Genomic DNA, 57,671 nt, shown 5'->3' on the forward strand with positions numbered 1-57,671 from the left:
GTGAAGGTAGAAGAATTGCTGATGAATTAGGAGTAAATCTTACAGCTTTATTATTAGGTAGCAACATAGAAGGATTATCAAAAACTTTAGCAGAGCACGGTGCAGATGAAGTTTTAGTTGCTGATGATAAAAACTTAGAACACTATACAACTGATGCTTACACAAAAGTTATTTGTGATTTAGCAAATGAAAGAAAACCAGGAATATTATTCGTAGGAGCTACTTTCATCGGAAGAGATTTAGGTCCAAGAATAGCTGCTAGATTATCAACAGGATTAACAGCAGACTGTACATCAATTGACGTTGATGTTACAAATGGCGATCTTTTAGCTACAAGACCAGCATTTGGTGGTAACCTAATGGCTACAATTGCTTGTCCAGAACATAGACCACAAATGGCAACAGTAAGACCAGGAGTATTTGCAAAGATTACAACTGATCCATCTAAATGTAAAATTGAAAAAGTTGATGTTAAATTAGCAGATAGCGATGTAAGAACTAAAGTTTTAGAAACTATAAAAGCTAAGAAAGATATCGTTGATATAGCTGAAGCAGATTTCATCGTATCAGGTGGTAGAGGAGTTGGAAACAAAGAAAACTTCCAATTACTTAAAGAATTAGCAGAAGCTTTAGGCGGAACTGTAGCTGGATCAAGAGCAGCTGTAGAAAAAGGATGGATTGATGGAGCATATCAAGTAGGTCAAACTGGTAAGACTGTTAGACCTCAAATATATATAGCTTGTGGTATTTCTGGAGCTATCCAACACGTTGCTGGTATGCAAGATTCAGATTTAATCATTGCTGTAAATAAAGATGATTCAGCTCCAATAATGAAAATTGCTGACTATGCAATAGTTGGTGATCTTACTAAAGTAGTACCAGAATTAATAGATCAAGTTAATGAAATAAAGAGCGCTGAATAATATAGAACTTTTTCAGGTGGAGTTATACTCCTGCTGAATTTAGTTTAATTTATTGAAGATGTTAGATATCAGATAAAAGGAGAGCTGAAATGTAAGGAGGCCGTTGACCTCTAAACATTTCGGTGTGTATAGATTAAAATAATAGGAGGTTAAAATAATGCAAGGATTAAGTATTGACAAGATAAAAGTAGGAGATAAAACTTCAGTCGTAAAGACTATTGGTGAATCAACTAAGTTAGAAATTGATATGCTCCCTTTATAAAAACAGTTTTTTATTTTTACTGTCTACTATAGGGGGAGCATATTAATTTAGTAGGGGATTTAACTGATAAAATACATGTGAAGTTTTAATTTAGATGTGTTAATCATACATCTAAGCTAATGCTTTTAAGTTCGAATAAGATTTATATGCTTGTAAAATACCTCCAATAAATAATCCGACGGAAAAGCCAGATAATAATGAATACAAAATATTAAAGAAAAGTGTACTGTATAACAACGGATTAACAGCCATAGCAACATTTAATAGATATTTAGCAAAAAAATTAGTCATCATAATAGTTATTGGTAAATATGAGCCAGTTTTATATAGAGAGCCATCCTTTACATATATTTTTCTATATCGAGAATATAAATAATATGATATTAAAGTACCAAAACACATACAAATGATATAAAAAATCATAGAAAGGCCTAAATAGCTAAATTTTGTTAGCAGCTTTTCTAAGCCCCAAATAATAAAAATGGATGGCATAATGAACATTTTAGCAAATGATAACTTACCATCTTTACTAGCATTAATTCCACGCTTTAAAAGGTAAATAAATATAACCAAAACATAAAAAGGAGTTTGGCTAAATACCTCTGAAATAATATTAATAATCATCATAATAATATAACCTTCTTTCTTAATTCATATCATGTTGTAAGAGTACAATACAAATTAAATAAGAACAATACGTATTTACGTAAGCGGTATATTTATATAACTAAGCGGTATTAAAACTAATATAAAAATAAACAAAGATCTACTGTTGTTTTTTGTTTTTTCTATTTCTATCTAAAATCTCGTTCATTTTTTTTACGTCTATTTTCTCATATTGATAATTAATGAGTCGTACACATATGTAAATTAATATAACTTCAATAAATGTTGAGAGCATTAATGATAAGGACATATTCCAGTTAAAAAGATAATTTGATGCAGCAATCATTAACCAAATTATAATTATATATAATAATGGGTTAAATATTGAGTCCTTAGAAATAATATATTTATTAATAACCATCTTTATTAATGACAATGATAATGATAAAGCTAATAATTCACAAAGCTTTTCATTATCTAAAGATTGTTTTGTAATAAGCTGAAATAATGTTATTACTGTAAAAACTACTGAGGTTAATTTTAATATTTCTTTTAAATATTTAAAGGTCATTTGCCATCCCTCATTCCAAATTTGTTTTTTAAATTTGCAACATATCTTCTTGAAATTATTACTTTTTCATTATTAGTTAAAAGGGCCTCTAGATTTCCGCTTAACTTTGGATAAAAAGAGTGTATTTTATCAATATTGAGTAGCAAAGATTTAGAAATTCTAATAAAATTCATGCTAGCTAATTGTTCCTCAAGAACATACAATTTCTCAGAAATTTCATATGTTTGAGTTTTCGTATAGATGAATACTTTTCTGTCTATTGATTCTATATAAAAAATTTCATCTACGTTTACTTTGTAATATTTTTCTTCTTTTCTTCCAAGTAAGTGTTTAATAACTTCATTTGATGATGTCAGTAATTCTATGGCTTCAGTAATTTTTTCTTGAACATTGTGTACGTTAAAAATAACTTCTTCCTCTAATTCAGAAGAGATAATGTTTATACTAACCTTCATTTTTACACTCCTACAAATTAAATACTGTTAATATATAAAATAATATAGTACAGTTTCATAAATAATCATTATTTTATTTAAACGTTCTTCTAAAACAAAATATGATAATCATTTTCCATAAAGTACATACTTATTTATATATAAAATATCATATAGACTAAAATAAGTAAAATAAGAGAAGAATAGGAGGCTGATTAATGAAAAATCTTTATATAATAATACTGATTATATAGATAATATACAAACAATTCATGTCTTAGTTTATAAATTAATTATGAATTAAGAGAGAGTATTTATTTTTATAACAATGAAAAAATATGTTAACCAAGTATTGATTAAGGTTGAAATAATTGTATGTAATATATAAATATAACAGTATTGACAAAGAATTAAATAAGTTTTATTATAAAAATAGTTCGTATATGAAGTATTTAAGAGGTAAAAATATGTCAAAAGATTTATTACGTAATATTTACATGAAAATTCGTCATGTTAATGATGTTTCTGTTAATAACTTTGTTGATTCAACTTCTGGATATGAAGCTACAGGAGTTCAATTTGGAGTATTAAGAAATATACCATTAGAAGGCACAATTACTATGTCTGAATTAACAGATAAAGTACAATGTGCTGCAAGTAATATGACAACAATAATAAGAAGAATGGAAAAACAAGAACTTGTAGCAACCTTTAAAAATTCTTCTGATAAGCGCCAAACATTGGTTTCTATAACTGAAAAAGGAATTCGGGTACGTTCTAAAATGGACATTGCGTATCAAAAGTTCTTATTTGATATGTATGGCGTTTTAAGTGAAGAAGAACAGCAAACATTATATAAATTACTTGCAAAGATAGAAGATAACCTTAATTAATAAGGTTTTTCTTTTAGAGAAATACTTCATATATGAAATATTTTTGTAAAAGGATTCAATAAAAAATACAAAGAGGTGTATTTCCATTAATAAAAGACAACTTTAATATTAATGTGGCTTTCATTCTAATAAAATACTTCATATATGAAATAAAAGGATTTTGAAGGGATGATATTTTATTATGGATAATAAAGAGAATATGAAAAATTTAAATTGGATTGTTTTTATTTTGTTTATGATTATTTTTTTAATCGGTGCTGATACATTTTTAGTTTCTCCGCTAATACCAACTTTAAGCAGAGATTTTAATGTTACAGTATCTCAATCTGGACTTTTAGTAATTGCATACTCTCTTCCTTATGCAATCTGTGGTTTCGCTTTTGGTCCTTTATCCGATAAAGTAGGAAGAAGAGCAATGCTTAAATGGGGAATATTGGCTTTTAGTATTTTTACATTGCTATGCGGATGTGCTTGGAATTTTGGATCTTTATTTGTCTTTAGGGCTTTATCAGGTATTGCAGCAGCAACCTCACCACAGGTTTGGGCAGCAATAGGAGACATTATTCCTTTTGAAAAAAGAGGCCGTGTTGTTGGAGTTGTGACAGCTGCACTTTCCATTAGCCAAATTCTAGGAGTTCCACTTGGTGCTTTTGTAGCTGGTGTTGCCGGATGGCGTTTTTCTTTCTATATTATTGGTATTTTAGGTGCAGTTGTTACTTTATTAATAATATTTTCATTTCCTATAATTGAAAATTCTACTGAACAAGTAACTAAGTCTACGCCGTCTTCAAATCTTATTCACTCTTTAAAGCTTGTTTTAACAAATAAAAGAGCTGTATTTGGATTACTTGTTACTTTCTTTATGATGTTTGCTAGTTTTGGAATGTATTCTTTCTTAGGAGCATGGCTTTCTAATTCGTTTAATATGAGTGTTAGTGCAATAGGTACTATCATTGTTGTGGTTGGATTTGGGAATTTGATAGGAAATTTATCAGGTGGATTATTAGGTGATTATTTTGGTAAAGGGCGAGTGGTTATTATAGGGTTAACAATTTTAGCAGTAGCTCTTTCTACTCTACCATATACATCTACTAATATTAGTTTAGCAATTCCTTGTATTCTTGTATGGTTGATGAGTGCAGGTGCCTCACTAGCTTCCCTTAATTCAATAATAAGCGAGCTTGTACCATCATTACGTGGAACTGTAATGAGTTTAAATAGTTCTTTTATGTATATTGGGACTACTATTGGAGTTATTGTTGGCGGAAATGCGATTAATAAATTTGGATATGCTGGACTTGGTTTTGTATATGGAATATCTGCATTTACAGCAATGATCATTATTTGTTATGTAATAAAACTTACATCAGAAGAATCTAAGGAGAAGGTTATAAGCAATAGAAGTTTATAGAATATAAGTTCTTAAAAATTTAATATAACTTTCTACTGATACGGTTTACTGTATCATAAGTAGCTGAAAAAGTATAAGTTTGATTTAGAGATATTATATGTTTGTTAACTAATAATATATAGTAAACGTAAAAGAATTAACGGATAGATAAATGTAAATCTGCATTGTTAAAATTAGTATAGATTTTAACAATGCAGATTTATTTATATGAAGAATAATGAAAATACAAATTGGAGAGAAATTGTTGCTACCTTTTCTTACTACGAAGGAACATTAGGAAATTTCTGTAATGCAAATCATATTACTAAAAGTCATTTTTGCAAAGCTCTTGTATATGCTCAAAAGGTGTTGCCGTATATGAGAATTTTCCTGACAAATGGATGTCTTGAAATTGATAATAATGCGGCCCAAGAATCCATAAATCCATTTGTAATTGGCATAAAAAATTGGATGTTTTCCACTACGGCAAAAAGGCGCAGCGTCAAGTGCACTTCTTTATAGTGTTATTGAAACGGCTAAAGCTAATGGCTTAGTATCAGAAAAGTATCTAGTATATTTATTTGAAATGCTAGCAAGTTCAGAAATTAAAGAAAGGGACATACTAGAAAAATGTATGCTTTGGTCTGGGAACATTCCAGATGAGATGCGAGTTAAGACTACCAAATAATTATTTCTATATAAAATTGTATCCAACAGATAGTATAAGTTTTTCTGTTAGGTATATTTTATCAATTAAATTATACTATCGCTACGCATTGATTCCTTGACGATAAATAGAGGGATTTTTATTCATTTTCTTCTTAAAGCAGGAACTAAAATAATATTGATTTACATAACCAACCTTTTCGCTAATTTCCTTTAAAGATAGATTTGTATTTTCTAGGAGTTTGCAAGCATTTTCTATTCGTACATTTGTTATAATAGCACTTATGTTTTCACCAATTTGTTTTTTGAATAATGCACTTAAATATGCTGGACTAACATTTACATATAAAGCAATTTCATTTAAGGATAAATCTTTTTTGCTATAATTATCTTGAATATATGTAATTACGTTGTTACAAAGATATTCATGCTGATTTTTTATTGATTCATCAAGTCTATTACAAATAATCTTGAAAATATCAAAAAGCCAATTAATTATTTCGGAACTGTTACAAATTGTACTTAAGTTACTGTATGTATTTACTATAATATTTTCAATATCATTAGTATTTATAGACATGTTATATAATAGTTTTAGCACATTACTTAGAATAGAATATATATTGTTAAATATTAAATACTTATTGTTACAATTTATTAGAATTTCTTCATAAAAATCTTGTATCCATCTTTTTATGGAGTTTAAATCTTTTTTGTAAATAAGCTGAATTAGCTTATCTTCTTTGGCATAAATGTAAACACTATTATTTGTATTATTTTTTCTAACAATATCATGAATATCAAATATGTTTTTTTGAGGAAAGAAAAAATTATATTCAAGTGCTTTACATGAATTATCATAAGAAATTTTCATGTTCCAAAAAGAATCAATAACGCTTCCTATGCCTATATTTAATTCAAATATATCACTATAGTGCTCCATGAATGAATTAAGTATATCGTGAACTTTATTCAGCAAGTAATTTCCATTAGGGTAATTTCCACCAATAATTGTAATTATATCGTCTCGTTCGATTAAAAGCTGATATAATTGAAACTTAGAAAAAGCAGATTTAATATGATCACCTAAGTCTATTAATGAAATATGATATTTTTCAATTCCTAAATCATTTTTCAATGTTTTAGAGTTTGTTATTCTAAAATTTAATGTCAGAAAATATTTTGAATTTAAATCTATATTTAAGTAATCCGGATATTTAGAAAGATTGTATTTTGCCTCATCACTGTTTAAATGGATTAATTCTGAAAAAAACTTGCTTATCATTAATGGGCGACTTTCATTTAAGATTTTACGATTCCTTTTTTCTTTCTCTAATTGGACGAATGCATTATTAATAATTGTGCTGAGATAATTATAATCAATAGGTTTTTCTATGTAATCATAGACCCCAACTCTGATAGCTTCTCTTGCGTATTCAAATTTATCAAATGCGCTTATAAGTATAATCTTTATATTAGGATTAAATTTTAATATTTGCTTTGACATCTCTAGTCCAGATATTATAGGCATTTCTATATCTGATATTATTAAATCAATATTAGTAGATTTAACAGCATCAATAACAGATTGTGAATCATAAAACATATAAGCTACTTCTGAATTCAAAGATTTCCAGTCTATATTTTTATAAATACCTTCAACAGATAAATGATTATCATCTACTATAATTACTTTTCTCAAAAATACATCTCCTTACATATATATTTTAAATAATTTGATTTAATATCATTTGAATTTTGGTGCCACTGTTTAGATCACTAGTAATTTTTATACATTCTTTAGATATCTTTGAAGAAGCTAACCTAGCATTTACATTACTTAATCCTAGATATTTATTATCGACACTATTATTTTTTAGGATAGATTGCATGTCAATAAGCTTATCAGGATTAATACCAATTCCATTATCTTTAATGGTAATTAAAATATAATTTTCATAATAAACAATAGATATATCTATACTGATTTTATTTTTACCTTGTCCAATTCCATGCTTAATGCAATTTTCAATAAGTGGCTGAAGTGTAAGTTTTGGAATTAGAAAGTTTTCGATACCTTCATCCAAATAAAAATTCCAAGCTATATTTCCATCTTTGCATATGCTCTCCATTGATAAGTATAATTTAGAAATTTCTAGTTCTTCCTTAATTGTTATTAAATTTTCAGAGGTACGAAGTACGTATCGATAGAACTTTGATAAGTCTATAATAATTTGATTTGCAATATCAAATTTGCCTATGGAGTTACATATGTGAATAGAATCCAGTATATTATATAAAAAATGAGGATTGATTTGTGTTTGTAGTAAATCATAATTCAATTTTTCTTTTTTTATTGATAAATCTAAGATGGTATTGAAATTATCGTTTATTGTATTTATCATATCTTGAAAAATTAATGCTATATAATCAATATCGTCACAATGTACGGAGTTAGGATCTATCAATTCATTAAGATTGTCAATTTGTATGCTATTATTATTAAGCTTAGCAGATTTTATTATTGTGGATAGTTTATTAAGCCTTTTTGTCAGTTCTTTTCCAAGAGAGATAGCAATAAATATGAATACAGGAGTTAGCAGTAAAATAGAAAAGAAAATTAACTTAATAAGCGGAAAAGTGTTATATAATATATATTTTTGAGGAATATCAGTAACAATATACCACTTATTCACTAGTTTTGAAGATAGAATTTCTGAATCCTTATATGAAGATAAACCATTGTGAAGATCATTTTGTTTAATAATTGAAAGTTTTTCATTATCTAAAGTACTGCCTACTTTACTTTTATCAGAGTGAGCTACAACAACTCCATCATCATCAATAATATAATTAGATATTGAATTATCTACAGTAGAGTTTTTTAGTATATCTGAAAATTCATCTGATTTAATACTTACAAAATATGCGTACAATAAAGAATCATTTTTATTGTATTTAACGCTCCTATAGCAAAATATAGAATCCACTCCTAAGTTAGTATTAGAAATCATATATGGGAAGACTTGTTTTGATCTAAAAACCCATTTTGGAGATATACCTAAATTTATCAATTCGTTTTCAGAAACCCCATATTTCTCAATTGCTTTTAGGTTGTTAAAATTTAGCTTATTATTGCTTATAATTAAACTTGGATCTACAAAAGCATTTATATAAAATATATTAAAATTATTTTTTAATACATCTATATTATTAGAAGTATTGTTAAAAGTATTTAAATAATTTGATAGAGGAAAGACTGGAGTATTATTTAAAGAATACAAATAAAATTGAATGGAATCAGCAACATGCTCAATTTGCATCATACGATTATTAATATCAACTTTTAACTGATTATTTATAAGTAGATTACTATTAATTATCTTATCTCGTGCTATTTTTACAGATGTATGATAAGAAATTAAGCCAATAGCTAGAAGAGGAATGGTAGTACAAAGTATAAAACACACTATTATTTTATTTTGAAAATTAGAAAGATATTTTTTTATAAATTTATTTACAGACTTTAATTTATAAATAATAATCATCAAGTATCCCTCTCCTTTGGTTGTGTAATATTTTACCATTAATGTTATTATAGATAATAACTATGTACATTACAATATTTATAAATTGTGAAAATCAAAAACAAAAAAAATTATAAATTATAAGAAAAATAATATATTTAAATTTACTATTGGATTTAATAAAATGAATATGAAATTTAACTGAAAACGTTATATATTTAAGGGGGAAAGTTTATGAAATTAACTAAAATCATGTGTTTATTGACTTCGACAGTTATGGCAGTAACATTTTTTACAGGGTGTGGAAGCACAAAACCATCAAGTACTGAAACTTCAGCAAATAAAACTGAAAAAATAACATTAATGACAGTTGATACAACTTTTAATGAAGATTTTCAAAAGTATATTGAAAAAGCAGAAAAGGCTACAGGAATAAAAATAGATACTATTGCTTGCCCAACTAATACAGACGATAGGCAAGCCAAAATTACGACTATACTTTCATCAAAAGATTCTAGTGTAGATGTTATAACAATCAATGATGAAATGATCAGTGCATTTAAAAATACGGGCTTCTTAGAGCCTCTACAAAATACTGTTATGAAAAATGATGTAGTATCACAATTTCCTAAAGATTATATAAAAGATTTAATACAAGTAGGAGACAATATATATTCTGTACCTATGTATATGGAGATATTAGGCTTTTGGGTTGATCAGTCAAAAGTAAAAGCACTTGGCTTAGATGCAATAAAAACCAAAGAAGATTTTGAAAAGTATGTTAAGGCCTACAGCAAAGATGGGAAGTATGGATATGGTGGTGCATGGGAAAAAACTTATGTATTTAATGAAATCGGAACTTTTGTAAATTTGTTCGGTGGAGACTATTATGATTGGACAAACCCTAAAACAAAAGAAGCAGTTAAATTCATGCATGATATGGCTAAGAATGGTGAAACTCCTATAGCTCAATTGGCTGATCAATATGATCCAATGATGCAAAAATTCTTTGATGACGACTATGCATCAATATTTATGTATACAGGTGCTATGAAAAATTTTGTTAATTCTGGTAGATATGGTGAAAACGGAATAACTTTAGCGCCAATGCCTACTTTTGAAAAAAATAGTGCCTATATAGCTTGCTGGAATTATGTATTAAATTCAGCATCAGAAAATAAGGAAGCTGCAATTAAATTCTTGAATTATGCAGCAAGCCCACAAGGAGAAAAAGACTATTATGAGATGACTTCAAGATTGCCTGCAAGGTCTGATGTAATAAATGATTCAAACTTTAAAATAGAAGGGCTTAGTGCAATTAAGGGGTATTTACAAAATACTGAACTACACGGACGCCCAATGGCACCTCAAGCAATGGAATTTATAAGTTCTATGGGATCATTATTCCAAAGATATGCCTCTGATGAAATATCTCTAGACGAGTTCTGCCAAAAGGCACAGGTAGAAGTAAATAAATATGCTAAAAAATAATTAGATATAAATATTGAAAGATTCATACCTAAATTAAATAGTAGTAGCATTAAGAGTTGTTAGTTTATTTAGGTATGAGTTAATTATAAAAATACGCTATAATCTTATTTTTTAACAAAGGAGTTTATGGTAATAGAAAATTCAAATTATTATAGCAATTATCAAAGATTGGAGGAGAATATGAGTAATAAACGTAATAAGATATGGATAGCTTGGATGCTAGTAGCACCTGTATTAATACTAAGAGGTTTTACAACAATATATCCAATATTCACTACCTTTAAGAATAGTTTTTTTGATATGAGCTTACTAAGAGGTGGAGAAGCGAAATTTATTGGTACTCAGAACTTCATACAAATGTTTACTGATGAAAAACTAGCTACATCAATAGAATTCACTGCTATATTTACAATAGCTTCTATGATATTACACGTTGTATTAGGTGTAGGACTAGCGTTAATGTTAAATATAAAATTTAGAGGTAGAAAGTTTTTAAGAACAATTGTCTTAATACCATGGGCAATGCCAATGGTTGTTGCAGGCCTTGCTGCAAGATGGGCTTTTAATGATACTTATGGCCTTATAAATGATTTAGTAAGGCGAATATTACCTAATTTTCACTACGATTGGTTAATTAATGAATTATCTGCAAGGATAGCGGTAATTTCAGTTGATTTATGGAAGGATGTCCCTTTCTTTGCGATACTAGTATTAGCAGCATTGCAGTTTATACCATCAGACCTTTATGAAGCAGCTAAAATAGACGGAGCAGGAATAATTAAATCATTTTTTTCAATTACATTGCCAGGAATAAAAAATACAGTATTAACACTATGTATCTTTTTTACAATGTGGAGGCTCACTAGTTTTGATGTTGTATATTCAATGACATCAGGAGGGCCAGGAGACTCAACAACATTACTATCTTATAGAATAATGACAGAAGCATTTACAAATTTAAATTTGGGATATGCATCATCACTAGCAGTAGTTTTATTTGCGACAATGGTAGTTTTAACATTAATTGATGTTAAATATATAAAGAAAATAAACAAATAGGGGTGATAATTATGAATTTTAAAATAAATAAGACTGTACCTTTTGTTGTAAAATGGGGGTTAACTGTTATTATATCTGCGGTTATATTAATACCTCTATATTGGATTTTTATATCCTCCATTAAACCGTCAAATGAATTATTCACAGCACCTATAAAATATATTCCCGATAATATTACCTTTGAAAATTATAAAAAATTATTTTTTGAGTTAAAGTTAGGAGAAAAAGCTTTAAATACATTATTTATAACTACAGCTGCATTAATAATATCTACTGTTATTTGCTTAGTAGGAGCTTATGCATTTTCGAAATATAAGAGTAGAGGTTTAAAAATAGCTTATGGAGCTATAGTGTCTTCAGCATTAATACCAGGAATAGTAACTGCAAGACCATTATACGATTTTATGAACAAATTCAATTTGGTGGATACTTTTTTAGGGTTAATAATATTATATACAAGCGCATTAATACCATTCACAATTCTAATATTGAATAATTTCTTAAATGAAATACCGACATCAATATATGAAGCAGCAGAAGTAGATGGATGCAGAGCTATACAAAAAATGTTTTATGTGACACTACCTTTAATGAAGCCAGCTATAGCAACCATAAGCATAATTAATTTTATTACATGTTTAAATGACTTATTTACACCATTGTTTTTTGCAAGAAAAATAGAAGTATTAAGTGTTGGAATAACTACAATACCTAAAGAAACAACCTATAGTATGCCTTGGGATCTAATTAGTACAATGGGATGGATAATACTTATACCAATAATATTATTTGTATTATTATTTGAAAAGCAAATCATGGACGGTATAATGGCTGGCGGTGTAAAAGAATAATTGATTAGAGAGGAGATTTTATTATATGAGTAATTATTTATTTGCAAATGGACTTACTAGTTTATCAGTGCTAAAAAATGCACGTTCTCGTGCTATCAATGCAGAAAATCCAAACGGAGAAAAAGGTAAAGGGGGAATGGCTGCAAGTTATTTAGGACCTTCAAGAAAAGGAAGCCCTTGTTTAAGAGATATAGAGCCAGGAAAAACGGTGACATTAGCTGAAGTAGATGGACCAGGGATTATAACTCATATATGGATTACGGTTGATAATAAAACAACTGATGCAGATTGTAATGTTTTAAGAGATTTAGTTTTAAGAATGTATTGGGATGAAGAAGAAGCACCTTCAGTGGAAAGTCCTCTTGGAGATTTCTTCTGTTGCGGCTTTTCAAGAGAGTGTATTGTAAATTCAATGCCAATAGTAGTAGTTCCATCTAGAGGGATGAATAGCTATTTTCAAATGCCTTTTCATAAAAAAGCTAAAATTACACTAGAGAATCAACATGATAATACAATACCAGCATTTTTCTATCAAATAGATTACTGCTTGTATGATGAATTACCAGAAGATATTGCTTATTTTCATGCTCAATGGAGACGTGAGCGTATAACAGAATTACAGAAAGACTATGTAATTATTGATAATATAAAAGGAAAAGGGCATTATGTAGGAACATATATAGCTTTGACAACATTAGAAAGATATTGGTGGGGAGAAGGAGAAGTTAAATTTTATATAGATGGCGATAAAGAATATCCTACAATTTGTGGAACAGGAATGGAGGATTATTTCGGAGGTTCTTGGAGCTTTGCATCACAGGTTGATGGCAAGACAGTAGAAAATACTTATTGTACGCCGTTTCTTGGATATCCATATTATTCAGCAAATGATGATTTAATACACAATCCATATCATAATAATGATTGTCCACCGATGCGCGGATTCTATCGTTGGCATATACCAGATCCAATTTATTTTCAAGATGATTTAAAAGTTACAGTGCAACAAATAGGAGTATGTTACAAAGGATTATTTGAACGCCAAGATGATCTTGCATCAGTTGCATACTGGTATCAATCAGAGCCACACAATAAATTTGAACAATTAATGGATAAAAAACAACGTTGGCCAAGATAAATAAAAAATTTAGAAAAGATCGGATTGATGTTAGAATTTTAAATATAGATAACCCAACTATAATCTATACTTATGCGTATCACTCATTTCTGGTTGGAAGATATTTCATAGTTTAAGTATAGTTGATGATTATGATATCTATATATAAAGGGGGGAATTATTATGAAATATGGTGCGATTGAAGCAGGTGGAACAAAATTTGTTTGTGCAGTAAGTAATGAAAATCTTGAAATTATAGAAAGAGTAAGCATACCAACGACAACACCAGCTAAAACAATGAAATCTGTATTCGAATTTTTTGACAAATATAATTTAGAAGCTATGGGTATAGGCTCATTTGGGCCTATTGATGTAAATAAGAAATCAAAAACTTACGGATATATAACAACCACACCCAAATTAGCTTGGGCAAACTATGATTTTGTTGGAATTATAAAAGAAAGATATAATATTCCAATTGGTTGGACGACAGATGTAAATGCAGCGGCACTCGGAGAATTAAAAAAAGGTGCAGCATTTGGATTACAGAGTTGTGTTTATTTAACTGTAGGAACTGGAATTGGCGGAGGTGCAGTGATAAATGGTCAGCTCCTAGAAGGATATGGCCACCCAGAAATGGGACATATTTTAGTTCGTATGCATTCTAATGATAAATATGAAGGTTCATGTCCTTATCATTCAAATTGTTTAGAAGGAATTGCATCAGGCCCTGCTATAGAAGAACGATGGGGGAAAAAGGCATATGAACTAGAAGATAATAAAGAAGTATGGAGAATAGAAGCTTTTTACCTTGCGCAAGCAGTAATGGCATATACATTAATTTTAAGTCCAGAACGTATTGTGCTGGGCGGTGGAGTAATGAAACAACGTCAATTATTTCCACTTATAAGAACAGAATTAGAACAATTAATGAAAAAGTATGTTGCAATGCCGAACTTAGATGAATATATTGTACCTCCAGGTCTTGGAGATAATTCTGCAATTATAGGGTGTTTGCTTTTAGCTCAAAAGACAAATGGGAATGGATAGACTAGATTTTTTTATGGACCTTTTGAAATAGAAGTATTAATCTTCTATATAAATTGTTCGTTAAAAATTAAGTAACCTAACTTTGAAAAGAATAATCTGCTGAATTAAAATCAGCAGACTATTTTTTTTAGAGGGTTAAGGTTCTATTGATTGTGGGAATCTAAAAACATTTTCTGGGTCATAAATCTTTTTTATTATTCTAAGGGTTCCATAATTCTCACCATAGTATTCATAGCCATAATATTTAAGCTGAGCATAGGGGAAGTTCACGTAAGAGCCATTTGTTATGGTTTCCACATATTTAAAAACTTTTGATACCCAGTTTTTAAATACATTGCCATCTTCATATTCTTCCCAATCTGCTGTTATTCCAATAATATAGCTGGCATCTCTATAGTAGTAAGCTGAATAATCACTGGAGAAATCTTTTATCTTACCGCCTAAAGTATAAAGTCTGATAAAACAATCATCTCCAGGGCTACAATCTATATACTTAATTAAATTTCTGATATTTGTTTTATTTAGATGACAGTAAACAAACCTTCCAGTAGCCTTAAATCTATCAGGAGGCCCGTAAAAAGCACCAATGGCTTTAACAGCATCTATAAAAGGTACATATTCTATTAAAGAGCTATCTAGTAAACCTGGGAGCAGCAAAAACTCTTTTAAAATCTTTTCAGCTTCAGACTTAGGTCCATAGAAGAATCCATTTAAATATATGCCTTTTTTACTTAAACCAGCAAAACAGCTAATCCTTTTATCAGCAGTTCTTAGCCAGCTTTGCCATAGGTTAACAAATTTTTCCCTGGAAATATTATTCCATCTAAGCTGTATAAGAGTAATATAATTTACCTTATGAAGTCTAAAAGTATAGCTAGTTACAACTCCAAAGTTTCCTCCACCGGCTCCTCGACAGGCCCAGAATAAATCACGGTTTATATGATTATTGGCAGTTATTAGATAACCTTTCGCATTAACCAATTGCAGCTCTATAAGGTTGTCCGATACTAAGCCAAAGTTTCTACAGGATAAACCTATTCCTCCACCTAGTACCAAACCAGAAATTCCAACCGTAGGGCATGTTCCGCCATTAAAGGCATACCCTTTTTCAGAAGTTATTGAGTATATATTTCCAAGTCTTGCCCCAGCTTGAATTTTTACAGTATCATTTTTAGTATTAACTTCAATCTTGTCCATAGGAGTCGTATCTATTACTATTACGCCATTATCTGTTGAATAGCCTTCGTAATTATGCTTCCCTGTACGAATGCGAAGTCCTACATGATGTTTTCTACACCATTTAATAGCGTTGGATACATCTATTGGTGTATAACAATAAACGATAGCTAATGGAAATTTATTAATAGATAGATTATATTCAAGTCTCAAAGTTGGATACTCTTTATCTGAGGGAGTTATTACCCTTCCTGTTAATCCATTTAATCTCATTTTCTTTCTCCTTTGTTAAAATGCATTTTTCTTTATTTTATGTTGCGAGTATCATAGAAGTGATATGTAGAAACTCAAAAAATACTAGTTATTATCATTATTTTGCATAAGAAGAATGTTAATGATAATTCTATGAATATAAGAATTTGTATATGATAATGAATAAGCTTAAGATTCTAAATAAAATATAAAATTGATAATAGGCAGAGTTGAAAAGAAATTATTTTTGGAAAAATTATTTGGAAATTGAATTTTCACATTTTTTTATTGAGTATTTGGTTTACCAAAATTTTAGATGTAAGTTTATTAATGCAATATATATGTGCATAAATGATACAGAAATATTTAAGAATTAACTATAGTGTTTTTGAACATGATATTATTTTCTATAATTGAAATCTTATTAGGAGGACTTAAAATGAGTAAAATAAACGTATTAGATGTATTTTTCGATTTTTCAGGACAAAGTGATGCTATACATCCAGTTATATTGGAAGATGAGAATGAAATGATATTAATCGACTGTGGATATCCAAATTTTTTGAGTTTAATAGAAGAAGCTGCATTAGCTAAAAATATTAATATAAAAAATTTATCTAAAATAATTATTACACATCATGATTATGATCATATAGGAGCTTTAGCAGAATTTAAAAGAAAATATCCTAAAGTAAAAGTATTAGCGTCAGAAGAAGATGCTCCATATATTGGTGGAAGTAAAAAATCATTAAGATTACAACAAGCTGAAAATATATATGATTCATTATCAGAAAATGAGAAGGTAGAAGCAGATTATTTTCATAAAATGCTCCAATCTATAGAAAGTTGTAACGTTGATATAAAGTTGAAATATAGAGATTATTTCGATTACTGCGGAGGAATTGAAATAATAGCCACACCTGGGCACATGCCTGGACATATATCCATTTACCATAAAGAGAGTAAATCATTAATAACTGGAGATGCCTTAGTAGTAGAAAACGGAGAACTTGTTATTGCATTGTCTCAATATACCTTAGATATGAAAGAAGCTAAGAATTCTGTTAAAAAGTTTTTGGATTATCATATTGAAAGAATTATATGCTATCATGGTGGAATATTTGAGAATGAAATCAGTGATGCTCTTAAAAGAGTTTTTTAAGTTAGGCAATTTTTATTATTTTTTCAATCCAAACATAAATCTTACTTTTAAAATGCGCACTTGTAAGTGAATTAAAGTAAAACTATAATTAATTATATTACGGATAGGTATTAATTCCCATGGATTAAAGAAATGGTTTTAGCCTATAAATTAAAGTATATCTGGAGGTAACATGGCAAGAAAATATAATTTATATCAAGTTGATTCATTTACAAAGGAGAAATTTACAGGAAATCCAGCAGGGGTAATATCAAATGCAGATGGATTAACTGATTATGAAATGCAGAAAATTGCTAGAGAGCTTAACAATTCTGAGACAGCATTTATTTTCTCTTCAAATAGTAATAAGTATGATGTTCAAGTACGCTTTTTTACACCTACAAGCGAGGTTCCTATTTGCGGACATGCAACTATTGCAAGTCATTATGTACGTGCTATAGAAAATGAACTGGAAACTTCAAGGATTTATCATAAGACAGGAGCTGGAATTTTACCTGTTGATATAATAAAAGAAAATAATGATTACAAAATTATTATGACACAGGGAAAAATTGAATTTGGCGAAATTATTGATGGTATAAATAAAGAAGAACTTTTAAAAGCACTTAAAATCAAAGAAAGTGATTTACTTGATGATTATAAAATTCAGATAGTGTCAACAGGTCATTCTAAAGTTATGATAGGTATTAAAAGTATTGAAACCTTAAATACATTGCAGCCAGATTATAGTGCACTTTCTAAGTTAAGCGAGGTTATTAAATGTAATGGATATTATATTTTTACTACCGATTCAAAAGAAAGTGATATTTTAATACATGGAAGAATGTTTGCACCATCAATAGGTATTAATGAAGATCCTGTTACTGGTAATGCAAATGGTCCACTAGGTGCATATCTTGTTCATCACAATCTTGTTAAGCATAATAATTCCTTATTTAGATTTAAAGCTAAGCAAGGGGAGGCTATAAATAGGCCTGGTATCATCGAAGTTGAGGTAAAGATAGAAGACAATGAACCAATAGAGGCCAAAGTTTCAGGAAACGCCGTTATAATATTTAAATCAGAATTATTATTAAATGATTAAAGAAGTTTATTCTATAATAATCAAATTTTTATGGTAGATCCATTTATGCGAAAATATTATTAGTAAATCATATAAGCAGTCTATCAAAGAATCTGTAAGTTGAGAACATAGCTAAATACTCAATTCAAAGTAGGGAATGATAATTTTAAAAAAATTTAATTAATTGAATAGTATGCGGAGCAATTAAAAGAGATGTTATCGAAGTTCATTATAGATGGAGGAATTATATGAAGATTGGTAAGTTCGTTAAAGCTAACAATTTAACTATTGATACTGTGCGTCATTATATAAATATGACTTTGATAATGCCTGAAAAAAATGGAGGGCAATATGACTTTGATGATAGATGCCAAAGTGATTTGGAAGATATACTATTACTTAAAGGAATGGGATTTTCATTAAGTGAAATTAAATCAATTTTCATGTTTAAAAGATTAGCAAAGCTTGCAAGATATGAGGAAAATGAATGTTTTAAAGCATTTTTCGTAAACAAAGATAAAGAGATAGAAAATAAAATAAGAGAACTTAAATTAATGAAGCAAAAGCTTAAAATAAAACTAGATTTGCTTTCAAATGTAGAAATTAAAGATAAATCTATTATAGGCATAGATTTTAAAGCTCTTGATCTTTTGAGATGTTTTAAATGTAAAAAGGATTTAAAGCTTCGTGAAGGAAATATAGCAAATAACCAAGTTATAAATGGGAAATTGATTTGCTCTTGTGGAGAGGAATACATAATTGAAGATGGAATATTGAGAGTTTCTAATATAAAAATAGATTCTGATTTTAAGTTTGACTTTAATTACATCACAGATTATATAAATTCTACTGATACAACCTATCTTGATAATGTCTATCGTGGAATGGATTGGATTTATAAAAAGATTGATTTTCAAAATTTGCAACATAAAGTTTTGCTTGAATTAGGTTCAGGAATTGGATTTTTTCTAAGAAATGTTTATAGAAATCTACCCGATGATTCAATATACATTGCTGTTGATAATGATATAAATAAACATTTATTTTTAAAAAGTATATTGGAGAGTATAAGTTGCAAGAAAAAAATTTTATTTATTTGTTCTGATTTTGAGCAAATTCCTATAAAAGATAAATCTGCTGATATGCTTTTAGACATTTCAGGTACAAGCAATTACAGTTTTGATCATGAAGAGTTTTTATTGAATGTAGCTGATAGATATGTAAAGGATAGTTCAAATATAATAGGGACCTATATTTTATTTAAAAATTTTGCAGCAAACTGTTTAATTGAAGATAAATATCGGAAAAATTTTATTTTAAATAATATTAAAGAACAGATTTCAAAACTTGACTATAATATTTTTGAGGAAAACGTATCAAACTATATGGAAAAAGGTGGAAAATATGAAAGCTATTTTAGAGATGGAGAAAAAGTATATTCATATTTAATCTTTGGTAAAAGGTAGGGTTAACCCTATCTTTTATTTATTTTATCATTAAACTTTGTTGATTAACCTATTGATATGGTGATAACACTACTATTTAAAATTAAATTGAATTTAAAAAATAGATTATCATTAAGAGAAAGTGAGATTAACAATGTTAATAAAAGTTCTATCACTAAAAAATTTTTCGAGGAACAAAGAGTTATTAAATATAGGTTTATTTTCAATTGCAAGCTTTATATCTGTATTTGGAACATCTATATATAATTTTGCTATTAGTTTATATGTGTTAAAAATTACTGGTTCAGGTCTAAATTTTGCTATGACTTTAGTAATAGGAGCATTATCTACTGTTCTTGTAAATCCATTTGCTGGAGTGCTTGCTGATAAAATTAATAAGAAACTACTTGCAGTAATTACAGATACTTTAAATGGTATGCTATTGCTTATTCTATACATTCTAACCATTGAACATCCTTTTAGTTTATCTATGATTTATTTAAGTACATTTATATTGAATGTATTTTCTAATATATATGGGATAAGTATTGAAACTGCAAAACCAAATCTAGTATCAGAAAAAAAGCTTCTTCAAATAAATTCTATTAGTAAAATAATTGAATCCTCATCCTCTATACTTGGACCAATGATTGGTGGAATAATTTACGCTTTATTAGACATAAGGTTTTTTATAATAATCAATAGTTTTTCTTTTGGCATGTCGGCATTTCTTCAGTTATTTATGGATTTCCTATTTAATCATAGCAATGAAGAAAAGTATGAAGAAGAATTTAATATTTTTACTGATATAACTTATGGAGTAACCTATTTAAGAAGTAAAAAAGACATAGTGAATATGCTTGAAATATTTATTGCTTTAAATTTCTTTATCGGTCTTTCAATAAATGTACCAATGCCCTATATAGTAAATAATATTTTAAAATTGAGTTCTAATTTGTTTGGGATAATACAAGCTTTTTTCTCAATAGGAATGATTGTTGGAGCGCTTACAATAAGAAAAGCTCTGAATAAATTCTCACATCAGAAAATCGTAAAAGTAATGATTAATATATTATCAATTTGCATGATAGCAATAGGCGTCTCCGTTATAATTCAGTATAAAATCTGTGATAATAATAACCTTTATGTAATATGTTTTTGCTTAATAATGTTATTAGCAGGCATATCCATATCAGTAATTGATATAGCTATATTTTATGAATTTCAACAAACTATTCCAGATGTCATTAGGGGAAGAGTACTGAGTATAGGAATCACCATAGCAAAAATAACTTTACCTATTGCACTAATTATAGCTGGCACCTTGATAAATCGTATACCAGCATATATTTTGCCTATAATAAGCGGTGTAGGACTTTGGATTTTTACTATGCTATATGTTAGAAATGACTAATTTTATGTGAGAAGAAAATGATTATTAAATTTATCCGAGATTATGATGAGGATAAATGGAGATTGGCAGCAATAACGATAATTATATTATTATATTAACGATTAAATTTAGATTATTCATACAGCTATATAAATATGTAAATTTCACCGAGAAAGCTATAAAGACATGCTTTAGAAATTGAATAATAGAGTTTTATAAAGTATGCTATAATTAAGTTACATAAAGTGGTTTATTAGTTAATTATAGTATTAACATATGCAAATAAATAATGTAATTATATAGGGAGGGAATCCTAAAATGTATATCGGGTGTAACTGGTCAAAAGCACTAAAATTTCTTATAGAGAAGAACTCGATAAGAATAGACTATATTAAATCATTTGGATATGGAAATTTTAAGTAATGGATACACATCAGGCTATGGAAGAAGAGGACTACGAATTGTTAGAGTGGGTTCTTAATCGTACAAATCCGAAAATAGTTACATTAGAGTTTAATGAAGTAGAAACAGAGGATTATGACAAAGTAATTGATTCATTAGAAAAGCAATTAACTCGAATATATGACATATGCAGTACTAGATAAGTAAAATTAATAAATAAGAATAAATTTGCAATATTTTTAGTGGATTGTGATTGGATAATACTAAAGAAGAATAAAAGTATAAGAGTTGTAAGAATAATTATTTCAAACCAAAGGAATGAGGGCTTTAAATGAGTAAAAATGTATATGATGATTTATGGATAAATATTTTGAAAAATAATGAGATTTTCCTTAGTGAAAAAAACATAACATTATTAAAGAATATTTTTAAGCCAAAGCTATTAAGAAAAGATACGTTCTTTTTACAGGAAGGTGAGAAGTCTACTGAAATAGGAGTTGTTGTTAAGGGAGTTTTTCGTTCTTACTATATTGACAAAGCAGGCAAAGATACAACAAAATATTTTTACAAAGAGGGTGGGGTACTATTCTCATATGTAGCACATCTATCTCAAAAAGAATCTATGTATTATATACAAGCATTAGAAGATAGCGAAATTATTGTAGCCCAAATTTCTGATTTTGAAAAAATAGTTGAGGGAAATTATGAACTACTTTTATTTTACAAAAAGATGATTGATAGTGTTCTTATTATGAAAGAAGAACATGCAATTAGTTTTAAAGCATTAGATAGCATTGAACGTTATAAGCAGTTCCTTAATGCATATCCTGGATTAGAAAAGCGTATTAAACAATATCATATTGCTTCTTATTTAGGAATGACCCCTGTGTCACTTAGTAGATTAAGAAAAAATTTTAATATTAACAAATGATAATGCAACTAACCTCCATGTGATTTATGATGTACATAGATTTTATTAATGGGGGTTAATTTATATGAAAAATGAGACAGTTGTTTTAATTACAGGATGCTCAACGGGGATAGGACGAGAACTTTGCAAGATATTATCTGAGAGAGGATATATAGTTGTGGCAACAGCTAGAAAGGTAGAAGCTTTAAAAGATTTAACTGTATCATTAAAGCTACAACTAGATGTTACCCAAAAAGAATCTATTTCAGTTGCGATGGAGGAAGTGATAGCACGATTTAAGAAAATTGATATTCTTGTAAATAATGCGGGATACTCAACTAGAGGTGCTTTAGAAGAAATCAATATAAATAGTGTAAAAAGCATGCTTGATGTGAATGTATTTGGAATAATTAATATGATTCAGGCAGTTGTTCCGGAAATGCGTAAGAAACAATTTGGCAAAATTATAAATATTGGCTCAATTTCGGGGAAATTTGTTCAACCTATTAATGGTGCATATTGTGCATCTAAATATGCAGTTGAAGCAATAAGTGATACGTTGCGTTTAGAACTGCACAACTATAATATTCAAGCAACTGTAATAGAACCTGGACCAATAAAAACAAATTTTTTTAAAACTATGGTTAATAATTCAAATAATCTTATGACTAGTCAAGATTCTTATTATTCAACTTTTTATGAAGCAGATGCTAAATATAGAAATAATCAAAATTTAACTGATCCTAAAGAAGCAGCAAAAGTTATTGCTAATATAATTTCGAAAAGTAGGATTAAACCTCGTTATAAGGTTGCTGTTCCGATGTCATATAATATAGCGATACACTTTCCTGACTTTGTAAGAGAATACTTTATGAAAAGGCGTTAGATTGATGAATAATTATATTATCGTAAGATTGATTAGTATTAATTGAGAGTGTTGAATAACTAATTTTCACAAATGTTTGTTAAAAAAATATAAAAATATATTACAGAATTAGGTGATAAGATATGGAATTAATAAATGGAAATTCTAATCAGATTGATAAAACAAGAGAAAGCATAAAAAAATTGATTGAAGATTATAAAATTGAACTTGAAACTTTGAGTAGAATGATAAATGTTGATTATAATTGGCTAAAAGATTATATGGATGGAAAAAGAAATTTGAATGAGTTTTATGCTAATGCAATGGATTCTATTAAAAACAATAGAGAGTTGGTGTGGAATCCAAAGTGTCCTGAGCCTTCATCATTATCAAATAAGATTTATATTCTGTCTGAAGGGATACGTAGTATAAATGAAGATGACAGAGTCAAAGGAATAATAGATGTATTGATAATTGACGTTGGAATTAGATACGATACTTTAGCTATGTATGCAGGTATCAGCTTAAAAGATGTTAAGAATTTTATGAAGGATACTAATTCTATTACATATGAAAATAAATATAAGTTAGCGGTAGCAAGCTTGTCTTTACACTTTTTGATTAATGGCAAGAAATCAGCTTTAGGCTAATTTATTAATAAAATTATTACCGTATTTATTAACAAATTTTAAAACAAAAAAGTATCCTAAGTTAGGGGAATACTTAATCTATATGATAACTCATAAGAAAGAAAAAGTCTATATTTTTATTATCTTATACTATATAATTTTCGTTGTTGCAACAAAATTATAATTAGATAGGAGAATGAATATGACAAAGAAAAAGATAGCTAATATTCCATTTGGACCATTTATCAGTGTTTTAGCAGGAGCTACTGTTAATGGAAAACCTAATTATGCTACAATTGGAGCATATGGAGTTGTAAGTCAAAAAAATGTACTTTATATATCGTTGAAAAACTCACATTATACAACATCTGGAGTTTTAGAAAATGGATTTTTTACTGTAAATATTCCTAAATCCGATGACGTTGAAAAAACTGATTATTGTGGAACTGTTTCTGGAAGCAAAGTAGATAAATCAAATGTTTTTGAATCCTTCTATGATGAAGCAGGAAATGCACCAATGATAAAGGAATGTTCAATAAATTATTTGTGTAAAGTGATACAAACCATTCCTATATTTGATTTTACAATGTTTCTTGGTGAGATTGTGGCAACATATGCAGAGGAAGATTGTTTGGAAAATGGGAGACCAAATGCCCTGAAAGTTAAACCAATAATATTAATGGATACAGGTTATTTTGATTTAAATAGTAGAGTAGGGTCGATATTTAAATCATGTCAGGGTAATAGGTAATCATATTTATGTGAAATTTTAAAGTAATATAAGACAAAAAATAGCTAATATGAAAGTAATTATAATAAATAGTTGAGTGGTGAATATTTGATTGTTAGTTAATTTTATATTTTTTAAGACATACTTATATGAGCAAACTTAAACCTAATTTAGACTTGGTTTAGGTTTGATTTTCAGTAATAAAAGTATGGCATTTTTTTCATATGATTATGTATTAATTTAATAGTTATTTGAAATACAGCAAAGAGTAACAAACATATTGAGAATATGAATGTTACTCTTTGCTTTATATATTTGGGGAAATATATATGAAAAAAAGTTTTTATTAAGTTTATGATTTTATTATAGTTATTTATTATGTCAGAATAATGGCAAATGTGAAGTACAATGCGTAGGTTTACCGTAGTAAATAAAAAATGTGTTATTTGAAAATCAAATAGTATGGTATTTACTTTTTATGTTTGTTATAAATGATTGAGAATAGCAAAAATATAGGATGCACTTTAAACTGATAAGTTATAATTTTAAATTTTATTATATTCTTACTTGTACTTTCTTAAAAAAAGTACTAATTAATAGGTGATAAAATGATTATAATTGTTTGATAACGTTTTGATTAGTTGTATAATGACGAAAAAATGGTAAAAAAGATGGAGGAAAATATAAATATATTATATAATAAGGAATGATAGATGAAAAAATGGAGGAGATTGGAATGAGAAAATGGTTTAATAATCTTAAAACAAGGCAGAAGCTTATTTCCTGTTTTGTATTGATTGCATTATTTATTGGTGTTGTTGGGGCTATTGGGATAGTGAATCTTAGCAAAATTAATTCTAATGCAATGAGTATGCATGATAATGATTTAAAAACTATAAAGAATTTAACAGACATTGAGAAGAACACTGCAGGCATACGTGCTGATTTGCTAAAGCTTGTATATCAGCGTAAGGAAGAACAGAAAGATTCAATTCTTAAAGAGATAGACACTTTAAATGGTTCTAATACGAAATTAATAGAAGAATACGAAAAATCATTTACATCAAAGGAAGAGAAAGAAATTTTCTCAAAATTTGAAAAGGATTTTGAAGCATATAAGGTAGCTCGTGATGTTGTGATTAAATTTGCAATGGAAAAAAATTATGAAGAAGCTGATGCAAAATTTAATGCTGTAACAGAAGCTAGAAAACAAGCATTTGCTAGTTTGGATAAGTTAATAGATATAAATCTAAGAGAAGCTGACGATGCTTATAATGAAAATAATGCTACTTTTAAAGTTTCATTATATACGATAAACATAATAACAGTCCTTGGGCTTCTTCTTGCTATCATATTTGGATGGCTAATCTCTGGAATAATTTCGAATCAATTAAAAAAAGTAGTAGTATTTGCAGAAGCAATTGGTGAGGGAGATTTAACAAATAAAATACATATAGATAGTAGAGATGAAATTGGAATGCTAGCAAAATCCCTGAATTTAGCTGGAGATAAAATTAGGATGTTAATTTCTGAAATAATAAATAGTTCTAGTGATTTGAGTGCTACAAGTGAAGAATTATCTGCTACAACTGAGGAAATTTCATCTAAGATGGAAATAGTCACAGAATCTATAAATCAAATAGCAAGAGGAAACCAGGATTTGAGTGCAACTACTGAAGAAGTATCTGCATCTGCAGAAGAAATTGGGTCTACAACAATGAAACTTGCAGAAAGCGCAGATGGTGCTAAAGAGTCCTCAAAAGAAATAACGAGCAGAGCTAAAAGTATTAAAAATAAAGCAGAAAATGAAATAAGCGTAAGCAACTCGATATACGAAAAACAACAGACAAATATAACTAAGGCTATTGAAGAAGGAAAAGTTGTTGAAGATGTAAAGGTTATGGCTGATTCAATTGCAAGCATAGCTGAACAGACAAACCTTCTTGCATTAAATGCAGCTATAGAAGCTGCAAGAGCTGGTGAGCAGGGCAAAGGATTTGCAGTAGTTGCAGATGAAGTAAGAAAACTTGCTGAACAGTCAACTCAAGCAGTTGGAAACATTCAGAATATGGTAGTTCAAGTGCAGAGCGCATTTGATAATCTTACACAAAGCGGGCATGATATGCTAGAATTTATGCTAAGTAATGTTAAACCAAGTTATATGCTGCTTTCTGAAACTGGATTACAGTATGAAAAAGATTCAGAGTATATTAATGAAATGGCTTCAGGAATAGCTTCTGCAGCAAAACAGATGTCAGAAACCATAGAGCAGGTGAATATAGTTATTCAGAATGTATCAGCTACTGCTGAGGAGTCCGCTGCAAGCTCTGAAGAAATATTAGCTAGTATAGATGAAACAAATACCGGTATTCAAGAGGTTAACAAAGCAGCACAAGGTCAAGCAGAATTAGCTGAAAAACTTAACCTTATAGTTCAAAAATTTAAAATTTAAGAAAATGCTTTTGTGATTTTTATATGCAAAATACTACGAAATTCTAAAATAGAACTAAATCCCTAAAAGCTATGTCTTAGTTTTACAATTAAACAAAAGTTTATATGAAAAAAATAAGAAGTGAGGTTCTTTCTCAAAGAGCTTCACTTCTAACATTTTACATACCTTTTAATGGAGTGATATCAATAGTAATCTGAAGTTTTTTTATATTAGAACTTTAAAAGGTTTTGGAATGATTTGAGAATTCTAAGACTTCGGTATGATAAACATTTACTCATAATAAAGAAAATCTATAATTACTCAAATAATAAGTACAGTATGGATTTAAAGGAGAAAGCTAAAAAAATCTCTTTTCAAAAGAATTATTAATTTCAAATTAAATAATACTAAAAAATAAAATGATATATTTTCAAAATCAACGCAAAAAAACAAGGAATATAGAAAGATTTATCGAATATATATCTATAATAGATTGGATTTATTGGAGGATGTATATATGGAAAATAGACTTGAGGCATTTTTAGAGGTTATTCCTGAATTAAAAGAAATATTACAAGATGATATAGCAGTTGCAGTAGCAGATACTAAGAAATTTATATATTATCGTGATGGTGATTCTATTAACTTGCCTATTAAAGTTGGACAAGAATTAACTCCTGAGGAACCTTTATATAAAAGTATAAAAGAAGGTAAGGTACACAGTGTGATAGTGCCCAAAGAAATATTTGGAGTATCATTTAAGGGAATTTCATATCCAATTAAGGATTCAAGTGGAAATGTTATTGGTGGAGTTGGAATTGGGAGAAGTTTAAATAAACAGTTTAAAGTAGAAGAAGTAGCAGAGAACATTTTTAGCTCACTGCAACAGACAAGTGCAAGTATTGAGGAAGTGGCTACTGATTCTCAAAGACTTTCATTTTCAATGAATAATATTGTAAATGCAACACAAAAAACGGAAGAAAAAATAAAGGAAACGGATACTATATTAAATCTTATTACCAGTGTTTCTTCTCAATCTAATCTTCTAGCTTTAAATGCAGCTATTGAGGCTGCAAGGGCAGGTGAGGCAGGAAGAGGTTTTTCGGTTGTTGCAGGTGAGATGAGAAAACTTTCGCAGATGAGCAGTGAATCGTCAAAAAAAGTATCACAATTGCTTCTTGAAATGAGAAATTCTATTGATGAAGTTATTAAGGAGATTAGCAATACAAACATGATAGCGGAATCACAAGCAGCAGCTACTGAAGAGATAACGGCTACTTTAGAAGAGATTACCTCAAACTCCAAAGAACTGGTAGATATGTCAAAGGTAGCACTGTAAAGATGATTATAGAATTTATTTCAGATACATATAATTTTAATAATTATCTTATTAGATTATTTAGTAACCTTCATAAAATTTATTAGGAAAATTTAATAGGATCATGGTATAAAATAAGCAGAAAATCGCATTGTTCAAAAAAATATGAATATGCGATTTTTTTCTGCGAAACTTTAAAAAAGCATGTAGCTATGAATTAGTATAAGTATATTATTCATGGTTGAAGAAAACTTTTGATTATTAATTATACAGATGTTTCTTTATATTTATGAACTTCTTCGCCCCATTCTCCAAGATATTGTAAAGCAACTATGAGTTTTTGACTAAGTTCTGATAATTCATATTCTACTCTTGGTGGAATTTCATTGTATTGATGGCGAATAATCAGAGCATCTTCTTCAAGTTCTTTTAAGTTTTTTGAGAGCATAAGACTGGATATGCCATCAACTTTTCGCTGTAGTTCATTAAAGCGAACAATTCCATTTTGAGATATAACCCAAATGATTAATAATTTCCATTTTCCATTTATAATTTTTAAAGCATATTCAATAGAACAATTTTCCATAAAAGCAACCTCCATTACTTATATAAATATTAGTAGCTAAACATTTTTTGCGTACTTGTTGATTTATATGTTACTTAATATAATAAAGTCAGTCAATAGATAATTGATTGAATTTAGAGAATTTTATATTTAAAAGGAGAGATAAGATATGTCAAAGGTAGTTATTTTTAAAGGCAGTCCAAGAAAGAATGGATATACTGCAAAATTATTAGAACAAGTTGCAAAAGGAGCTAAGTCTAAAGGTGCTGAGGTTATTGAATTTGATTTAAATGATTCTGGAATCCGTGGATGTCAAGGATGTATGTATTGTCGTACTCATGATGGTTGTGCAGTTAATGATTATTTGAAGCCAATGTATGATGCAATTAAGGAAGCAGATGCTATCGTATTTGGTTCTCCAATATATTATTATACAATTACAGGACAAGCAAAAGTTTGGTTTGATCGTACATTCCCAATGATTGGAAATGATTATAAGGCAAAATATCCAGGTAAAAAGTTAATAACAATATTTACTCAAGGGAATCCTGATCCTAAGATAGGCGCAGAAGGCGTTAAATTTGCGAATAATATGTTAGAAGAATTAGGCTGGAAGTTAGAGGATAGCATTCATTACTGTGGAACTAGTCATAATCCTGATTTAGCAATGTTTGATGAGTTATCTTTAAGAGCATTTAAGGATGGAGAAAATTTAGCTTAATAAATTTATAGTGCAATGCCACTTGGACAGTATAATGAATAATACTGAATTTGAAAAGTTGGAACTAAAGACACACATCATGTAATGTTAACTTGACATTAAATTTAAAGTGGAATATACTTTTATGTAAGGTAGACATGACAGGAGTGGTTGTTAATGAAAAATAAACTAAAAGAATTTCGTGAAGCTATTGGATTAACTCAGGAACAATTGGGAGCTCTTGTAGGAGTATCAAGACAAGCAATAAACTCTATTGAAACAGAAAAATATGAGCCATCTATATGGCTAGCTTATGATATTTCTCAAATATTTCATTGTGCAATAGAGGAAGTGTTTCTTTTTGAACAAAGTGAAAGAAAATCAAGAGCACAATTAAGTAGAGGTGTAGTTTAAATGGCATTAAGGGAAATTAGATTATTTGGTGATGAAGTTTTAAGAAAGAAAAGTAAAGAAGTTGAAGTGGTAGACGAAAAGATCAGGAAAATTCTAGATGATATGGCGGAAACCATGTATAATACAGAAAATGGAGGGGGCTTAGCGGCGCCGCAGATAGGAATACTTAAAAGATTAGTTGTAATAGATATGGGACAAGGTCTAATAAAATTAGTCAATCCAAAGATTATTAAACAAGAAGGAAGTCAAGAAGTTATAGAAGGATGTTTAAGTAATCCACATGTATTTGGAAGATTATTAAGACCAGAAAAAGTGACAGTTCAAGCATTAGATGAAAATGGTAAAGAAATAATACTAACAGGCACAGGAGATTTAGCAAAATGTTTTTGTCATGAAATTGACCATTTAGAAGGTATTCTTTTTACTGATTTTGTTACTGAATATTTAAAATAGTATATTAAGCTTTTTGTTACCGTATTATTTAATATATCGTGCATTGTTAAATAAAAATGAAAATGTTAACTAATAATTTAATACAGCATTTATATAATTAAAAAATCACTAGGCAATGTCTAGTGATTTTTTGATGCCTAAATATAAGGAAAATCATTGATTTAGTAATATGTAGCAAAAGTAGTGAAATTCAACTAAAGAATTAATAATATTCTTGTATTTATATATGTTACAAAAATAATTTTTTATCATAATTCTAAAAATATTGCAAGGATTTTGGCCGTAATTTAGAATTGTGGAATATGTAATGTTAATCATGATACAAATTAATATATTTTGCATTTACAGGAAAATATATAAAAAATGGTTGTATTTTACTTTTGGCAGTAGTAGTATCTAAGTATAGTTCGCATATGGAACTATACTAAAATAGAACTATTATTATGGGGAGTGATTTATGTGGAAGGTAATAATAAAAACATGTTTAAGGAAAATTCGAGAATAAACTTTAATAGGACAGCTGAAGTTTATGCTGAAAGTAGTGATGGCAAGTTTGTAGCTCCAATGTATGATGAGATTGTTAGTAGGGTAATAAGCGCAAATCCTAAAAAAATATTAGATGTTGGATGTGGGACAGGTAATGTATTAATAAAACTTAGCGCCAACTATAAGTTTGGTTTATATGGAGTAGATATCTCAGAAAATATGATTGAGATAGCTAAGAAAAATCTTGGGGATAAAGCTGAACTAAAAGTTGGTGATTCGGAGTATATTCCTTGGGAAGATAATTCTTTTGATGTAATTGTATGTAATGCATCCTTTCATCATTATCCAAGCCCAGAAAAAGTTTTATTAGAGATGAAAAGAGTACTAAAGAATTCTGGATTATTAATTATAGGAGATCCAACAGCACCAGCAATTTGTAGACAATTTATAAATTTATATTGTAAGATATCTAATAATGGTGATTATAAACTATATTCTGAAAAAGAAATTAAGGCACTTTTAGTAAAATGCGGATTTGAGTCATTTGATTTTAAAAAGATTAATTATAAGAGTTTTTCAATTAGCGCTAAGATAAGAAAATAATCATTAATAGATTGGAGTGACAATATGGATAAAGAATGTAAAAAGCAAATAGATGAATTTAATATATTATGGCATCGTATGTTATTTGAATCAAGCTATAAAGATATTGAAGCTAAATATACTAGAATAAAAGGACTTAGTGATAACGAAATATCCATAATTAGAATTATTTCTGAGAAAGAAGAAGTTATTATTAGAGATATTTTAGAAATATTGAATATTCCTAAAAGTACATTGACTAACATGATCGATAGACTAGAAAAGCGTAATCTTATAAGTAGATCTATTAGTAAAAGAGATAGAAGATCTTATAAATTAGAGCTTACGGAAGAAGGGAAAAAAGCGCAAGAGGAGCATATAAAATTTGAAGAAGAGGTTTATGGAAAAATAATGATTTCTTTAGATACTTATGAAGAAAGAGAAAATTTATTAAATATTATGAGAAAGATTGTTTATAATATTTCTAATAGATAGTGAAGTTAATAAAATATTATAACTAAGTAATATTCAGATTTTATGGAGTAATTAGTAAAAATAGATTAAGGAAAATTTAATGATTGGTATTTACAATTTGTGCTATAATTGAGTCATACTAGTAAATTATTACGTGAAAATAATAATCTAGAATATGTTTTTAAAGGCAATGAGGTGACTATTAATGAAGAAGGAAAAAATAAAGATAGATGAGCAGGCAAAAATCTTATTAAAAGAGTTTAAAGAAATATATGAACCTAAAAATAAAATTATTGATGAAATTATATTAAATGGAGAAAATGAATTGAGCAAAAATCAAATTCCTCAGGTTGTTTTAAAACATGTAGTCAGTGGGATCTGCCGAGTGATTTTTCTTGAAAGAACTACTGTTGGAGATAAAGCTGGCGAAATAATAAAAAAGATGGATAAACTTTCGAGGTCAAATGGTTATTTACTTTTTGTGAATCCATTTACCATTTCACAATTATAGCCTAAAAACAATATTACAAAAAAAGAGTATGATTTAATAAATTCTAAAATCGCATTATTCAAGAAAATTGAATTTGCGATTTTTTTTGTATAGTAAATTATAGATTTATTGAACGCTTACTATGTAACTCCATAAGATTTATGGAATTAAAATAATGATTTTTGAAAACATAAAAGGATAGTATTTACAAAATATGTTACAATTAACTGGAATATAAATGGAGATTTAGAGGTGTAAAAATGAAAGTTTTAATAATAGGGCTTGGAGTAATTGGAACAACTTATGGATATGTTTTTCAAAAAGAGGGGCACAAAGTAGAGCATTTAACAAGAGACAGCAAAAAAGCATTTGTAGCTGAAAATATAAATGTTAAGTTATTAGATGGAAGATTTAACAATAAAGGCGAAGAAAAAAATGATAATTATAAGATCCATATTGCAAATAAAAACAGTTCTTATGATTTCATATTAGTGAGTGTTCCAGCTGGAAAAATCGAAGGCGTAATAAAAACATTAAAAGAGAATGGCATTAATGGTACTTTGATAATTTTCAACGGAATATGGGAAGATAAAAATTATATTGAAAATTTATTTAAAGGATGGAAGTTCATACTTGGTTATCCAGTAGCAGGTGGAAATATAAGTGATCATGAACTAAATTGCTGTATATTTGATCATATTATGCTTGAAAGCAAAGAAAAAACAAATATTAAAAATTATGATAAGTTATTGGAATTGTTATCTGATTGCCATATTAAAGCTGAAATACCTTTTGATATGCTAGAGTGGATTTGGATTCACATGGCGATAAATGCAGCAGTTATAACAAACGCTGGAGAATATGGCGATATAAAAAATACAACTGAGGCAGCAGAAAAACTGATGGATTCCTCTAAAATTTTATCAGAAACAATATTAACTATAAGGGAAACTGTAAAAATAATTTCATCTAGAAATGTAAATCTAAAAAATTATAATAATGAATTATTTGCCTATAAAATGCCTTCAAAATTAGCAGGAATAGTTATGAAAAGAATGTTTAAAAATAATCAGCTGACTCGTAGAATTATGACGCTTCATAATAATATAAATGATTTATTATATGTATGTAAAAATGTATATGACTGCGGTAAAAATAATCAAATAGATGCGCCGATATTTTATAGAAAATACAATTTACTGGAAGAGAAGATAAATTGCTAAATTCCATACCCAATCAATTCAATATAAAGAAGCGTATCAAAATTATTAAAGAAGAATAGTCATTAAAAGGTGTTTAATCCTAAGAGGGGGAGTAGGAGTGATATCACAAAAAGAAAAATATGAAAAAAGAAAATCTCGCTATTTTCTATTACTCAAAAGGCAGCAAAAGAATCTTAATAATATAAGTATATTACGATTTTGTATGTTTTTACTTGGATTTGCAATTTTAATAATATCATATATAAAGAACAACTGTTACTTATTTTATTTTGGAATTTTAATAACAGTTCTTTTATTTTGTTATTTAGGTGCTTTGTATCAAGTAATTAAAAATAAGAAGTTGTATATTAATGCATTATATGACGTAAATGATACATCTATAAAAAGATTAACTGGGGAGTGGAAATACTTTGAGGATGATGGTGAAGATTTTATAGATAAAAACCATAATTATTCATACGATCTTGATATTTTTGGTAAAGGATCATTATTCCAATGGATGAATGCATCACATACTTACATTGGAAGACAAAAACTTAAAGAAATCTTAACAGAAAAACCTAAAAATGATCAAAATATATACAATAGGCAATCAGCTGTCAAAGAACTGGCCCCAAAAATAAATTTTAGGCAAAGGCTTGAGGTAGAGGGAGAAATAATTTCAAACAATAAACAAAATCCAGATGAACTTTTTTTATGGATGAAAGAAAGAAGTAACTTTGTAATAAAAAAAGAAGCGATTTGGGGATTAAGAATTCTTTCAATAATAACTACAATAACTACCTTAATATTGATACTTAAAATAATGGATTTTTTACTAACGTTTCTGTTAGATATTCATATATTTGTGCCCAAAATATTTAATTTAGTTCCATTTTACATTCCTACTTTTTTGATTTTTATTCAATGTATCATTTTAATGATAAAAAAAGATGATAGAAGAAAAAATTTAATTATTGCTGAGAAATACAAAAATAGCATAGTAACATATAAAAATATGATTAAGTATGTAGAAGGGCATAAATTTAATTCAAAGTATATTATGAATTTATGTGAAAAACTTTATAATACTGATGGAGAAAGTGCATCTAAGCAAATTGACTCATTTTCTAAAATCTGCGAATTAATAGCTAATAGACGTAATATTATATATCTTATTTTAAATCCAATTCTTATGATAGAATATCATCTGTCTATTTCACTTGAATTGTGGAGGATAAAATCAGGAGATGATTTTAAAAAGTGGCTAGATACAATTGGAGAGTTAGAAGCGCTAAGTAGTATTGCTTGCGTTAAATATGATAATCCCTATTGGAGCATGCCCAAAATTATAAATGGATCATCAAAGATTTTAGCTAAAAATATTGGTCATCCTCTTTTAGGAGATAAACGTGTATGCAATAACTTAAATGTAGAAGATCCATATCAGGTTATACTTATAACAGGCTCTAATATGTCTGGTAAAAGTACTTTTATGAGAACTATTGGTATTAACATTGTATTGGCATACGCTGGTGCTCCTGTATGTGCAGATGAATTTTATTGTAATATTATGGATTTATACACCTGCATGAAGATAAGCGATAATCTAGGACAAAGTATATCTTCATTTTATGCTGAAATATTAAAAATTAAGAAAATTGTTGAAGCTTCAAAAGAAGGCAAGCAAGTTTTATTTTTATTGGATGAAATTTTTAAAGGAACTAATTCAAAAGATAGGCTTGCTGGAGCGGCAATCTTAATAAAACAATTATGCAGAACTGGAAATTTAGGATTTGTATCTACTCATGATTTAGAATTAGGAAAAATGGAGAATCATAAGAATTCAAAGATTAAAAACTATCATTTTTCTGAATATTATACAGATAATGAAATTCACTTTGATTATAAGCTGAAGGCAGGAATCTCACCTACAAGAAATGCTATATACTTGATGAAATTGGCAGGCATTGATATAGAATCAGAGAAAAAATGAAGGTATATAATTGTTATTAGAATGATGTTCAAGTATATATATAATAATAGATCTGTCGTTAAAAATTAATATAGAACTTAGGTATGTCTTTTTAGAGTTTTCATATTTAAATACAGTAACCTCTGTGGGCTGTTTTTTATTTGGTTTATTTTCTTGTCTTATATTGCTTAATGCTTCCCATTTTCAAGTACCTACAATTTTATAAAGAATGAATTAAGTTATTTGAAAATTAATGCTCCGATGTAATGAAAATCTACTATAGCTTTGATTTATAGCTGCTTCTAAGCAGAAAATCTTTTTATTTAAATAATTTTATATAAGAATTAACAGATGTATAAAATTGCTATAAATAAAAAGATTCAAGAAGCTAATAATAAAGTGAAATAAGCTTTAGATTTATGAGGCAAGTTACAAAGGAGGAAAACAAATTGAGAATTAAATCAAAACATATCTTATTTTTTTTGGCAAGTATATTTTTTATTCTAACTATATTTATAGACAATATAAATATTAATTCTAATTTATGTGATTTAGTATTCAATGAAGATGTTACTTTAAATGAAAAGATAAGTGAGCATAAGAAAAAAACAATTTATTTAACTTTTGATGATGGACCTAGTAGCAAAGTAACAAATAGTGTCTTGGACGTATTAAAGGAAAATAAAGTGCATGCAACTTTTTTTCTAATTGGAAATCAAATTGAAGGAAAAGAAGATGTGGTAAAAAGAATTTATGATGAAGGAAATGGAATAGGACTTCATACATATACCCACAAAATAAGGAAAATTTATAGCAGTGAAGACGCATTTATAAAAGAAATGATTAAATGCCGCGATGAAATAAATAAGGCTATTGGAATTTCACCTAATATAATTAGATTTCCCTGTGGAAGTAACAAAAGATTGAACAAAAAATATTTAAAAAGATTACATGATGAGGGATTTAAAATATATGATTGGGATTTAGATAATACGGATGGGTTAAATTCAAGGCTTTCGCCAGATACTTTATATAGAAAAGCAATAAAAGGAAGTGAAAATCGCCAAAACATAATATTACTTTTGCATTGTACAGACATGCACAAAAACACATGCAAGGCTCTTCCACAAATAATAAAGTATTATAAATCTAAAGGATATGAATTTAAAGTTATTACAGAAGATACTCCAGAATTATATTTTCATATGAGAGGAAAATTATTTAAATAAAAATATATTTGCCTAAACAATATAACATTAAAAAATAAAGGCAGCATGTTATTCATGAAGATTAAGCATGAGAAATCTAGAAAATAGTAAATACTAAGCGAGAAAAATTATATAAATTAAGCCTAGGATGTAAATTCTAAGAGCACCTATAGAAATATAGGTGTTTTTGTTGTACACTTGTAATATATAGGATAAATTTAGAAGTTTTTGTTTAATTATCTTAAAATGAGCTGTTGAAACAGGGAAAGATGAGGAGGGGTTCTTTGAAGATTATAGTCAGATATGTACCTAATTTGATTACAATAGCAAGAATAATACTATCAGTATTATTTATTCAAAATATAATTGAGCAATTTATATATGCGAAGGAAAGAAATGTGAATTTGAGCGTTTTATTTTTATCAATATGTATTTCAGATTTATTAGATGGCAAAATTGCAAGAAAAACTAGTTCAACTTCGATAATAGGAGCCAAACTAGATGTATTTGCAGATTTGTTTTATATTATGATTTCATATATAGCGTTAGTAAACATAAAAATTTTGCCTATATGGTATTTTGGATTCGTATGCTTGAAATTCATTGAATTTATAATAACATCAAAGTATATCAAAAATATTAAAAAGTCGGACAAGTCCTTTATTTTCGATAGTGCTGGTAGGTTAGTTTCGGCTACATTTCTAGTAATTCCAGGCATTGTATGTATATATAGATATATTGGGGATTGCAATGCAATAATTACAATAAATTATATTATCTATGTAACATTTATAATTGGCGTTTATTCTTCTTATTCAAGAATAAAGCTTTGCTTTATCGAAAATAAACTTATATAAATATAGATAGTTATGAAAGGAGATAAGTATGAGGAGTATATCAGGAAAATTAGTTATATTTATGATTATGATAATAACATGGGTATTATGGTTATTTATTGAACCTATAAGAGAAATATCTACAATGAGTGGATATTCTCAATTAATAGCTGCATTTGCATTGGTAGCATTTGCATTTATTAATTTCATTTCAACTAGACACAAAATTTTAGATTTCTTATTTGATGGACTAGATAAATCATATATTTACCATAAGTATTTAAGTATTTGTGCGTTAGTTTTGGCTGTTATTCATAATATAACAATAAGTATGGGGAAAAGAATTGAAAGGGCCAATGGAATAAAAATTCCTAAAGATCCTTATGCTATGTATGGAACGTTTAGTATGTATATATTTATAATACTTATATTAATCGCCCTTGTGGCTAAAAAATTAAATTATGAGAAGTGGAAAACAATTCATAAATTTATGATTATTCCTTATGCATTTGGAATTTATCACTATTATGGAAGTGCAACTTATGCTGTCTTTTCATTGGAACCTTTCTGTATATGGCTAAATCTTATAAACATCACAGGTATAATATCTGCAATTTATAGTGTGTTCCTTTATGAAAAAATTTCGTTTAAGTATAAATATAGAGTGAAAAAATTAGATATAGTAGCTAATGGAACCTTTGAGATTACAGGTGATTCTATTGGAAAAGAAATAAAATTCAAACCTGGGCAATTCGCTTTTTTGAAGATTTTAGATAATGAAAATGGGTTTGTTTCACATCCATTCACAATAAGTGAAGCACCTAAGAATGGAGAATTGCAATTCACTATTAAAGCATTAGGGGATCATACAAAGGAGTTGTTAAATACACTTAAGGTTGGAGATGAATTTGTTGTCTCAGGACCTCATGGTAAATTTAATTATAAGACTGGTGTCAAGAATCAAATATGGATTGCAGGAGGAATTGGAATAACACCTTTTAGGAGCTTTGCTCAATCAGGTGTAGGGGAAGAATTCTCGGTAGATCTTTTTTATGCATACAATAATGAAGCTGAAGGAGCATATAAAGAAGAATTGCAACTATTAAACAGTAATAATTTAAGAGTGCACTTATTTAATTCAAAAGAAAAGGGATTTTTATCAGTAAACGAAATATCTAAATTTGTGAATACAAAAGATAGTGTTGATGTTTACTTTTGCGGTCCAGCTCCAATGAGAGAAAATTTAAAAAAGCAGTTTAAAGATAGTAATTTTAATATCATAAATTTTAATTATGAGCATTTTCAATTTAAATAGATAAGATATAGATTTATTGAAATGGCACACTACTCAGATGTAAAAGTGTGACATTTTTAATTGTATAATATGCAGATTTAACTTGGCAATTAACAGAATAATGTTACTTGAGAGCTGAGTAATGTGATACTCGCGAGTTATGTTATAATTGATCTAAAATAGTAAATTATTATAATTTATTTTCATATTAAGGAGGACTCAGAATATGACTGTATATATAGCATTGTTAAGAGGAATTAATGTAGGTGGAAAAAATATAATTAAGATGGCAGATTTGAAACAAGTATTTGAATCAATTGGTCTTTATGAAGTAAAAACCTATATTCAAAGTGGAAATGTTGTATTCAAATCAGATGAAACAGAAGATATTCTGTGCAATAAAATTGAAAATGAGATTGAAGCAGTCTTTGGGATTTCTACAAAAGTCATTTTGAGGAATTCTACAGAATTAGAAAAGATTATCTTAAATTGTCCATTCTCTAAGGAGGAAATAGCAGAAGCAGAGACATTATCCAAGGTAGAGAGTTTATATGTTGCATTATTGAAACATAATCCTTTAAAAGAAAAGATTGAGTATATAGACGTTTATAGAAACGAAAGTGATAGGTATCAAGTTATAGGAAGGGAAGTATATCTTTTATTCCATAATAGTATTAGAAATTCAAAGCTTGCTAATAATCTTCATAAATTAAATGTACCAACAACTATGCGCAATTGGAAAACATTGAGTAAACTTTCTGTATTAGCAAAAAATATTGATGAATAATGTAATTTGCTATAAAGTAAAATGCAATGTCAAAATACAGTCATTTCATCTTATCAAAGTATATTAGAGAATATGAAATAGTAATATGTATATGTTAGATAAAGTATAAAGATAAGTTGCAAAATCTTCTTGAATTATGTAAAAATATTGAGGGAAATATAAAAATATCATATAAAGGCTTAGAGGCTTTACGGAGGTAAAAATGAGCAAAATATTAGTAGCATTTTATTCTTTTTCAAATACAACAAGAATGTTAGCAGAAGAAATAGCAAAACAAACGGGAGGAGATATTAGAGAGTTGGTTCCTGAAAAGTCCTATGCTTTCAATTATAATACAGCAGCAAAGGAAGTAAGGAATGAAATTGAAAATGGATATTGTCCAAAATTATTGTCTGGAGAAGAACCAGTTAAGTCTTACGATTACATTTTTTTAGGTACTCCCAATTGGTTTAAATCATTTGCTCCACCAATACTAAGCTTTTTAAGAAACGTGGATTTGCAGGGAAAGACTATTATTCCTTTTTGTACTCATGGTGGGGGAGGTTTTGGGCAAATTCAAATTAATATTGCAAAGGAATGCCAGAAATCAACAATCCTTCCTGGTTTTGAAGCTATGAGTAATTTTAGTGAACAGCAGGTTAAAAACTGGATTGAGCAAATTGGTCTATAGAATAAAGAGAACTTGTACTTATTTATATATCTGCGTAAGATATAGTGCTGATGCAATAGAAGAAAAGAGTCCTTTTAACAATTTTATAATATTTCATTAGTAAAATGTATCACAAATTATTTGTATCAGTAAAAATTATATATATTGCAAAAATAATTCTTAATCATAAGTCTAAAAATATTGCAAGAATTTTATCCGTAATTGTAAATTGTGAAATGTGAAATGTGAATTGCAACATATATATTAATAAATAAAAGCTTAGAAATAATCTTGACCCTCACCTTACAGGAGGTCTTATTATTATAAACGAGGTGAAGAATTATGCTATACACGGTTAAAGAAGTTGCAAAATTTACAGGAGTTACTGTAAAAGCACTACATCATTATCACAAAATAGGATTACTATTTCCACATGAGGTAAATGAAGCTGGCTACCGTCTTTATGGTGAAAAAGAGCTTGAGCGACTTCAGCAAATATTATTTTATCGTGAGCTTGATTTTTCTCTTAGTGATATTAAAAAAGCACTTGAGGATGAGCCGAATCGGTTAGAGTGTTTAGTTAAACAACAGGAACTGCTAATTGCGCGCAAGCAGAGAACTAATCGTTTGCTAAAAACTATAAATGAATCAATTGTCCTTGGTAAGAGAGGAGAAATTATGAATAAGTCAGCAATGTTTAAGGGATTCAACAAAGAGGAATGGAAGGATGCACTTTCAAATCAGAAAAACTACCTTAAAGGTAAGTATGGATATGATATGCCTGATGTAGATGAAGCTCAAGTTAATAATATGAATGAGGCAGCTATGGAAGCACAGCAGTTTATGAACTGCATAAAAGATGCACTGAAAAATGGTGTAAAGGCTAATGATACAAGTGTACAGGAAACATTAAAAAATCATATCGAATTTCTAAATAAGCATGGTCATAGCACAGATGCAAAATCATTTGTAGCTCAAACAAAGTTCTTTTTAGATGATGATTTTCATAGAAGTATGCTTGAAAATCAGTTAATTGGACTTTCTTACTACCTTTATACAGCAGCAGAAATGTATGCTTCTTTAAATTAGTAAATACTTATGGGCAGTATATTTAAAGTAGCACAAATATTTTATAGTAGGTGAGTTTATTTAGAATAGAATCTTATAAAACCACTGTATTCTAATATGGTTTACCATAAATATTCTTAGCAATATTTATTCTGAAGAATATTACCATATATATTCTTCAGAATATGCTTAAATAATGCGGGTTTGAAGCCTGTAATGACCAAACCATATTGTTAAAAATTAATTACTGAGAATTTAGGAGGTAGTCATTTGTTACACTAATAAAACTTTTAAGTAAAGGATTGATTTTTAAATTCTTACTTACTACAAATTTAATTTCTAATTCAGAAAAGCCATTTTTTAGATCATAAATGAAAAAATTATGATTTTTAGGCAAAATACTTTTGGGCAAAAGAGATATGCCAAGACCTTCATCTATGCCTCTAAGGATAGATTCAAGTGAATCAAATTCAATAATAGCAGCTCCTTTAGAGTTGTTATAACTCAACCATTTTTGTAAGAGCTTACGATAAGGGCAATCGGCATCTGAATTTACTATTATAGGAGTTTGTAAATCATTAATGGAATCAATGCTTATAGAAGATACTAGTGCAAGCTTTTCTTTAAATGTAATAACTTTTTTTATTTTTGAGGATGTAATTTCATCAGATATAAAAGCCCCATCTAATTCATTCTTTAAAATCATATCTAGAAGATTTTTTTGAGTTTCTGTTTTCAAGGTCAAAGATACTTCGGGATTTTTCTCATGGAATAAATAAAATAATTTAGGTAAAACAGATGCAGAAATAGTCTGAGTAGCACCTATTTTAATAGTAGAAGAAGTTTTAGGATTAAGAAACTCATCATTAACTTCATCAATTAATTCAAGAATTTTATCCGCATACTTAAGCAATTTTTCTCCATTAGATGTAATTACAGTTCCTTTATTGTTTCTTATAAATAAAGTAGTGTTTAATTTATTCTCCAGTAATTTAATTCGCATAGTTATATTTGATTGAGCATAACCAAGTCTTAAAGCAGCTTTTGATATAGATTTTTCATAAGCAACTATCTGAAATATTCTTAGATCATTAATTTCCATAGTATAGAAACCTTTCGTTAAAATTAATTTGAATTTGCCATCACTATTAGTGATATCAAAGATTATTTATAAGTATTATACAATTTTTATAATGGGAGTTAAACTGTAAGTGTAAAAGGAAAGGCACGAGTTGAGCAATAATTTCATTTATGAATCAAAAATAAAGTTGTAACTAAAATTAAAAGGGAGGATAAAAAGAAATGATAGCAACTCAATATAAGATTATATTACCTAACGATTATGATATGAGTATAATAAAGGATAGAGTAAAAAACAACGGATATAAAACAGATGGATTTGAAGATTTAAAGTTTAAATTATATCTAACAACAGAAAAAGGAAAAAATGAGAATTTGCAAAATAGTTATTGTCCTTTATATGTTTGGAAAGATAGTAATGGGTTAAATAAATTTTTGTTTAATGGATTTTATGACAATATAATAACTTCTTTTGGATGGCAGAAAGTAAATGTAGGGATACCATTAATTGATACAACAACATATAAAATCAAAGATAGTAAATATGTATTTGAGATAGAAAGAGAAATAAAACCTCAGGGAAGTCTTAATAATTTTAAAGATGAAATAGAAAGAAATATTCCAAGGATTAAAGAAAGTGAGTTCATAGTTATTTACAATCCTGATAAATGGAGATATCATTTGTTTTTCTTCATAGATGATTTGAGTAAGATAAAATCAGTAGAGGGAACAACTTATGATATACTTCACATATCACAATAAAAAATATAAATATAGGGTTTGTTCATGATAATCCAGCGTAAATATTATTCCTTTTTAATGAGGTATATGGGTGTATGAAAATCATGTTTTAGCATAAATCTTTACTTTTAATCTAGGCTAGTATAAATTTTTTCGATTTTTAAAATCATTTATATCAATGGTTACGAGGGTACTAGATTGTAAAAGCATGATTAAGAATGAGCATGACGTAGCCACTTTATTTTGAATAAATTGATTGTTTTAGAACAAGTGTTCTGATAAAATATGTTTATAGTTCACTTTATAATTAAGAAAGTTAATAAACTCTAAGATTAGAAAATAAAGGACTGATTGTTATGAAAAAAGATGAAGAAAATCCAGAATACTTTGCTGAGCATAATAAGAAAATTTATGATAGCGACATCCTACCATCAATAGAATTTCTCGAAAATATAGCCTGCGAGTACAACAGTGATGGCACCGAGAGAAATTTTGCTGAAAAGCTGGAAGCATGCAGACGTGAGAAATACCGATCTGCTGATGCATCAGCCATCACAGGAGAAAGTGTGCGTATTGATTCTGAAAAATTAGATAGAGTTCCAGAAGGAAGGTTCAATACAGAGGTTGACGGTGCTCATTTTGAATGCTTTTATCAAGCAAGCGAATACGACTATCTTTACGTTGTGCTCGATACCATGCGCGATGATAAGACAATTGCAAAAGGTCCACTTCCACGTTTTCATAAGTGGTCATGGGCTACGTTTCTGAAAGGACATTTGTTAAGTATTGAAGATCCGATGTACTTTGAATCTGACATTTCTGTTGGATGGTTTTATGGGACGAAAGAACGAGATTACCGTGACTCCACGGCAAAGCTTGTCATGAGAGTGGCAAGACGCTTAGGCATCCCTAATGAGCATATCATTTTTTATTCAGTATCATCAGGAGGAACATCTGGTTTATTTACTGCTGAAAAAATATCTGGCAGCGTTGCAATAGCATCGAATCCACAACTTGATCTTACGCGTTTTCTTCCAAGTGCACTTGCCAATTTTAAAGAATGTACCGGTATTGATCTTGCCTATGAGAAGGAATATGGAGATGCATGGCGTGTGGATTTTGCTCATGTTTTATATACAAATAGCCTTTCTAAATACTTAGTTATTATAAATTGTCGTTCAAAGATAGACTTTAATGATCAGCTCATTCCATTCTGCAAAGAACTTGGTATAACTCCCCGTTATGGTCTGCAAAAGATAGGAAACTTAATTATATGGGTAATAGATGCCCCAGGTCCCCATCCGCATCTATATTATGAAAGTAAGACCATGTATTTCGCCATTGATTTCCTTGCAAAAACATTAGCAGAAGGTGGCGATATAGATAGGCTTAAATCACTATATATAATGTTTAGCGAGTTCTGGCATGAGAAGGCAGGACTAATTGCAGGAGATCCTGAATGTTTAGATGACGCTGATCCAGTAGGAAAGTCGTTTGCTGAACAATTGAAAAGATAATAGTTGTCAAATTAAATAAACTACAGGTCTAAATATCCCAAATTCATTATTAATGATGAATTTGGGATATTTTTTGTTTAATAAATACTATAGATAACTCAACTACAATCTATACTTATGCGTATACCCCACCGAAATGAATACGTATTTGTGCCATATGAATATGAAAATTTTACTGAAAGGTTCTATATAAAAAGAATGAAGTTTTTATATAAAGTAGAAATATTTCTTTGAAAATTAAATGTTAAATACTTACAAAATATACTATAATTAATAAAGGATGGCAAATGATTGCGCAATGTATTGTTGGAGGAAACAAGATGGAGTATATGGGAAATAGAGAATACTGGGATAATAAATTTGCTAATAGAAGTGATAGTCCACTAAATCCAGAAAAATCGGTAACTGAAAATATTACATATTTCAAAAAAGGATCTGTTCTTGATATAGCATGTGGAGATGGTAGAAATGCTTTGTTTTTACTTGAAAATGGATTCCAAGTAACAGGAATTGATTTTAGTAGTAAAGCTCTTGATAGGCTTAAGACATTTGCTAAAAGAAATAATTATTTGGTTAATACAAAGCAAGTTGATTTAAGTATATCTAATTCTTTAAAGGATATTGGAATATTTGATAATATCTTAATCAATCATTACAGGTTAAGTAAGGAGCAGCTTGGAGACTTGGAAAATCACATAACTGATAATGGGATTTTATTTGTTTGTGGTTTTGGGCATAAGCATAAGGTTGATTCCAAAATTAGAAAAGAGGATCTTATTCAACCAACCGATTTTGAAAATTTAAAGAGATCCTTTGAGCTAATTGAAAATATAGAAAATGATGATGATAGAGGCTTTTTTGTAACTTATATTTTCCGTAAAAGATCAGCGTAAGACACAATATATAAATAGAACTAGATCATTATCTAACCAATTTGATGCAGTAAATTATGAAGATGTTTTCTGGAAAGTTGAATGATATATGTTTATGTAATATTTTATATTTTGAATTTAAAAGAAAAATGTAAAAATAATATAGGTAATTTATTTTAATTATCGTTAACTTGATAGCAATAATATTAAGCTTATCCTTTGTAGAAAAGAGGTAACTATGACTGTTAAGAATTCTATAAGAAAAGATTCTGAAAAAGTATATATTATTACTGTTCTTTTAATTACATGGATTATTACAATTATGTTGTTTATTAATCCTACTATAGGTAAAAATGATTTTGCTTTAATCATGTTCATTCCTGCAATATTAGCTATTATCTTTAATAAGATTACAAATGATCATCAAGCAAATTTATTTAAAGACACAACTTTAAAATCAGTGTTGTTTGGAATTTTTTATCCTATTGTTTTTATAGGGATTTGCTCATTTATAGCTCACCTTACTGGTGTTGGAAATATTAGTGTTAATAAGGAATTGACATTCAAAACTATTATAATTCTAATAGTGTCTGTAGTTGTTGGTTTATTCTTAGCCTTGGGAGAAGAATATGGATGGAGGGGATATCTACTTCCCAGATTAACAAAAGATTATGGTAAAACGAAAGCAACTATAATAGTAGGTATAGTATGGGGATTGTATCACATTCCTGCTGTTTTTCTTTTGGCAAAAGCAACTGGAATAGGTAATCCATTATTCTTATGTCTTATCCAAGCATTTGCTGCCTTTACATATAGTTTTCCTTCATCTTATTGTTATTATTCTTCAAGGAGTTTATTACCAGTATTATTTCTGCACTCGGTGTGGAATGTGGTTAATCCTTTGATGCTCGGTGATATTTATACAAACACATCTGGATTGATAAGTGGAGATATAATAAAAATAAATGGAGAAGGTGTACTTGGATGTATTTTAGGTGCAATAATGATTTTCTATTTTGTAAAGCAATTTAGAAAAGATATATAAAGAGAAATATCAGTATTTATAGGTTATATAGATATACAACTTTAAAACTATATTTATGTGGTAACTTATCGAAATAATAAATATTTTGATTTCGAAAGTATTTGTTATTCCTTGGGAATATAGAAAATTAAAGTTTTAGAAAATTGGCAAATGTGTTTATTTAATAAGTCAAATATTTAAATTGGCTAATCTATATTATAAAATCACAGATAAGGAGAAGAAAAATGAAAAAACTTGATATTAAAAGTATAACTATAGGCTTTGCGATTGGAGCAATAGGAGTTTCTGTAGTTTTTGCAGCAATAGGAAGAATATCAGCAACTACTAATGAGAAAAAGACTGTTGCGGCCTCATCAGAAGAAAAAACATCAGAATCTGCTAATGGTAAAAATGATAATGTGCCTTCAGGAGAAGCCGTAAAATCAGCTGTTATCAATAATGATAAGGTATATTTTAATGGTAAAGAAATTGATTTAAAGAAGCCACTAGTTACTATTGAAAAGGATGGAGAGTCAGAACCTCAATTATACATGCCAATGGATGAATTGTTAGAATATATGCATTTTAAAGTTGAATTCAATAAAAAAGATAATGCTGTGTATTTAACTATGGGCCAAGATAATCAACAAAATGCAGAAGCTATAAGTGGCATTTCAGCAAATGAAGCAGATGCAAAAGCTATAGATACCATTCAGAAAACAGGTAATTGGGGATATATTGAAAAATACATACCACATATGTCTGCTGATGGGATTAAACAAGTTGTAGATATATATAACTCTAAACATCCAAATCCATCTGAACATAAAAACGCATCAGATTATATAAAGAACTAAATTTAATTGGGGAAATAACCCGAAAGGGGGAAATGCAATTAAGAGGAAATATTTAATTATAGCAAGTATAATAGCTGTTCTAACTGGTATAGCATATATTTTATTTCCAGAGAAATATCTTTTTGCAAAAAGTATAAATTTGAAAGATGATAGCTTGGTTGGAGTTTGCTTAATGGAACAAGTTAATATACAGGCTTTAGAAGAGAAATTTGGAAAATTGACAAATGATAATATTAATAAAAATGGATTAAGAGGTTTAGAATTTGATAATTATCCGTATTATGCATATGTCCAAATAGATAAAGATAATGAAGTTGCTTGGATATCAGTTGGATATCCTAATAAGTCAGATAATACAAAATTTATAACAAGTAGAGGCATAGGCTCAGAGTCTAAATTTTCAGATGTATTAAAGGCTTATGGTGATAATTATGCAAAAAAAACTTATTCGGATTTTATGGGTAGCGGTGATGGATATGATGTCACATATATTGATAAGGAGCAAAAGACTTCAATTAAATTTGAGTTTAATGAAAGTGATCCTTATTCAGATAAAAAGGAAGAATTTCTTCACTATATTACTCTAAAAAGGCTATTGGATTAATGGGATACGGAGTACGTTTCAATGAAATGGGAAAGTAACAATGAGGTGATATATGAGTGCTATATGATAATGTGTATATAAAGGAAATACGTCTCAAGAAAGAAATTCATAAAGATGACAGCTATATTAAAGAGTTACCTGTAGTTAATAACTTAACTAGCTTAGATATATCAAGAAATGTAACATTTTTTGTTGGTGAAAATGGTAGCGGAAAATCAACATTACTAGAAGCTATTGCTGTTAATAGTGGATTTAATGCAGAAGGAGGAACTAAAAACTTTTGTTTTTCATCAAGAGAAACACATTCAGATTTATATAAATATATTACTGTAGTTAAAGGTGTGCAGAGGCCTCGTGATGGTTTCTTTCTAAGGGCAGAAAGTTTTTATAATGTAGCCACAGAAATAGAAAAACTCGATTTAGAAAGCTCTGAGGGAGTTCCTGTTATAAAGAGTTATGGAGGTACATCATTACATAAGATGTCACATGGTGAAAGCTTCATTGCACTAATGACAAATCGTTTTAGTGGGAATGGATTATATATCTTAGATGAACCAGAAGCTGCATTATCACCTACAAAACAAATGGCTATGCTTACTATTATTAATGAACTAGTAAAGAAAAAATCACAGTTTATTATAGCAACTCATTCACCAATATTAATGGCGTACCCAGGTGCAGATATATTTGTTATTGATGATGATGGAATTACGAAAACTCCTTATAAAAAGACTGATAACTATATGATAACAAGAAAGTTTTTAGAAAATCCTGAAAAGATGATGGGTTATTTATTTGAATAGATTACATAGTAAAACTAAATAGCGTATTAGTAATATAAATTAGGGGGATGGGAAAGATGGATAAACAATATTTTATAAAAAACGCAGAAGACTTTGTTGAGAATTCACAAGATAACTATATAACAAAGGAAATAGCTATTTCAGAAAATGTTGTAGGAATGAAAATTTTTGATGCTCCAATTCTGGCATTTGGTTCTGTTGATGATGAGTACTTTACATTATTGAAACAACCATCAGCAATTGGAAAACACTTCATGCTTCCAAAAGAGTGGTTACCACAATCAAAAACTGTGATATCATTTTTCTTACCATTTAGCGAAGCGGTTAAAAAAGGAAATAGAAGGAACATGTCATGGCCTTCTGAAGAATGGCTTCATGGACGTATTGAAGGTCAGAGTTTATTAAATAAGTTGTGTATGCATTTAAAGTCTGAATTGATTAATGCAGGATATAACAGTGTCGTACCTACTTTAGATGAAAGATTCTGGTCAAATGCTAATCATCCAAATCATGAAGAGAAATTTACAAGCAACTGGTCTGAAAGACATGCTGCTTTTGTATGCGGAATTGGAACATTCGGACTTTCTAAAGGACTTATAACAAAGAAAGGTATATCAGGAAGACTTGGTAGCATAATTACAGAATTATATTTATCACCTGATAAGAGAGAATACGAAAATATATATGAATATTGTTCAATGTGCGGTAAATGTGTAGAAAATTGTCCAGCTAATGCAATATCCATAGAAAATGGGAAAAATCATATCATATGCTCTGAATTTTTGGACAAAACAATGGAAAAACATAAGCCTAGATATGGCTGTGGAAAGTGTCAGATAGATGTACCTTGTGAATCTAGAATACCTAAACAGCATAATGTAAAATGAATATTATATTTATATTAATTTTTGGCAGGAGCAACATTATAATTAACTTGCATTGATTTTAAAATTACGAATGGACATAAATTATAGAAGGGGAACTTGAAAATGAGTATTATAGAAAGGATTAATGGACACAAAAAAGTCGTATATTTAATGAGTACTTTCTTCCTTACGTGGATATTTTGGATTCTTTCATTTACTTCGAACAGTTTGAGGTTAAATGCAATTTTTCGTATAGTTGGTTCATTAATACCGAGTGCTATGGCTATAATTTTTATTAAGTATCTTTATGGAAGAATAGGGCTAAGAAGATTCTTAAAAAAGTTAACTATCTGGAAGGTCAATCCGCTTTTTTATGTTTTTATACTTTTTTATTCAATATCATCATTTTATGTACCATCCTTTATTTGTCTTATAGCAGGAGCAGACTATAAAATACATATCAAAAATCAAATATTTGGTTTCAATCTCGATAATCCATCATCATTAGTAGCATGTCTATTAGTTATCTTAATTTTTGGAGGACCGCTTGGTGAGGAACTCGGATGGAGAGGTTTTGTATTGCCAATACTTCAAGAAAAGTATAGCCAATTGCTATCAGGTGTAATAGTTGGAGTTATTTGGACTTGCTGGCATATACCAATGTTTTTATTTCATATTCAAGGATATGATAATTTTATAGTATATCTTCTGCAAACTATTTCTTTAAGCATTATATACACATGGATTTATAATCATGTAAAGGGAAGTTTGCTAATTCCAGTTTTATACCATTGCATTGATGATTTTATTCCATCTATATGTTTTCCTGAATTTTTGAATTACTTTAATATGTATTCAGCTATTTATTGGGCAATACAATTAATAGTTTTACTATGTATTATCTTTAATATGACTGGAAAAACATCAAGTAAACTTCAGAAATTTGATTTAAGTCAGTAATTAGAACACTATAATATAAAATCAAGTAAGTGTATTGTTTAGTGTTGAGTAACACTATTAAATTTTGCAAGGCAAGTATAGTTTATAAAATGAGAGGAAATAAGATTATGGAATATATAAATGTTAATGGCAAAGATTATAGATTTGTTATTGGTACTGGTGATGATGGTGCATATAGAACGAGTTTTAATGCTTTAACATAGAAAACATTTGGATTTAATAGACGTATCAACGGTTGATGCGTCTTTTTTTACGCAATAAATTATATAAATAGAACAGTCCAAATAAAAATTTTAGAATTACTGTGAGAATACTTATTGCTTATTTCTGTTTATATGATAAGAGCATGGATATTGTAGTTCGAGATGCACAACTGTTCTACATAACGAATCAATAAAAAAGTAAATAAACAATTTTAAAATCATATTATTCAAGAATTTGAATTTGCGTTTTTGATGGGAAATTTGTAAATGGAGAGTAATCTAGAGGGTCTATACATAATGCAAAGAAAACTTGGCGAAAATATTGACAATAAAACTTGGCATGATATAATAATACCAAGTATACTTGTCAAAAAACTGAAAGGTGGAATATATATGAATAGAGATGAAATTTTAGCAAGAAGCAAAAAAGAAAACTTATTAAATGATGAACGTGAGCGATATATTCAAAAATCAGCAAATCAGAATTCTTATTTTGCAGTGATTATTATATTTGCTATTTTCTCAATAATTCTTTTTATACAAAAACTTATAACAGGCGGAGCTTTTGCAGATTACAGAGTGTTTTCGTTAGCTTTGTTGATCGCAATGATTGGGCAAAGCGGAACAGTTTATTATTATAATAGAGATAAGAAAGTGTATTTAGTATGTACTATTTTAGAAATTATTGGGGCAATTGCTGGTATGGCTTCAATTGTTGGAAGTGGCATGGGGTGGTTTTAATTGTCAGCATTTAAAAAGGAACAGATGGAAGAACTAGTATTGCATAATAATTTAAAGAAAGTCAGAACAGAGCAAAAATTATCTCAATCTCAATTGGCAGAAATGGTTGGTGTATCAAGAAATACAATTAGCTCTATTGAGACGGGGCAGTTTAATCCTACTGCAAAATTAGCGCTTGTTCTTTGCGTCGCGTTAGATAAAAAATTTGAAGAATTATTTTATTTTGATTGATAAAGTTTAATTTAGAAGATTTGATTATAGATGTTATTATATATAAAAATTAAATAGTAGATTAGGATATCGCACTATTTCATAAATAAGAATGAATTTGCGATATTTTTTTACAGTATTGACTTAATAAAAGAGTATATAAAAAATCCGCAGAAAATATCAAGTATGTCGTCTTATCTTAGCTTATAATTTTTTTGAAAGATGAGGTGTTTCTTATGAAAAAGACAAAGACATACTTAAAGAATTTTGTAGGAACAAGTTATGAGGTTGGAACACAGATTGGGAATTGGATTTTATCTGAACCTAATTTATTGAAAAAGATAATTTTACCACCTAATGCCTATCCCAAAAGTAAATTAAAAGAAATATTCAATTTGCTTGATGGATATTGCAGTGGTGTAAATGAGGAAATCGAAGGATTCGTAGATACAGTTGGAATTTCCAAAGAACAAGCAATTTTTTATGCAATGACATATTTAGAACGTGGATGTAGTTTAATGTCTGCAGTACCAAACAAGATTGAAAATGGGCACACTTTGATGGCACGTAACTACGATTTTAATGATGAGATGGAAGAAATGTGTTTTGCGTATACGGCTATTAGAGGGAAATATCGTTACATCGGTTCTACACTTAATTTATTCGGACGATGCGATGGGATGAATGAATATGGATTGGCAGCTTGTAAAGCTAGTAATGGATTACCTGTTGGAAATTTTGAAGGGGGACAGAAAGCTGGCATAACTGGTTTTTCTTTTTGGGTTGTTATTCGAAGTATTTTGGAAAATTGCAAAAATGTTGAGGAAGCTATTGCATGGGCAAGGGCGGCACCTATTGGATATAATATAAATCTAATGCTTGCTGATAATAGTAATAAAATTGCATTGTTACAGTGTATAGATGGTCATAAATCATATCGTATTTTGGATAATGAATCTAAGCAGAAATTTCTTATTTCCACAAATCACACAGTTTTAACAGAAATAAAGCCATATGAAAAGATACTGATTGAAAACTCGGTGATTCGTTACAAAGCAATAGAAAAAATGTTTTGTGAAAAAGAAAAAATATCAGAAAAAGATTTAAAAGATATCTTATCTACATCTTATCCAAAAGGATTGTGTTGTCATTATTATCCTGAATTTTTTGGAACTTTACGCTCTATGGTATTTAATACAACCGAGAAAAAAATAGAAATGACATTTGGTTCGCCACAAGCAAATGAATGGAAAACTTTTATGGTAGAAAAGCTACAAGAGCAAGAAATTATTGTGAATCTTCCTTGCGAAAAAGCGGGAAAAGATTTTTATAATATTATGTCTTAAATAAGGAGGAAACTGCATTGAAAGACAAGCAAATTATTGGTAGAGCAATTATATTTATTGAAACGAACTTGTATGAGCCATTGACTGTAGAATCAGTTGCGAGTGCAGTGTCCTATTCTTATTATCATTTCCACCGCTATTTTCAAGTAGTAATGGGTGAAACTATTGGCAGCTATATTAGAAGCCGAAGATTGACTCAAGCGGCATATAATCTTGTACATAGCGAGAAAAGGATTTTAGACATAGCAATTTCACTGTATTTTGAGTCTGCTGAAAGTTTTACAAGAGCCTTTAAGAAGAGATATGGAATTACACCGATGGAATATAGAAAAAATGGTATTGATGTATTGATTGGAAATCATAATCCAATGCAAATTGATAAAATCACTGAATTCAATTATGCAAATCTTCAACCAGAAATAGTAACATTTCAACCTAAATGTGTTGTTGGATTTAGATATTACATGAGTATTGAGAAAAATAATAGTATTGAAATGTGGGAAAAGTTGAACGCTCAATTAAAGAAGCAAAAGTATATTTCAATGAATAATAATAGATATAGTATTTATGAGACAAGTGGTACATGCCTGCAAAATACATTTAATAAAAATAGTGAAACTACTTTATTTATAGGAATTGAGACATCGGGTGACAATAATATTCCAGAAGGGATGGAATTAAAAGAAATTGGCGGCGGAAAGTATGCTAAATTCATACACAAAGGTACAGTAAAAAACTTGATTTCTACATATTATTATATTTGGGGTGTCTGGTTTCCTAATAGTAGTTTTCAATTAGATGACAGAGATGATTTGGAATGCTACACAGAGAAATTCTTAGGAGCTGAAGATGAAGAATCACAGATTGAAATTTATTTTCCTATACAATAACGAACATGCAACAAAAGTTCATCAAATCTCAATTTATGGATATGTTACAAATCTTATCATTTCTGAGTAATTATATTAAGCTTTGAAAATTGAATGGTATGTTATTTACATTTTATAGAATAATTATTTAACAATAGTTAATAAACTATGAATTTTAGAAGTTGTATCATGAGTCGCTGTATACTATGCTATAATTTACTATAATGGTATTAAATTGCTATTGATGTGGTAAATATGATTATGGTGAGGGCGAAATAATGAACTGTTATAAAGAAAAATGTATTTTAGGTGAATGGAAATCTAATGATGGGAAAGGGAACCTTAATATTGAAAAGATAGGTGAAACATATAAATGCACTTGGAGGAGAGATAAAGAAAATTCTAGTTATGAGTACTCTGGAATTGGAATATTGATCGATGATAAGTTACTTGTATCAAGGTGTTTAAAGCAAGTTCCAATGGCTGGAGTTGGTGTGTATAAACAAATAGGAGATTTACGGTCAAATTCAGCTCTTTGGGCTTCAACACAGAACTTTGATACATTAGGTTCTGGGATTGCATTAAGAAACGAAACAAGCGAAAGTTTTGAAGGAAATTATAAGGTTAGGTACTTTATAAAAGAATATGAATCTCCTGTTTTTGATCTTAAAATTATAAGAAAGGATCAAAGTGATGAGTTATATGACTTAAGTTGGTCCGTAAATAATCAAGTTCAATTACATGGAATTGGTACAACTAATGATAGACAGATGTTTTTGGCATATGGTGGAATAAATTTTGAATATGAAGTAGTTATTTTAAACATCGATAATCAAGGTAAATTAAGTGGAAAATGTGCTTCTGTAAGAAATAGCAGCGTTAATGAAGAAATATATATTAGATAATATGCTATAATTAATACGGAATAGTAAATTTTAATTGTGTAGTAGACAAATTGTAATTTACAGGAGGAAATATGATGAATTATAGAAAAGCAGATATGAAAGACATACCTTTACTTGTGAGTATTAGAAAGAAGCAACTCATTGATGAAGGCATAGAGCCCAATATTGATATTGATGAGGAATTGACGAGATATTTTAATAACAAACTGGCTAATAATTTATTGGTTGAATGGATTGCAGAAGAAAATAACCAAATTATAGCTACAGCTGCTATTGCATTTATTGATTTTCCACCAACATATACTAATAAAACTGGAAGAAAAGGTTATATAACTAATATGTATACAGAACCGACTTCTCGTGGTAAGGGTATAGCTACAGGAATGTTAGATAGGTTAGTAAATGAAGCAAAGGAACGAAACATTCATAAGATTTGTTTAGTAGCATCAAAACTTGGAAGACCTGTCTATAAAAAATATGGATTTCAAGATACAGATGAATGGTTGGAATTAAATTTATAAGTGTAAATTCAAATTTATCGTTTAGGTAATTCGTAATGTTCTTAAGTTATGAATCAATAAAATTAAATAACAAATTGCAAAATCGTATTGTTCAAAAGAAATTGAATTTACGATTTTTTTTACGCAATTCTAAAATTTTACGTAGTAAATTACAGTGATATTTTTTTAAAATTGAGTAATGATACCTTTACAAAATATATCATAATTAGTGAATGATTGTGGATTTGAGCAAGATTTTTAGTCAAGAGTGAATTTTCACTTATAATATATATGAATAAAGAAAGGTGTGATTACTATAAATAACTTTTTTAAGCCAATACTAGCTTGTATAAGTAAAGTAAGTCTATTTATAGGAAGCCCATTAATGAGTATAATCGTCTTTTTTGCATGACTTAAGCCAATTATCGGCAAAGGTTTCACTATGGCATAGTACTGTTTTAGGGATGAGTACACTAGCGATTATTAGTTTAATTAGAGCTATATTAGGTTTTATCACAAAACGCAATCACATGAAAAAGATTTGTACATGTACAATTTTGGGATATTTATTATCAATTCTATCCACAAATGCCTATTATCATAAAAGAATCTACTTTAACTTTCCAATGCAAATGCTGGTAGGATTTATTTGTATAATTCCATTCATTATTTCTTTTCATTATATTTTAGATAGAAAAGACAACTTAAAATAATGAAAACTTTTTCATGTTATTTATTACAGGAATGCTTGGCTTTGAACCAGTAATTTATTAGGGAGTGATAATACATGAAAGGTAATAAGATGTTTCGAATAATATATTCTCTAACTATATTAGTGTTATTTTTTTTTATTTTCTATACAGGATTTGAAATTATCAAATTGAAACACAATATAATTAGTTATATTATATTAGCAATTATAAGTGGCTGTTTGCTACAGATATGTGTAAAAATATTTAGTGGAAGAAATAAATGATATATTTCTTGAATTTTGGACAAATAAAAAAATCATTTACAGTATATGTTATAATAGAAATATAGAGGAATAATAGGTTAATTGCGTTAGTTATATTATAAGGGGAATGATCTTTATGAATAGCTTGTTTTTAGGATTTGTAGCTTGCTTTGTAGCATATTTGATAACGGACTTTTTTTGTCAAAAATTAGGCATAGAAAGATTAATAAATAGTAAAAGACATATGAGAATTAGCTTATTTCTAATTGCTGCAGTATTTAATATTATTGGCACATCAATTATTGAGAAGTTTTCTTCAAGAGAATATCACTTTTTGCTTAAATCTTTTTTAGCTGGAGCAACGTTCTACTTTATTGTTTTTATATTGCCATTTAATAATAAAAAGATTAAATAACAATACATTTACAATTTATATTATATTTGGTTCAGAATAGTAGAGTCTTAATAAGAGAGCAAAACAGTATATATTTTTATATCATATTAGAGCATATTGTAAAACGTATTAACTTTTAAATATATATTAACTTGTGATATTAGGAGGCAATTAGAATTGATAAAAACTAAACAACAAGCAGCTGATTTAGTGATAGTAGTATTAACGGTTATAGTTGGCATAATTTCGTATATTTTAAACTTAGGTTGGATAAGAGTAATATTTATTATTCCATTTTTAGCATATAACACTGTAATATTGGTTTCAAGTATAATTTATGTTTTAACGAGTCGCAAAGAAGGAGTAGTTAAACAAAGGAAGTCATTTTATCTTGGTTTATTAACATATATTCTTTTTAATGTATT

59 protein-coding genes (1 of these 59 running past the window's edge) are annotated in these 57,671 nt (G+C 28.5%); 51 read left to right on the forward strand and 8 right to left on the reverse strand.

The annotated features are described in order from the left end of the window. The coding region (locus ACJDTP_RS20935) for an electron transfer flavoprotein subunit alpha/FixB family protein (RefSeq protein ID WP_406762334.1) at positions 1 to 923 on the forward strand (923 nt) is incomplete at its 5' end. Between the two features lie 373 nt (positions 924 to 1,296). On the opposite strand, the gene ACJDTP_RS20940 is transcribed toward ACJDTP_RS20935, so the two are convergent. From ACJDTP_RS20940 to ACJDTP_RS20950, 3 genes are all read right to left on the reverse strand, one after another. Further along, positions 1,297 to 1,812: a DUF1453 domain-containing protein gene (locus tag ACJDTP_RS20940; protein WP_173709968.1), complete on the reverse strand. Its 516-nt coding sequence runs from the start codon at positions 1,810 to 1,812 to the stop codon at positions 1,297 to 1,299. A gap of 139 nt (positions 1,813 to 1,951) precedes the next feature. Continuing rightward, positions 1,952 to 2,362 (reverse strand): hypothetical protein, encoded by a 411-nt coding sequence (locus ACJDTP_RS20945; protein ID WP_173714066.1) that lies wholly within the window; start codon positions 2,360 to 2,362, stop codon positions 1,952 to 1,954. Next, positions 2,359 to 2,817, reverse strand: a complete 459-nt coding sequence (locus ACJDTP_RS20950; RefSeq protein WP_406762335.1) for a LytTR family DNA-binding domain-containing protein — start codon at positions 2,815 to 2,817, stop codon at positions 2,359 to 2,361. The genes ACJDTP_RS20945 and ACJDTP_RS20950 overlap by 4 nt, the downstream gene beginning before the upstream one ends. Positions 2,818 to 3,263: 446 nt before the next feature. On the opposite strand from ACJDTP_RS20950, the gene ACJDTP_RS20955 reads away from it, so the two are divergent. The 3 genes from ACJDTP_RS20955 to ACJDTP_RS20965 all read left to right on the forward strand — a co-directional run bounded on the left by ACJDTP_RS20955 (position 3,264) and on the right by ACJDTP_RS20965 (position 5,601). Next, positions 3,264 to 3,689, forward strand: coding sequence for a MarR family winged helix-turn-helix transcriptional regulator (locus ACJDTP_RS20955; RefSeq protein WP_171772037.1), 426 nt, complete (start codon positions 3,264 to 3,266; stop codon positions 3,687 to 3,689). Positions 3,690 to 3,870: 181 nt separating this feature from the next. Continuing rightward, a complete protein-coding gene (locus ACJDTP_RS20960) occupies positions 3,871 to 5,100 on the forward strand; it encodes an MFS transporter (RefSeq protein ID WP_173714065.1) in 1,230 nt (409 codons plus the stop codon). A gap of 207 nt (positions 5,101 to 5,307) precedes the next feature. Further along, positions 5,308 to 5,601, forward strand: coding sequence for an IS66 family transposase (locus tag ACJDTP_RS20965; RefSeq protein WP_406762336.1), 294 nt, complete (start codon positions 5,308 to 5,310; stop codon positions 5,599 to 5,601). A gap of 247 nt (positions 5,602 to 5,848) precedes the next feature. Here the strand turns inward: ACJDTP_RS20965 and ACJDTP_RS20970 are convergent, their stop codons facing one another. Together ACJDTP_RS20970 and ACJDTP_RS20975 are read right to left on the reverse strand one after the other, a co-directional pair. Beyond that, positions 5,849 to 7,447, reverse strand: a complete 1,599-nt coding sequence (locus ACJDTP_RS20970) for a response regulator (RefSeq protein WP_406762337.1) — start codon at positions 7,445 to 7,447, stop codon at positions 5,849 to 5,851. Positions 7,448 to 7,472: 25 nt separating this feature from the next. Then, a complete protein-coding gene (locus tag ACJDTP_RS20975; RefSeq protein ID WP_103697804.1) occupies positions 7,473 to 9,293 on the reverse strand; it encodes a sensor histidine kinase in 1,821 nt (606 codons plus the stop codon). Between the two features lie 213 nt (positions 9,294 to 9,506). On the opposite strand from ACJDTP_RS20975, the gene ACJDTP_RS20980 reads away from it, so the two are divergent. From ACJDTP_RS20980 to ACJDTP_RS21000, 5 genes are all read left to right on the forward strand, one after another. Then, positions 9,507 to 10,763: an ABC transporter substrate-binding protein gene (locus tag ACJDTP_RS20980; RefSeq protein WP_173709974.1), complete on the forward strand. Its 1,257-nt coding sequence runs from the start codon at positions 9,507 to 9,509 to the stop codon at positions 10,761 to 10,763. Positions 10,764 to 10,943: 180 nt separating this feature from the next. Next, positions 10,944 to 11,822, forward strand: a complete 879-nt coding sequence (locus tag ACJDTP_RS20985; RefSeq protein WP_103697802.1) for a carbohydrate ABC transporter permease — start codon at positions 10,944 to 10,946, stop codon at positions 11,820 to 11,822. Positions 11,823 to 11,833: 11 nt separating this feature from the next. Next, positions 11,834 to 12,673, forward strand: a complete 840-nt coding sequence (locus tag ACJDTP_RS20990) for a carbohydrate ABC transporter permease (protein WP_103697801.1) — start codon at positions 11,834 to 11,836, stop codon at positions 12,671 to 12,673. Positions 12,674 to 12,698: 25 nt separating this feature from the next. Further along, positions 12,699 to 13,811, forward strand: a complete 1,113-nt coding sequence (locus ACJDTP_RS20995) for a glycoside hydrolase family 172 protein (protein ID WP_406762338.1) — start codon at positions 12,699 to 12,701, stop codon at positions 13,809 to 13,811. A 162-nt stretch (positions 13,812 to 13,973) separates the two neighbouring features. Then, positions 13,974 to 14,840, forward strand: coding sequence for an ROK family protein (locus ACJDTP_RS21000; protein WP_406762339.1), 867 nt, complete (start codon positions 13,974 to 13,976; stop codon positions 14,838 to 14,840). A 135-nt stretch (positions 14,841 to 14,975) separates the two neighbouring features. Here the strand turns inward: ACJDTP_RS21000 and ACJDTP_RS21005 are convergent, their stop codons facing one another. Further along, the gene (locus tag ACJDTP_RS21005) at positions 14,976 to 16,289 is read right to left on the reverse strand and encodes an FAD-binding oxidoreductase (protein WP_406762340.1); all 1,314 of its coding nucleotides are present in this window, start codon (positions 16,287 to 16,289) and stop codon (positions 14,976 to 14,978) included. 418 nt (positions 16,290 to 16,707) lie between these two features. Here ACJDTP_RS21005 and ACJDTP_RS21010 point away from each other — a divergent pair, with 418 nt between their 5' ends. From ACJDTP_RS21010 to ACJDTP_RS21060, 11 genes are all read left to right on the forward strand, one after another. Next, positions 16,708 to 17,430 carry an MBL fold metallo-hydrolase gene (locus ACJDTP_RS21010; protein WP_406762341.1) on the forward strand — a complete coding sequence of 241 codons (723 nt, stop codon included), beginning with the start codon at positions 16,708 to 16,710 and terminating at the stop codon, positions 17,428 to 17,430. A gap of 172 nt (positions 17,431 to 17,602) precedes the next feature. Next, positions 17,603 to 18,514, forward strand: a complete 912-nt coding sequence (locus ACJDTP_RS21015) for a PhzF family isomerase (protein ID WP_406762342.1) — start codon at positions 17,603 to 17,605, stop codon at positions 18,512 to 18,514. Between the two features lie 227 nt (positions 18,515 to 18,741). Then, positions 18,742 to 19,959: a MerR family transcriptional regulator gene (locus tag ACJDTP_RS21020; protein WP_406762343.1), complete on the forward strand. Its 1,218-nt coding sequence runs from the start codon at positions 18,742 to 18,744 to the stop codon at positions 19,957 to 19,959. A gap of 133 nt (positions 19,960 to 20,092) precedes the next feature. Continuing rightward, entirely contained in the window at positions 20,093 to 21,352 is a 1,260-nt protein-coding gene (locus ACJDTP_RS21025) for an MFS transporter (RefSeq protein ID WP_406762344.1), read from the forward strand. A gap of 401 nt (positions 21,353 to 21,753) precedes the next feature. Next, entirely contained in the window at positions 21,754 to 21,936 is a 183-nt protein-coding gene (locus ACJDTP_RS21030; protein ID WP_173709980.1) for a hypothetical protein, read from the forward strand. Positions 21,937 to 22,064: 128 nt separating this feature from the next. Continuing rightward, positions 22,065 to 22,664 carry a Crp/Fnr family transcriptional regulator gene (locus ACJDTP_RS21035; RefSeq protein WP_406762345.1) on the forward strand — a complete coding sequence of 200 codons (600 nt, stop codon included), beginning with the start codon at positions 22,065 to 22,067 and terminating at the stop codon, positions 22,662 to 22,664. 64 nt (positions 22,665 to 22,728) lie between these two features. Then, on the forward strand, positions 22,729 to 23,529 hold the full coding sequence (locus tag ACJDTP_RS21040; protein WP_078116667.1) for an SDR family oxidoreductase: 801 nt from the start codon (positions 22,729 to 22,731) through the stop codon (positions 23,527 to 23,529). Between the two features lie 122 nt (positions 23,530 to 23,651). Next, on the forward strand, positions 23,652 to 24,158 hold the full coding sequence (locus ACJDTP_RS21045; RefSeq protein ID WP_406762346.1) for an HTH domain-containing protein: 507 nt from the start codon (positions 23,652 to 23,654) through the stop codon (positions 24,156 to 24,158). Positions 24,159 to 24,339: 181 nt separating this feature from the next. Next, positions 24,340 to 24,888 carry a flavin reductase family protein gene (locus ACJDTP_RS21050; RefSeq protein WP_078116665.1) on the forward strand — a complete coding sequence of 183 codons (549 nt, stop codon included), beginning with the start codon at positions 24,340 to 24,342 and terminating at the stop codon, positions 24,886 to 24,888. A 715-nt stretch (positions 24,889 to 25,603) separates the two neighbouring features. After that, positions 25,604 to 27,319, forward strand: coding sequence for a methyl-accepting chemotaxis protein (locus ACJDTP_RS21055; protein WP_103697788.1), 1,716 nt, complete (start codon positions 25,604 to 25,606; stop codon positions 27,317 to 27,319). Between the two features lie 496 nt (positions 27,320 to 27,815). Next, positions 27,816 to 28,637 (forward strand): methyl-accepting chemotaxis protein, encoded by an 822-nt coding sequence (locus ACJDTP_RS21060; RefSeq protein ID WP_406762347.1) that lies wholly within the window; start codon positions 27,816 to 27,818, stop codon positions 28,635 to 28,637. A 244-nt stretch (positions 28,638 to 28,881) separates the two neighbouring features. Here the strand turns inward: ACJDTP_RS21060 and ACJDTP_RS21065 are convergent, their stop codons facing one another. Continuing rightward, positions 28,882 to 29,202, reverse strand: coding sequence for a winged helix-turn-helix transcriptional regulator (locus ACJDTP_RS21065; RefSeq protein WP_077843988.1), 321 nt, complete (start codon positions 29,200 to 29,202; stop codon positions 28,882 to 28,884). A gap of 148 nt (positions 29,203 to 29,350) precedes the next feature. On the opposite strand from ACJDTP_RS21065, the gene ACJDTP_RS21070 reads away from it, so the two are divergent. From ACJDTP_RS21070 to ACJDTP_RS21135, 14 genes are all read left to right on the forward strand, one after another. Next, complete coding sequence (locus tag ACJDTP_RS21070) at positions 29,351 to 29,902, forward strand: flavodoxin family protein (protein ID WP_406762348.1); 552 nt, start codon at positions 29,351 to 29,353, stop codon at positions 29,900 to 29,902. Positions 29,903 to 30,058: 156 nt separating this feature from the next. Beyond that, a complete protein-coding gene (locus tag ACJDTP_RS21075) occupies positions 30,059 to 30,295 on the forward strand; it encodes a helix-turn-helix transcriptional regulator (protein WP_041898271.1) in 237 nt (78 codons plus the stop codon). Beyond that, positions 30,296 to 30,748 (forward strand): peptide deformylase, encoded by a 453-nt coding sequence (gene def, locus ACJDTP_RS21080; protein ID WP_406762349.1) that lies wholly within the window; start codon positions 30,296 to 30,298, stop codon positions 30,746 to 30,748. 459 nt (positions 30,749 to 31,207) lie between these two features. Continuing rightward, entirely contained in the window at positions 31,208 to 31,837 is a 630-nt protein-coding gene (locus tag ACJDTP_RS21085; RefSeq protein ID WP_406762350.1) for a class I SAM-dependent methyltransferase, read from the forward strand. Between the two features lie 24 nt (positions 31,838 to 31,861). Next, complete coding sequence (locus ACJDTP_RS21090) at positions 31,862 to 32,311, forward strand: MarR family winged helix-turn-helix transcriptional regulator (protein ID WP_077843985.1); 450 nt, start codon at positions 31,862 to 31,864, stop codon at positions 32,309 to 32,311. A gap of 184 nt (positions 32,312 to 32,495) precedes the next feature. Then, on the forward strand, positions 32,496 to 32,801 hold the full coding sequence (locus ACJDTP_RS21095; RefSeq protein WP_168983189.1) for a hypothetical protein: 306 nt from the start codon (positions 32,496 to 32,498) through the stop codon (positions 32,799 to 32,801). 239 nt (positions 32,802 to 33,040) lie between these two features. Then, entirely contained in the window at positions 33,041 to 34,003 is a 963-nt protein-coding gene (locus tag ACJDTP_RS21100; RefSeq protein ID WP_406762351.1) for a ketopantoate reductase family protein, read from the forward strand. 97 nt (positions 34,004 to 34,100) lie between these two features. Then, entirely contained in the window at positions 34,101 to 35,978 is a 1,878-nt protein-coding gene (locus ACJDTP_RS21105; RefSeq protein WP_406762352.1) for a MutS-related protein, read from the forward strand. A gap of 428 nt (positions 35,979 to 36,406) precedes the next feature. Next, positions 36,407 to 37,186: a polysaccharide deacetylase family protein gene (locus tag ACJDTP_RS21110; protein WP_078116656.1), complete on the forward strand. Its 780-nt coding sequence runs from the start codon at positions 36,407 to 36,409 to the stop codon at positions 37,184 to 37,186. A gap of 263 nt (positions 37,187 to 37,449) precedes the next feature. Further along, positions 37,450 to 38,022 (forward strand): CDP-alcohol phosphatidyltransferase family protein, encoded by a 573-nt coding sequence (locus tag ACJDTP_RS21115; protein WP_406762353.1) that lies wholly within the window; start codon positions 37,450 to 37,452, stop codon positions 38,020 to 38,022. A gap of 28 nt (positions 38,023 to 38,050) precedes the next feature. Continuing rightward, positions 38,051 to 39,316 (forward strand): ferredoxin reductase family protein, encoded by a 1,266-nt coding sequence (locus ACJDTP_RS21120; RefSeq protein ID WP_406762354.1) that lies wholly within the window; start codon positions 38,051 to 38,053, stop codon positions 39,314 to 39,316. 205 nt (positions 39,317 to 39,521) lie between these two features. Next, positions 39,522 to 40,082 (forward strand): DUF1697 domain-containing protein, encoded by a 561-nt coding sequence (locus ACJDTP_RS21125; RefSeq protein WP_406762355.1) that lies wholly within the window; start codon positions 39,522 to 39,524, stop codon positions 40,080 to 40,082. 202 nt (positions 40,083 to 40,284) lie between these two features. Then, positions 40,285 to 40,752, forward strand: coding sequence for a flavodoxin (locus tag ACJDTP_RS21130; protein WP_173709994.1), 468 nt, complete (start codon positions 40,285 to 40,287; stop codon positions 40,750 to 40,752). Positions 40,753 to 41,073: 321 nt separating this feature from the next. Continuing rightward, on the forward strand, positions 41,074 to 41,820 hold the full coding sequence (locus ACJDTP_RS21135) for a MerR family transcriptional regulator (RefSeq protein WP_406762356.1): 747 nt from the start codon (positions 41,074 to 41,076) through the stop codon (positions 41,818 to 41,820). A gap of 223 nt (positions 41,821 to 42,043) precedes the next feature. Here ACJDTP_RS21135 and ACJDTP_RS21140 read toward each other — a convergent pair whose 3' ends face one another. Beyond that, positions 42,044 to 42,901, reverse strand: coding sequence for a LysR family transcriptional regulator (locus ACJDTP_RS21140; protein WP_406762357.1), 858 nt, complete (start codon positions 42,899 to 42,901; stop codon positions 42,044 to 42,046). Positions 42,902 to 43,101: 200 nt separating this feature from the next. Between ACJDTP_RS21140 and ACJDTP_RS21145 the strand changes: the two genes are divergently transcribed. From ACJDTP_RS21145 to ACJDTP_RS21225, 17 genes are all read left to right on the forward strand, one after another. Beyond that, positions 43,102 to 43,641, forward strand: coding sequence for a DUF4865 family protein (locus tag ACJDTP_RS21145; protein WP_406762358.1), 540 nt, complete (start codon positions 43,102 to 43,104; stop codon positions 43,639 to 43,641). 335 nt (positions 43,642 to 43,976) lie between these two features. Beyond that, positions 43,977 to 45,137, forward strand: coding sequence for a hypothetical protein (locus tag ACJDTP_RS21150; RefSeq protein WP_406762359.1), 1,161 nt, complete (start codon positions 43,977 to 43,979; stop codon positions 45,135 to 45,137). 320 nt (positions 45,138 to 45,457) lie between these two features. Next, positions 45,458 to 46,030 (forward strand): class I SAM-dependent methyltransferase, encoded by a 573-nt coding sequence (locus ACJDTP_RS21155; RefSeq protein WP_406762360.1) that lies wholly within the window; start codon positions 45,458 to 45,460, stop codon positions 46,028 to 46,030. 217 nt (positions 46,031 to 46,247) lie between these two features. Next, a complete protein-coding gene (locus ACJDTP_RS21160) occupies positions 46,248 to 47,054 on the forward strand; it encodes a CPBP family glutamic-type intramembrane protease (RefSeq protein WP_406762361.1) in 807 nt (268 codons plus the stop codon). Between the two features lie 224 nt (positions 47,055 to 47,278). Next, positions 47,279 to 47,890 (forward strand): hypothetical protein, encoded by a 612-nt coding sequence (locus ACJDTP_RS21165; protein WP_406762362.1) that lies wholly within the window; start codon positions 47,279 to 47,281, stop codon positions 47,888 to 47,890. 172 nt (positions 47,891 to 48,062) lie between these two features. Beyond that, positions 48,063 to 48,494, forward strand: a complete 432-nt coding sequence (locus tag ACJDTP_RS21170; protein ID WP_406762363.1) for a hypothetical protein — start codon at positions 48,063 to 48,065, stop codon at positions 48,492 to 48,494. Positions 48,495 to 48,550: 56 nt separating this feature from the next. Then, on the forward strand, positions 48,551 to 49,297 hold the full coding sequence (locus ACJDTP_RS21175) for an AAA family ATPase (RefSeq protein WP_406762364.1): 747 nt from the start codon (positions 48,551 to 48,553) through the stop codon (positions 49,295 to 49,297). A 56-nt stretch (positions 49,298 to 49,353) separates the two neighbouring features. Then, positions 49,354 to 50,184, forward strand: coding sequence for a 4Fe-4S binding protein (locus tag ACJDTP_RS21180; RefSeq protein ID WP_406762365.1), 831 nt, complete (start codon positions 49,354 to 49,356; stop codon positions 50,182 to 50,184). A gap of 102 nt (positions 50,185 to 50,286) precedes the next feature. Then, positions 50,287 to 51,123 (forward strand): CPBP family intramembrane glutamic endopeptidase, encoded by an 837-nt coding sequence (locus ACJDTP_RS21185; RefSeq protein WP_406762366.1) that lies wholly within the window; start codon positions 50,287 to 50,289, stop codon positions 51,121 to 51,123. A gap of 470 nt (positions 51,124 to 51,593) precedes the next feature. Then, positions 51,594 to 52,067 carry a DUF6442 family protein gene (locus ACJDTP_RS21190; protein WP_173714038.1) on the forward strand — a complete coding sequence of 158 codons (474 nt, stop codon included), beginning with the start codon at positions 51,594 to 51,596 and terminating at the stop codon, positions 52,065 to 52,067. A 24-nt stretch (positions 52,068 to 52,091) separates the two neighbouring features. After that, on the forward strand, positions 52,092 to 52,298 hold the full coding sequence (locus ACJDTP_RS21195) for a helix-turn-helix transcriptional regulator (RefSeq protein ID WP_026884957.1): 207 nt from the start codon (positions 52,092 to 52,094) through the stop codon (positions 52,296 to 52,298). A 215-nt stretch (positions 52,299 to 52,513) separates the two neighbouring features. Beyond that, entirely contained in the window at positions 52,514 to 53,623 is a 1,110-nt protein-coding gene (locus tag ACJDTP_RS21200; protein WP_406762367.1) for a C45 family autoproteolytic acyltransferase/hydrolase, read from the forward strand. A 17-nt stretch (positions 53,624 to 53,640) separates the two neighbouring features. Then, positions 53,641 to 54,513, forward strand: a complete 873-nt coding sequence (locus ACJDTP_RS21205) for an AraC family transcriptional regulator (protein WP_406762368.1) — start codon at positions 53,641 to 53,643, stop codon at positions 54,511 to 54,513. Positions 54,514 to 54,770: 257 nt separating this feature from the next. Next, positions 54,771 to 55,397, forward strand: a complete 627-nt coding sequence (locus ACJDTP_RS21210; RefSeq protein ID WP_406762369.1) for a hypothetical protein — start codon at positions 54,771 to 54,773, stop codon at positions 55,395 to 55,397. 74 nt (positions 55,398 to 55,471) lie between these two features. After that, the gene (locus ACJDTP_RS21215; RefSeq protein WP_171983654.1) at positions 55,472 to 55,918 is read left to right on the forward strand and encodes a GNAT family N-acetyltransferase; all 447 of its coding nucleotides are present in this window, start codon (positions 55,472 to 55,474) and stop codon (positions 55,916 to 55,918) included. A gap of 1,070 nt (positions 55,919 to 56,988) precedes the next feature. After that, on the forward strand, positions 56,989 to 57,267 hold the full coding sequence (locus tag ACJDTP_RS21220; RefSeq protein WP_406762370.1) for a hypothetical protein: 279 nt from the start codon (positions 56,989 to 56,991) through the stop codon (positions 57,265 to 57,267). Between the two features lie 156 nt (positions 57,268 to 57,423). Beyond that, a protein-coding gene (locus ACJDTP_RS21225) for a hypothetical protein (RefSeq protein ID WP_406762371.1) crosses the window boundary here: on the forward strand, positions 57,424 to 57,671 show its 5' portion. It continues 169 nt past the right edge of the window; the window shows 248 of its 417 coding nt (coding positions 1-248); the start codon lies at positions 57,424 to 57,426; the stop codon falls past the right edge of the window.

Origin of the sequence: Candidatus Clostridium helianthi (assembly GCF_045310795.1) — a bacterium.
Classification (GTDB): domain Bacteria; phylum Bacillota; class Clostridia; order Clostridiales; family Clostridiaceae; genus Clostridium; species Clostridium helianthi.

Bases quoted from the DNA above. Each gene is read 5' to 3' on its own strand.
- ACJDTP_RS20940 (WP_173709968.1), bottom strand. From the start codon at position 1,812: ATGATGATTATTAATATTATTTCAGAGGTATTTAGCCAAACTCCTTTT.
- ACJDTP_RS20945 (WP_173714066.1), bottom strand. From the start codon at position 2,362: ATGACCTTTAAATATTTAAAAGAAATATTAAAATTAACCTCAGTAGTT.
- ACJDTP_RS20950 (WP_406762335.1), bottom strand. From the start codon at position 2,817: ATGAAGGTTAGTATAAACATTATCTCTTCTGAATTAGAGGAAGAAGTT.
- ACJDTP_RS20955 (WP_171772037.1), top strand. From the start codon at position 3,264: ATGTCAAAAGATTTATTACGTAATATTTACATGAAAATTCGTCATGTT.
- ACJDTP_RS20960 (WP_173714065.1), top strand. From the start codon at position 3,871: ATGGATAATAAAGAGAATATGAAAAATTTAAATTGGATTGTTTTTATT.
- ACJDTP_RS20965 (WP_406762336.1), top strand. From the start codon at position 5,308: ATGAAGAATAATGAAAATACAAATTGGAGAGAAATTGTTGCTACCTTT.
- ACJDTP_RS20975 (WP_103697804.1), bottom strand. From the start codon at position 9,293: ATGATTATTATTTATAAATTAAAGTCTGTAAATAAATTTATAAAAAAA.
- ACJDTP_RS20980 (WP_173709974.1), top strand. From the start codon at position 9,507: ATGAAATTAACTAAAATCATGTGTTTATTGACTTCGACAGTTATGGCA.
- ACJDTP_RS20985 (WP_103697802.1), top strand. From the start codon at position 10,944: ATGAGTAATAAACGTAATAAGATATGGATAGCTTGGATGCTAGTAGCA.
- ACJDTP_RS20990 (WP_103697801.1), top strand. From the start codon at position 11,834: ATGAATTTTAAAATAAATAAGACTGTACCTTTTGTTGTAAAATGGGGG.
- ACJDTP_RS20995 (WP_406762338.1), top strand. From the start codon at position 12,699: ATGAGTAATTATTTATTTGCAAATGGACTTACTAGTTTATCAGTGCTA.
- ACJDTP_RS21000 (WP_406762339.1), top strand. From the start codon at position 13,974: ATGAAATATGGTGCGATTGAAGCAGGTGGAACAAAATTTGTTTGTGCA.
- ACJDTP_RS21005 (WP_406762340.1), bottom strand. From the start codon at position 16,289: ATGAGATTAAATGGATTAACAGGAAGGGTAATAACTCCCTCAGATAAA.
- ACJDTP_RS21010 (WP_406762341.1), top strand. From the start codon at position 16,708: ATGAGTAAAATAAACGTATTAGATGTATTTTTCGATTTTTCAGGACAA.
- ACJDTP_RS21015 (WP_406762342.1), top strand. From the start codon at position 17,603: ATGGCAAGAAAATATAATTTATATCAAGTTGATTCATTTACAAAGGAG.
- ACJDTP_RS21020 (WP_406762343.1), top strand. From the start codon at position 18,742: ATGAAGATTGGTAAGTTCGTTAAAGCTAACAATTTAACTATTGATACT.
- ACJDTP_RS21025 (WP_406762344.1), top strand. From the start codon at position 20,093: ATGTTAATAAAAGTTCTATCACTAAAAAATTTTTCGAGGAACAAAGAG.
- ACJDTP_RS21030 (WP_173709980.1), top strand. From the start codon at position 21,754: ATGGATACACATCAGGCTATGGAAGAAGAGGACTACGAATTGTTAGAG.
- ACJDTP_RS21035 (WP_406762345.1), top strand. From the start codon at position 22,065: ATGAGTAAAAATGTATATGATGATTTATGGATAAATATTTTGAAAAAT.
- ACJDTP_RS21040 (WP_078116667.1), top strand. From the start codon at position 22,729: ATGAAAAATGAGACAGTTGTTTTAATTACAGGATGCTCAACGGGGATA.
- ACJDTP_RS21045 (WP_406762346.1), top strand. From the start codon at position 23,652: ATGGAATTAATAAATGGAAATTCTAATCAGATTGATAAAACAAGAGAA.
- ACJDTP_RS21050 (WP_078116665.1), top strand. From the start codon at position 24,340: ATGACAAAGAAAAAGATAGCTAATATTCCATTTGGACCATTTATCAGT.
- ACJDTP_RS21055 (WP_103697788.1), top strand. From the start codon at position 25,604: ATGAGAAAATGGTTTAATAATCTTAAAACAAGGCAGAAGCTTATTTCC.
- ACJDTP_RS21060 (WP_406762347.1), top strand. From the start codon at position 27,816: ATGGAAAATAGACTTGAGGCATTTTTAGAGGTTATTCCTGAATTAAAA.
- ACJDTP_RS21065 (WP_077843988.1), bottom strand. From the start codon at position 29,202: ATGGAAAATTGTTCTATTGAATATGCTTTAAAAATTATAAATGGAAAA.
- ACJDTP_RS21070 (WP_406762348.1), top strand. From the start codon at position 29,351: ATGTCAAAGGTAGTTATTTTTAAAGGCAGTCCAAGAAAGAATGGATAT.
- ACJDTP_RS21075 (WP_041898271.1), top strand. From the start codon at position 30,059: ATGAAAAATAAACTAAAAGAATTTCGTGAAGCTATTGGATTAACTCAG.
- def (WP_406762349.1), top strand. From the start codon at position 30,296: ATGGCATTAAGGGAAATTAGATTATTTGGTGATGAAGTTTTAAGAAAG.
- ACJDTP_RS21090 (WP_077843985.1), top strand. From the start codon at position 31,862: ATGGATAAAGAATGTAAAAAGCAAATAGATGAATTTAATATATTATGG.
- ACJDTP_RS21095 (WP_168983189.1), top strand. From the start codon at position 32,496: ATGAAGAAGGAAAAAATAAAGATAGATGAGCAGGCAAAAATCTTATTA.
- ACJDTP_RS21100 (WP_406762351.1), top strand. From the start codon at position 33,041: ATGAAAGTTTTAATAATAGGGCTTGGAGTAATTGGAACAACTTATGGA.
- ACJDTP_RS21120 (WP_406762354.1), top strand. From the start codon at position 38,051: ATGAGGAGTATATCAGGAAAATTAGTTATATTTATGATTATGATAATA.
- ACJDTP_RS21125 (WP_406762355.1), top strand. From the start codon at position 39,522: ATGACTGTATATATAGCATTGTTAAGAGGAATTAATGTAGGTGGAAAA.
- ACJDTP_RS21130 (WP_173709994.1), top strand. From the start codon at position 40,285: ATGAGCAAAATATTAGTAGCATTTTATTCTTTTTCAAATACAACAAGA.
- ACJDTP_RS21135 (WP_406762356.1), top strand. From the start codon at position 41,074: ATGCTATACACGGTTAAAGAAGTTGCAAAATTTACAGGAGTTACTGTA.
- ACJDTP_RS21140 (WP_406762357.1), bottom strand. From the start codon at position 42,901: ATGGAAATTAATGATCTAAGAATATTTCAGATAGTTGCTTATGAAAAA.
- ACJDTP_RS21145 (WP_406762358.1), top strand. From the start codon at position 43,102: ATGATAGCAACTCAATATAAGATTATATTACCTAACGATTATGATATG.
- ACJDTP_RS21150 (WP_406762359.1), top strand. From the start codon at position 43,977: ATGAAAAAAGATGAAGAAAATCCAGAATACTTTGCTGAGCATAATAAG.
- ACJDTP_RS21155 (WP_406762360.1), top strand. From the start codon at position 45,458: ATGGAGTATATGGGAAATAGAGAATACTGGGATAATAAATTTGCTAAT.
- ACJDTP_RS21160 (WP_406762361.1), top strand. From the start codon at position 46,248: ATGACTGTTAAGAATTCTATAAGAAAAGATTCTGAAAAAGTATATATT.
- ACJDTP_RS21165 (WP_406762362.1), top strand. From the start codon at position 47,279: ATGAAAAAACTTGATATTAAAAGTATAACTATAGGCTTTGCGATTGGA.
- ACJDTP_RS21170 (WP_406762363.1), top strand. From the start codon at position 48,063: ATGGAACAAGTTAATATACAGGCTTTAGAAGAGAAATTTGGAAAATTG.
- ACJDTP_RS21180 (WP_406762365.1), top strand. From the start codon at position 49,354: ATGGATAAACAATATTTTATAAAAAACGCAGAAGACTTTGTTGAGAAT.
- ACJDTP_RS21185 (WP_406762366.1), top strand. From the start codon at position 50,287: ATGAGTATTATAGAAAGGATTAATGGACACAAAAAAGTCGTATATTTA.
- ACJDTP_RS21190 (WP_173714038.1), top strand. From the start codon at position 51,594: ATGGAGAGTAATCTAGAGGGTCTATACATAATGCAAAGAAAACTTGGC.
- ACJDTP_RS21195 (WP_026884957.1), top strand. From the start codon at position 52,092: ATGGAAGAACTAGTATTGCATAATAATTTAAAGAAAGTCAGAACAGAG.
- ACJDTP_RS21200 (WP_406762367.1), top strand. From the start codon at position 52,514: ATGAAAAAGACAAAGACATACTTAAAGAATTTTGTAGGAACAAGTTAT.
- ACJDTP_RS21210 (WP_406762369.1), top strand. From the start codon at position 54,771: ATGAACTGTTATAAAGAAAAATGTATTTTAGGTGAATGGAAATCTAAT.
- ACJDTP_RS21215 (WP_171983654.1), top strand. From the start codon at position 55,472: ATGAATTATAGAAAAGCAGATATGAAAGACATACCTTTACTTGTGAGT.
- ACJDTP_RS21220 (WP_406762370.1), top strand. From the start codon at position 56,989: ATGAATAGCTTGTTTTTAGGATTTGTAGCTTGCTTTGTAGCATATTTG.